The 45,430-nt window shown below is 66.4% G+C and carries 35 protein-coding genes and 3 pseudogenes (1 of these 38 only partly in view); 13 read left to right on the top strand and 25 right to left on the bottom strand.

Annotated features, from left to right (window positions below; all coding sequences use genetic code 11):
• On the top strand, positions 1–845 hold an 845-nt coding region (locus tag ACFY1H_RS42490), incomplete at its 5' end, for a hypothetical protein (RefSeq protein WP_386955849.1).
• Positions 846–2,032: 1,187 nt separating this feature from the next.
• On the opposite strand, the gene ACFY1H_RS42485 is transcribed toward ACFY1H_RS42490, so the two are convergent.
• Positions 2,033–2,419: a tyrosine-type recombinase/integrase gene (locus ACFY1H_RS42485; RefSeq protein ID WP_386955861.1), complete on the bottom strand. Its 387-nt coding sequence runs from the start codon at positions 2,417–2,419 to the stop codon at positions 2,033–2,035.
• A gap of 139 nt (positions 2,420–2,558) precedes the next feature.
• On the opposite strand from ACFY1H_RS42485, the gene ACFY1H_RS42480 reads away from it, so the two are divergent.
• A complete protein-coding gene (locus ACFY1H_RS42480) occupies positions 2,559–2,852 on the top strand; it encodes a hypothetical protein (RefSeq protein WP_386955862.1) in 294 nt (97 codons plus the stop codon).
• Here ACFY1H_RS42480 and ACFY1H_RS42475 read toward each other — a convergent pair.
• The gene (locus ACFY1H_RS42475; RefSeq protein WP_386955848.1) at positions 2,839–4,179 is read right to left on the bottom strand and encodes a recombinase family protein; all 1,341 of its coding nucleotides are present in this window, start codon (positions 4,177–4,179) and stop codon (positions 2,839–2,841) included. The two genes, ACFY1H_RS42480 and ACFY1H_RS42475, sit on opposite strands and share 14 nt — an antisense overlap.
• 776 nt (positions 4,180–4,955) lie before the next feature.
• Here ACFY1H_RS42475 and ACFY1H_RS42470 point away from each other — a divergent pair.
• The 3 genes from ACFY1H_RS42470 (at position 4,956) to ACFY1H_RS42460 (ending at position 16,811) form a co-directional block, all read left to right on the top strand.
• Positions 4,956–9,167, top strand: coding sequence for a LamG-like jellyroll fold domain-containing protein (locus ACFY1H_RS42470; protein WP_386955847.1), 4,212 nt, complete (start codon positions 4,956–4,958; stop codon positions 9,165–9,167).
• A gap of 60 nt (positions 9,168–9,227) precedes the next feature.
• Complete coding sequence (locus ACFY1H_RS42465; RefSeq protein ID WP_386955846.1) at positions 9,228–16,127, top strand: RHS repeat-associated core domain-containing protein; 6,900 nt, start codon at positions 9,228–9,230, stop codon at positions 16,125–16,127.
• Between the two features lie 264 nt (positions 16,128–16,391).
• Positions 16,392–16,811 (top strand): DUF4259 domain-containing protein, encoded by a 420-nt coding sequence (locus ACFY1H_RS42460; protein ID WP_386955845.1) that lies wholly within the window; start codon positions 16,392–16,394, stop codon positions 16,809–16,811.
• 123 nt (positions 16,812–16,934) lie between these two features.
• Here ACFY1H_RS42460 and ACFY1H_RS42455 read toward each other — a convergent pair whose 3' ends face one another.
• Positions 16,935–17,174 (bottom strand): hypothetical protein, encoded by a 240-nt coding sequence (locus ACFY1H_RS42455; protein WP_386955844.1) that lies wholly within the window; start codon positions 17,172–17,174, stop codon positions 16,935–16,937.
• A 569-nt stretch (positions 17,175–17,743) separates the two neighbouring features.
• On the opposite strand from ACFY1H_RS42455, the pseudogene ACFY1H_RS42450 reads away from it, so the two are divergent.
• Positions 17,744–18,524 (top strand): annotated as a pseudogene (locus ACFY1H_RS42450) (transposase family protein).
• Between the two features lie 107 nt (positions 18,525–18,631).
• On the opposite strand, the gene ACFY1H_RS42445 reads toward ACFY1H_RS42450, so the two are convergent.
• The 8 genes from ACFY1H_RS42445 to ACFY1H_RS42410 form a co-directional block, all read right to left on the bottom strand.
• Positions 18,632–19,449 (bottom strand): IS5 family transposase gene (locus tag ACFY1H_RS42445; protein WP_386955843.1). Its coding sequence is split into 2 segments (ribosomal slippage): positions 18,632–19,107 and positions 19,107–19,449, totalling 819 coding nucleotides; the frame shifts between segments, so codons are not numbered across the junction.
• Between the two features lie 50 nt (positions 19,450–19,499).
• Entirely contained in the window at positions 19,500–20,054 is a 555-nt protein-coding gene (locus ACFY1H_RS42440; protein WP_386955842.1) for a YceI family protein, read from the bottom strand.
• 359 nt (positions 20,055–20,413) lie between these two features.
• Entirely contained in the window at positions 20,414–21,709 is a 1,296-nt protein-coding gene (locus ACFY1H_RS42435) for a recombinase family protein (protein WP_386955841.1), read from the bottom strand.
• Positions 21,710–22,018: 309 nt separating this feature from the next.
• Positions 22,019–23,224, bottom strand: coding sequence for a DUF2399 domain-containing protein (locus ACFY1H_RS42430; protein WP_386955840.1), 1,206 nt, complete (start codon positions 23,222–23,224; stop codon positions 22,019–22,021).
• A 37-nt stretch (positions 23,225–23,261) separates the two neighbouring features.
• On the bottom strand, positions 23,262–26,339 hold the full coding sequence (locus tag ACFY1H_RS42425) for a hypothetical protein (RefSeq protein WP_386955839.1): 3,078 nt from the start codon (positions 26,337–26,339) through the stop codon (positions 23,262–23,264).
• Positions 26,336–26,965, bottom strand: a complete 630-nt coding sequence (locus ACFY1H_RS42420) for a hypothetical protein (protein WP_386955838.1) — start codon at positions 26,963–26,965, stop codon at positions 26,336–26,338. Before ACFY1H_RS42420 ends, ACFY1H_RS42425 begins: the two co-directional genes overlap by 4 nt.
• On the bottom strand, positions 26,962–27,516 hold the full coding sequence (locus ACFY1H_RS42415) for a hypothetical protein (protein WP_386955837.1): 555 nt from the start codon (positions 27,514–27,516) through the stop codon (positions 26,962–26,964). Before ACFY1H_RS42415 ends, ACFY1H_RS42420 begins: the two co-directional genes overlap by 4 nt.
• Positions 27,509–28,723, bottom strand: coding sequence for a hypothetical protein (locus ACFY1H_RS42410; RefSeq protein ID WP_386955836.1), 1,215 nt, complete (start codon positions 28,721–28,723; stop codon positions 27,509–27,511). Before ACFY1H_RS42410 ends, ACFY1H_RS42415 begins: the two co-directional genes overlap by 8 nt.
• A 167-nt stretch (positions 28,724–28,890) precedes the next feature.
• Between ACFY1H_RS42410 and ACFY1H_RS42405 the strand changes: the two genes are divergently transcribed.
• Positions 28,891–30,405: a hypothetical protein gene (locus tag ACFY1H_RS42405; protein WP_386955835.1), complete on the top strand. Its 1,515-nt coding sequence runs from the start codon at positions 28,891–28,893 to the stop codon at positions 30,403–30,405.
• A gap of 208 nt (positions 30,406–30,613) precedes the next feature.
• On the opposite strand, the gene ACFY1H_RS42400 is transcribed toward ACFY1H_RS42405, so the two are convergent.
• The 8 genes and pseudogenes from ACFY1H_RS42400 to ACFY1H_RS42365 all read right to left on the bottom strand — a co-directional run bounded on the left by ACFY1H_RS42400 (position 30,614) and on the right by ACFY1H_RS42365 (position 37,563).
• Positions 30,614–31,336, bottom strand: coding sequence for a hypothetical protein (locus ACFY1H_RS42400; RefSeq protein WP_386955834.1), 723 nt, complete (start codon positions 31,334–31,336; stop codon positions 30,614–30,616).
• A gap of 15 nt (positions 31,337–31,351) precedes the next feature.
• A complete protein-coding gene (locus ACFY1H_RS42395) occupies positions 31,352–31,513 on the bottom strand; it encodes a hypothetical protein (RefSeq protein ID WP_386955833.1) in 162 nt (53 codons plus the stop codon).
• Positions 31,514–31,869: 356 nt separating this feature from the next.
• The gene (locus ACFY1H_RS42390) at positions 31,870–32,832 is read right to left on the bottom strand and encodes a terpene synthase family protein (protein WP_386955832.1); all 963 of its coding nucleotides are present in this window, start codon (positions 32,830–32,832) and stop codon (positions 31,870–31,872) included.
• Between the two features lie 27 nt (positions 32,833–32,859).
• Positions 32,860–34,194 carry a cytochrome P450 gene (locus tag ACFY1H_RS42385; protein WP_386955831.1) on the bottom strand — a complete coding sequence of 445 codons (1,335 nt, stop codon included), beginning with the start codon at positions 34,192–34,194 and terminating at the stop codon, positions 32,860–32,862.
• A gap of 981 nt (positions 34,195–35,175) precedes the next feature.
• A pseudogene (locus tag ACFY1H_RS42380) lies at positions 35,176–35,457 on the bottom strand (transposase); the annotation flags it as partial.
• Positions 35,458–35,635: 178 nt separating this feature from the next.
• A complete protein-coding gene (locus ACFY1H_RS42375) occupies positions 35,636–35,974 on the bottom strand; it encodes a hypothetical protein (RefSeq protein WP_386955830.1) in 339 nt (112 codons plus the stop codon).
• A gap of 26 nt (positions 35,975–36,000) precedes the next feature.
• Positions 36,001–36,228, bottom strand: a complete 228-nt coding sequence (locus tag ACFY1H_RS42370) for a hypothetical protein (protein WP_386955829.1) — start codon at positions 36,226–36,228, stop codon at positions 36,001–36,003.
• 405 nt (positions 36,229–36,633) lie between these two features.
• Positions 36,634–37,563, bottom strand: a complete 930-nt coding sequence (locus tag ACFY1H_RS42365; RefSeq protein ID WP_386955827.1) for an NADP-dependent oxidoreductase — start codon at positions 37,561–37,563, stop codon at positions 36,634–36,636.
• A gap of 83 nt (positions 37,564–37,646) precedes the next feature.
• Here ACFY1H_RS42365 and ACFY1H_RS42360 point away from each other — a divergent pair, with 83 nt between their 5' ends.
• Positions 37,647–38,216: a helix-turn-helix domain-containing protein gene (locus tag ACFY1H_RS42360; RefSeq protein WP_386955825.1), complete on the top strand. Its 570-nt coding sequence runs from the start codon at positions 37,647–37,649 to the stop codon at positions 38,214–38,216.
• A gap of 28 nt (positions 38,217–38,244) precedes the next feature.
• Here the strand turns inward: ACFY1H_RS42360 and ACFY1H_RS42355 are convergent, their stop codons facing one another.
• The 5 genes from ACFY1H_RS42355 to ACFY1H_RS42335 all read right to left on the bottom strand — a co-directional run bounded on the left by ACFY1H_RS42355 (position 38,245) and on the right by ACFY1H_RS42335 (position 40,625).
• Positions 38,245–38,529 carry a hypothetical protein gene (locus ACFY1H_RS42355; RefSeq protein WP_386955824.1) on the bottom strand — a complete coding sequence of 95 codons (285 nt, stop codon included), beginning with the start codon at positions 38,527–38,529 and terminating at the stop codon, positions 38,245–38,247.
• Positions 38,495–38,605 carry a hypothetical protein gene (locus ACFY1H_RS42350; protein WP_386955860.1) on the bottom strand — a complete coding sequence of 37 codons (111 nt, stop codon included), beginning with the start codon at positions 38,603–38,605 and terminating at the stop codon, positions 38,495–38,497. Before ACFY1H_RS42350 ends, ACFY1H_RS42355 begins: the two co-directional genes overlap by 35 nt.
• 292 nt (positions 38,606–38,897) lie before the next feature.
• Positions 38,898–39,152: a hypothetical protein gene (locus ACFY1H_RS42345; protein ID WP_386955823.1), complete on the bottom strand. Its 255-nt coding sequence runs from the start codon at positions 39,150–39,152 to the stop codon at positions 38,898–38,900.
• Positions 39,153–39,155: 3 nt separating this feature from the next.
• The gene (locus ACFY1H_RS42340) at positions 39,156–40,082 is read right to left on the bottom strand and encodes an ABC transporter substrate-binding protein (RefSeq protein ID WP_386955859.1); all 927 of its coding nucleotides are present in this window, start codon (positions 40,080–40,082) and stop codon (positions 39,156–39,158) included.
• Between the two features lie 186 nt (positions 40,083–40,268).
• Complete coding sequence (locus ACFY1H_RS42335; RefSeq protein ID WP_386955822.1) at positions 40,269–40,625, bottom strand: hypothetical protein; 357 nt, start codon at positions 40,623–40,625, stop codon at positions 40,269–40,271.
• A gap of 476 nt (positions 40,626–41,101) precedes the next feature.
• Between ACFY1H_RS42335 and ACFY1H_RS42330 the strand changes: the two genes are divergently transcribed.
• From ACFY1H_RS42330 to ACFY1H_RS42315, 4 genes and pseudogenes are all read left to right on the top strand, one after another.
• Entirely contained in the window at positions 41,102–41,473 is a 372-nt protein-coding gene (locus ACFY1H_RS42330; protein WP_386955821.1) for a hypothetical protein, read from the top strand.
• 139 nt (positions 41,474–41,612) lie between these two features.
• Positions 41,613–41,852: a hypothetical protein gene (locus ACFY1H_RS42325; RefSeq protein WP_386955820.1), complete on the top strand. Its 240-nt coding sequence runs from the start codon at positions 41,613–41,615 to the stop codon at positions 41,850–41,852.
• Positions 41,849–42,013, top strand: a complete 165-nt coding sequence (locus tag ACFY1H_RS42320) for a hypothetical protein (RefSeq protein ID WP_386955819.1) — start codon at positions 41,849–41,851, stop codon at positions 42,011–42,013. Before ACFY1H_RS42325 ends, ACFY1H_RS42320 begins: the two co-directional genes overlap by 4 nt.
• Positions 42,014–42,489: 476 nt before the next feature.
• A pseudogene (locus tag ACFY1H_RS42315) lies at positions 42,490–43,648 on the top strand (IS3 family transposase).
• Positions 43,649–43,780: 132 nt separating this feature from the next.
• Here the strand turns inward: ACFY1H_RS42315 and ACFY1H_RS42310 are convergent.
• Positions 43,781–45,184: a recombinase family protein gene (locus ACFY1H_RS42310; RefSeq protein ID WP_386955858.1), complete on the bottom strand. Its 1,404-nt coding sequence runs from the start codon at positions 45,182–45,184 to the stop codon at positions 43,781–43,783.
• Between the two features lie 100 nt (positions 45,185–45,284).
• Here ACFY1H_RS42310 and ACFY1H_RS42305 point away from each other — a divergent pair, with 100 nt between their 5' ends.
• On the top strand, positions 45,285–45,430 hold the 5' portion of the coding sequence (locus ACFY1H_RS42305; protein ID WP_386955818.1) for a hypothetical protein. The gene runs 112 nt beyond the window's last position; the window shows 146 of its 258 coding nt (coding positions 1–146); it begins with the start codon at positions 45,285–45,287; its stop codon lies beyond the right edge, outside the window.

Here is a 45,430-nt window from a genome sequence, read left to right as displayed (position 1 = left end):
AGCCGGCCACCAAGCGTCACGCTACGATCAACCCTTCGAGCCTACCCGGGCTCGGTGACAGACAACGAGAGCTGCACCAGACCCGGGGCGCATCAGTGCTCCTCGCGGCCACGATCACTGACATCCCAGACAAACAGGAGCGCATGGCCGCGACTTTCCGCGCCAACCTGGGCTCCCTGTGGGAATTCCGCATACGCTCGCTCGGCGTGATCGCGGACGTCGAGATCGCCACCGCGACCTTCAAAGACCTTGACCTGACCGGTGTGAACATTGGTAAGGCCGCGTTCGTAGACTGCGATTTCGGGGGCTTGCGGTTGCCGTCGTTAGGTCAGGGCGAGCTGAGATTTTCTGACTGCACGATCGAGACCTTGTGGGTAAACAGCGAGGATTCCCCTCTGCGGGGTGTCTCCGTGCTCGAACAGACGACAGTGTCGCAGCTGGTGCGCCCGAGTTCCTACTTGGAGAAGCCGCACGAGGTGCAGCAGGCACTGTACGAACTTGGCGCCCCCGTGCCGGGCGTTGAGACGCCGGACACCGGGAGCGTGTTCGAGGAGGCTGTCGAGTACTTCCTTGACAACATCGCCTGCCGGGTCGATTCCGTCGTGGTCTACGAGCAGAATTTGACACCCGCCGAGGACAAGCCGAGATGGCAGCACATGTACGGACCCGCCGCGTGGATTGACTTCATTCGCATTCTGAGGGAGACAGGGTGCGCTAAGCTCGTGCCGTTCTCAGCGGGCGGCAGGGCTGTCCTGCGGGTGCGAATCCACGGATTGGACAAGCTGCGCAAGCGTGTCATTGCAGACGAGGCGGTCGCCAACTTCTGGAGCCGTGTCAGGAACTAGGGCCTGGACACCGGAGCCTTCGTGAACACCCTAGCGGTGACGGGGCGGTTTGCAATCTGACCGATGGCAGTGGACAGCCCTGGAGCCGTTGCGGCCCGCGCCGTCGCGGCCGGGGTCGGCCGTCGTCGTGAAGCAAAGCGGCAGCTGATCGAAGGGATCCGATGGCGGATGCGCGCCGGTGCTTCCTGTAACGTAAGCCCTCGGCGGGCGAGGTGGCTGGTCGGGTTGGAGTGGTACCCGTCGGTCACCTGCTTCTTGCTCGGGCAGTGGGTGGGAAGGTTGCGGTATTTGATTGTCGGCCTGGCTCGCGTCCGGGGTGCCGCTGGTACAGCCTTATCGAGGGATCTGGTGGTGTGGAGTTCATCATGGCGTGGGTCGGGCAGACGAGCCAAAGTTCGTGCCGGGTCCGGTACCGCCGTGCGGGCGTGCCGATTGGTTCGGTGCCGGGGTTCGAGTCGCGCGAGTGCGGAGGCGTACGCCGGTGAAATGAAGACAGATCCACGTCGCCGGGGGTGGATCGACCCGGCGGGTCTCCGGCTCGTGTTGTGGTCGTGGGAATGTTTCGAATGGTTGGCTTCGAAAACACACGAATGCTGGGAGTACTGATCAATACGAGCGTATGAGTATCCTGGACCCTGCGAACTTTCCGCGAACTGCCGACGGCGATGACGGGTGTGCACATTTCGGGAACGAGAAAACCGCATTTAAATGGGCTAAGGTGTCGGTTGATGCTCACGGAACTGGCTTCAGGGTCGAGACTGGCGAGCACATGGAGTACGTGATTCATGCAGAGATATTTGATGAGTTCAACGAGTTCACTAGATCTCCCTGGAGCGGCCCGTGATGGAACCTTCTGATCGACTGGAGAGGTGGCAGCTCGTTCTCGCCATTGTCGTAGCCAAGGTGCCGTATGGGCTCAGGGCAAGGGCTCCATCAGGGGAGATTGGTGTTGTGGATCGCGTGTTGGTCCATGACCTCCCCTTGAAGGAAGCCGAGTGGCCCAGTGTGGGTGCTGAGATCCTGGTGGTAAGTGGCGGACATACCAGCGGTGGACAACTTCGTCTGAGTGCTCGCGAGTCGGATATCGACATCGCGAAGACAAAGGTGAAGCGTTCCCAGGCGAAGCAGGACTGAGTATCGCAGTTGCTCTCTGCCACTGGACCTGCCGGCATTGCGTCAGGCGGGGCTCAGTGGCTGTGGCGGCAGTAGTTGATGGCAACGCCAGCGGATTGGCGCTGCACGGAGCTGCCGGTCGTCGCCGTCGTCCGGCTCGGAGGCGGCTTAGGGGTTGCGCAGCGGGTGACCGAGGAGATCGATGGCGTCACACTGGAGCAGGAGTCGGACGTGGGCATACTCCGTCGGCGGTGACGCGATGTGGGCGTGACCCCAAGATCCTTGATGACGACGAGTTCGAAGCCGTGTTCCAGGAGGAGTGTCGCGGTCGGGTGTCTCAGATCGTGGAATCGGATCGTCCGTAGACGGGAGCGGCAGAGCAGCGCGTTAAAGTGCCGGGTGAGGGTGACGGGTTGGATGGGGCGGCCGTCTGAGCTGGTGAAGACTGGGCCTTTATCCACCCACGCCGCGTCGGTCTGCTGCTTCTCGCGGGGCCGCCAGTCACGGCGCGGCCTGGAGGGCGAGACGGTGTCCGAGCTGATCGTCTTGGGGGGTGGGGTGGTGTAGCAGTGGGTGCGCGTGTGTTGGAGAGTGCGGCAGATGCTGGCAGTGCCGGCGCTGACGTCGATCGGCGTGGCCAATGAGGACGGCGAGAAGCCTGAGGAGCTGGCGGGGTGGGGTAGGTCCCTTGGCTTCGCCAGCTACGCCGAACTGGTGCCGCGGCCGTTTGTCTGGGCGGACGTGCATGTGCACAAGGAGACCTGGTCTCGCCCGATCAGCCTAAGGAAAGCGTTGTGGTTAGCGAGCAAGATCGTCTCGGACACAGTATTACCCCACGGATCGCGAAACGCGATCTTGGGGTTTCTGTCTGGTGCGGGGCTCAGGTCGAGTTGATCGTTTCGAGTCGCCATCCGGTGCTGTCTAAGATGATCAGCCTTCCTGAGTCCCGTAGCTCTGCTGCGACGCGACTGCTCCGTGTTCGGTCAGGCTCGGGCGTGGTTTGACTTTCGGTGCTTCGGTGACCGACGCGGATGTTGATCTGTTCGATGAGATGGTCTTCGCGAACGTACAAGGTCTTCGGCCGGGGTTGGGTTGCGCCTTGAGCGCTAGTGTGGCCATGACGGCAACGGTAGGTCGGGCGCCCATGGTTCCAGTGAGAGTCCAGACGTCGGTGGCAAACGCCGCAGTGGATCATGCCGGCGAGTGCGAACTGGCGAGGCCGGTTGTCTCTGGTCGGTCGTGGTGCCCGGATCTGCTGCGCGGCGACGAAATCCTGCTCTGTGACGAGCGCCGGGTGCGCAGCCGCGGTCGACAGCGCCGGCGTTGATCTCGGATTGCCTGTTCCATTGGCGCGGCGGTTCCAGGTTTGGCGTCCGGTGTAGCGAGGGTTGGCGAGGATGACGGCGACGGTGCGTAGTGTCCAGGCGCTGCGGGTTCGGTGGCGGTTGCGTTCGGGGTCGGCGCTGGATGGGCAGGGGATCCCGCGTTCATTGAGATGCCGGGCGATGCTGGCGACACTGTGCCCGGCGAGGCGCTGCCGGAACATCCAGCTCACGTGTGGTGCTGTTCGAGGATCGGGTGCGAGGCGTTGGAGGCGCCGGCCCCAGCGTGCGTCGGCGGGGTTGGGGTGCGGTCCGGCGTCGACGAGTTGGTAGCCGTAGGGGGGTCGTCCGCCGAGGTAGCGGCCTTGTTGGGTGGCTTGGTTGTGCATGGCTGCCAGTACGCGGTGGCGGGCGCGGAGGACTTCGCGTTGTGATTGGGTGGCTAGCAGCGCCATGAGCGCGCGGTGGTCACGGTTGCCGAGGTCGACTGGTCCGTCTGTTTCGGGTAGCCAGAGCTGGATGCCGTGCCGGGTGCACCAGGCGTAGATCGTGGCGAACTGGCCTTCGGTGAAGGCGCGTTCATACTCGCCAACCACGATCGCGTCGATCGCCGGCTCGGTGCTGGCGATCGTGGTCATGAGCTGGGCGGCTTGGGGTCGTTGTGGCCAGGGGGTGCGGCGTGAGGTGCCGGCGTCGAAGTAGTCCGCGATGATTCGGCCGTGGCCGGTGATGAGGTGGTCGGCCATGTCGTGTTGCCAGCCGTGGGAGGACACGCGGTCTTGATGGCGCAGGGTTGAGGTGCGGCCGTAGAAGGCGAATCGCAACCCGCTGTTGGGGTGGGGTGGGGGAGAGGGCTGGGTGGGTCTGCCGGTGGTCATCCATTGCGCGAGCACGTCCACCGTCGCTGCTGAGGATGGCGCTGACCCGGGCAGTGGTCGAGGAGGGGGCACGATGAACCGATGCACCAGTTCCGGGGCCATGACGGTGAGCCTGGCTACGTTCGCCCGAACAGCGCAGCCGAGGCATTGGCGGGTTGGGTGTATGAGGGTCTGCCCAGACGTCGTAGTTATGGCCGTGTGTGGCTCTTTGAACTCGACGCCTTGCGCCTCGTCTGGTCGCAGGGATTCGACCGGGCTTGTGACCAGGGACGGCAGCGCGTTGCTGGTCACCGGTGCAGGCGGTGGCGTCGGCTCGACGTTGGCGCGGTCCGGCGTCGTTGGTCGATTGCCGCCGTTCCGGGGCTGGCCGGGGGTGGTGATCGCTCGGAAGCCTGGCTTTGGGCTTGCAGGTGCCGGGGCCGGTTGCCCCGATCGGCCGGACAGTTCCGGTGAGCGGAGGGGCCATCGCCGCTGCGTCACTTGGCATGCGTGGAGCTGTCGCCCTGTCGCAGCGGAGTGCGGCCGGCGGTGGCTCTGGTCCCAACCAGATTGAATTTTGGCGTCCTTTGTCTTATTTGCTCTTTTATTGCTTTCGGTGTGTGTTGTGGTGCACAGCCAAGATCCGTTGAATACGCCGCTTGGTCTATTTCCGTAAGTAATGCTGTTTGGCAGAGTGATCTTGGGTTCGTCGGGGGCCCAGCAGGTTGGCTGGTGCTCTTGGCGAGGGGAATGTTGTGCGTTCTGTTGGTGTGCGCTGGCGCGCTGTTGTCGTGACGGCTGCGGTGGTGTTGAGCTCTGTGGCTGTGGTGCAGCCGGTTCTGGCCGCGACGGCTGCGAATGTGCCGGATTCGGCGCCGGATGAGGCCACCGCGACGGCGTATGCCCGGGCGGGCGACAAGCAGGTTGAGGTCTCCTCCGAGACCACGGAGACGTCGAAGACGGTTGCGAACCCTGATGGCTCGTGGACGTTGACCGAGTACACGAACCCCGTGCGGGTCAAGCAGGGCGCAAGCTGGACCCCGATCGATACGACGCTCGAGCGAAGACCCGACGGTTCGATCGGTCCGAAGGCCGTCGCGGTGGACGTCAGCCTCAACCCGGGCGGCGCTGGTTCCGCGGCGAAGCCCATTGTCCAGGCGGGAGAAGACGGCACTGAGGTCGGTCTGAAGTGGACCAGCGACCTGCCGGCGCCCACCCTCGCCGGGGACACCGCTACATACTCGGAGGTTCTTCCGGGCGTCGACCTGACGGTCAAGGCGGCGATCGAGGGCTACACCGAGAATCTCGTCATCAAGACCCCCGAAGCGGCGCAGAACCCCCAGCTGCGGGACGTGCCGTTCGGGCTGTACACCCAGAACGCGACCGTGTCGGTGGCCGAAGGCGATGGGCGCGGTACGCCGGCCCAGACCGCGCCCACGGACGGTCTGGAAGTCAAGAACTCCAGCGGCGACGTCATCTTCGCCGGTGACGCATCGAGGATGTGGGACTCCTCCGGTGAGGGTTCGACCGCCGAGCAGCAGCTGGGCGAAGGCGGCGGCCGGCGCGAGGCGGTGATGGACTTCGCGCTAACTCCGGACAAGGTGACGATCAGCCCGGACGAAGCGTTCCTCGCCGACCCGAACACGAAGTACCCAGTGTCCCTTGACCCGGACAACTGGTGCACGTCCTGCGGCATCCAATCGCACGTCGTGGTGCAGTCCGGGTTCCCGAACGCGCACAACTGGAACGCGTCGACGGGTGATCTTTCGAACCTGAAGGCCGGGTACGAGGATTACGACAGCGCGGGGACGTCGCGGTCTTACATCCAGATGAACACCTCGCGCCTGGGTGGCACGGTGATCAAGTCCGCGACGTTGAACACGACGATCCAGCACAGCTACAGCTGCACCCCTGCGCCGACTGGCCTGTGGATCTCGAACCCGGGCAACAGCAACACGACGTGGAACCAGCAGCCGAGCTGGCCGTACTGGGTGTCGGACATGAACGTCGCGAACTGCCACGACGCACCGAACGTCGCCGGGCAGTTCGACGCGCTGAAGGCTGCGCAGGACGCGGCGGCGAACCACTGGCAGAGCGCCTGGTTCGTCCTCGCGGCCCGCGACGAGGGCACCACCGACGCGTGGCGCCGGTTCGATCTGAACCCGTATTTCCAGGTGGACTACGACTCCTACCCGAACACGCCGGCGAACCTGTCGATGCAGAACGGCACGGGGAAGTGCGTCCAGGGCGCGAATCGGCCGTGGGTGGCCACGAAGACGCCCCAGCTGGCCGGGTCGGTGTCCGATCCGGACGGCGGCACGCTGCAGGCCGGGTTCAAGGTGGGCGCCGGTACCGCGGGCAGCAGCACCAACGTCCACGACAACAGCGGCACTCCCGTGACCGTCGGTACACCGGGCCCGAACCAGGCGGCGACCGCGCAGCTCGCGGCTGTCCCCAGCGGGTGGATCGCGGGCGATGGCATCTACAACTGGTCAATGGAAGTCAGCGACGGCCAGCTGTCGTCCCCGTGGGTGGGCAACTGCGAGTTCACCGTCGACTCGGCGGTGCCGCTGGCGCCGTCGGTGAGCATGACCGGCACGGCGCCGGAGCATCAGAACGACAGCGTGCATTTCAGCGTTTCGGCGAGCATGGCCACTGCTGGGTTCTACGATATCGCCCGGTTCATCTACACCACTGATGGTTCGGAGCCGCAGCCGCAGGGTTCGCCCAGCGTCACTGCGACCCAGGGTACGGATGCGAACGGCAATCTGGTCGCCACGGCTGACCTGTCCGCGTTGGCGATCAACGGCAACCAGAACTTCATCAAGGTCAAGGCGGTGAACAAGGCCGGCACCCCGGGCCCTGACGCGACCTGCGTGACCAGCGGCAACCTCGACGCGGCGACCTGTTCCTTCCACGTGCAGCCCTACACCCCGTCCGTGGGCCTGGTGGGGGCGTGGCCGTTGGATGAGATGGGTGGCCGGATCCTGGCCGACACCGCGAATACCACGCCCAACAACGACGGCCTGGCCGTGCACACCGCGAGCCTGATCGCCGGTGGTGACTGGGTCGCCGGTTACGACCACGGCAACGCCTGGACCCACCCTGACACCGCCGGCTACAGCGAAGGCACCAAGGGCGCGTTGACCCTGGACGGCTCCAGCGGCTATGTCACCACCAGCGGTCCGGTGCTGGACACGACGACGTCGTTCAGCGTGGGCGCGTGGGTGAAGCTGGCCAACACCAACGGGTTCCAGACCGTGATCTCGCAGGACGGCAACCAGGGCAGCGGGTTTTATCTGCAGTACTCCAAGGACGACAACGCGTGGGCGTTCAGCATGTTGTCTGCCGACCAGGCCAACGCCGGTGTGGTGCGGGCGAAGTCGACGAAGCCCCCGGTGCTCGGGGTCTGGACCCATGTGGCAGGCACGTACGACGCGTCGACGGGGACGATGACTCTGTACGTCGATGGCGCCAAGCAGTCCACCAATGTCATCACGAGTTGGGGCGCAGCCGGGAACCTGGTGATCGGGGCGGGCAAGTACAACGGGGCCCGGGCTGACTTCCTGGCCGGTCAGGTGGACGACGTGCAGGTGTGGCAGCGGGTGCTGTCCGCGCAGGACGCGCACGATCTTGCCAACGCCGCGGTACCGCTGGCGAAGTACGGCCTGGCGGAAGGCTGCACCGACGTCCTCAACACGACAATCCCGTCGCTGCAAGGCAACTGGGCCTTCGACGACGGCACGGGCAGCACCGCCAATGACACGAGCGCGTTCGGCAACATCATGACTCTCAACGGCGGTTACGACTGGACGACCGGTAACAACGCGGGCGCCGTCCACTTCGACGGTTCCACCGGCTACGCCACCGCCGCTGCGGCGGTGGACACGACGCAGTCCTTCACCGTGTCCGCGTGGGCCAAACTGGACGACGCGAACGGCTACTACACACTGTTCACCCAGGGCGGACAGCACACAGCGGCGTTCCAGCTGCGCTATTCGCCCGATGTCAACCGGTGGGTGTTCGGGATGACCACGGCTGACGACGACACCGTGGACAACTACCACTGGGCGTTGGGGACCGAGCCACCGCAGGTCGGGGCCTGGACCATGCTGACCGGGGTGTTCGACCAGTCGTCGATGCGGGTCCGGTTGTACGTCAACGGGAAGCTCGAAGGCCAGAACACCGTGCCTACCGTGTGGAGCGCCGAGGGCGCGTTCACGGTTGGATCGAACATCGGTGTCGGGAACTTCTTCAAGGGTTCGGTCGATCAGGTTCAGGCGTGGGGCCAGGTGCTGACCGATGATCAGGTCGCGGGCCTGTATGGCGACCGCTTTTTCGACACGGTCAGCACAACGACCGGGGCGGGTTCCGGCGGTGTCAGTCTTTCCTCGGACGACAACGCGTGTGCCGCGCGGTTTGACGGGTCCGGGACTGGGCAGATCGATGCGGGCCGGCCGGCGAACTTGCGCACGGAAAAGTCCTACACCGTCGAAGCGTGGGTGTATCACTCCTGGACTGCCGATGACGTGGCCGCGCACGGCGCGATCGACCCGAACGGGCGAGCGGTAGTGGGGATGGATGATCCGCAGTTCTCCGCCGAGTTGCTCGGGTATCACCCTTTACCTGATGCGAATGGTGTCGCGCATCCGAAGTGGACGATGCTCATCAGCTCGTCGCCTACCGACCCTGGAGCGTGGTGGGCGGTCAGTGACGCCGATGCTGTCGACAACACGTGGGTTCATCTGTCGGCCACCTACGACGCGTCCACCGGCACGATGGCGTTCTACGTCAACGGTAAAAAGCAGAATTCTTACCTGGGGACGGCCAGTGGCCAGGGCGTCACCAGCCGGGCCAGTACCGGTGACCTGTTCATCGGACGTGGTGTGTGGAACGGCCAACGTTCCGACCAGTGGTATGGCGGTGTTGCTGGCGTGCGCGTGTATCAGGGTCTTCGCACAGCCAAGGATCTGAGCGTTGACGCCCAAACGGACGATCCTGGCGTGACGTTCGGTCGCCGGAACATCTAGTCGATCAGTGGCCTTCTTCCTCTTTGTGTTCCACCTGTGCAGACAAGGGTGATGACCATCATGACCGTCTCGAGACGGGGTTTTCGGATCAAGCGGTGGGTGCGCACGACGGCTGTCGCGGTCGCCGCGATCATGCTGGCGTCGAGCCAGGACGCGGTCGCGGCGCCGACCGGTTGGCACGGGTTGGGATGGGATTTGCCCGCGCTGCAAGCCGAGCGCTCGGTGGCGGGCAAGGATGTGAAGGCGTTGTCCGGCACTGCGCCGGTGGCTCCCGCGTCGGCGCCTGTTCCGGCGGTGCATTGGCCCGCCGCGGGCAAGGCCCAGGTGGATCTGCCGGCCACCGCGCAGGGTGGCGCGTCGCCGAAGAGGGTGGCGGCCGGGAAGCAGGTGTCGGTGACCCGCGGGCACGGTCGCGACAGCCGGACCGGCGCCTACAGTGCGACGGCGGCTGAAGCGCCGCAGAAGCACGAAGCGGCCAAGGTCGAGGTCACCACGGTGGATCACGCGGTGGCCGACAAGGCCGGTATCCGGGGCACTTTGGTGCAGGTCGCCCCGGTGTCGGGCGATACGTCCGGGCCGGTCGAGGTCATCGTGGACTACCGGTCGTTCGCCGGCGCCTATGGTGCCGACTTCGGTAGCCGGCTGCGGTTCGAACAGTATCCGGCCTGTGTGGTGAGCACGCCCGAGAAGCCGGAGTGCCGCACGGGAACACCCGTCGACTCGGCCAACGACGCCAAGACCGGACAGCTTGCCGGTGAAGTCACCCTCGCGCCGATGTCGTCCCGTACGGCGACGGTGCTCGCGGCCACGCCGGACACCTCCAGCGGCGGCGGCGACTTCAAGGCGACGAAGCTGTCGCCGGCCGGGTCGTGGACCGCCGGTGGTTCCTCGGGTGAATTTGACTACTCGTACCCGCTGTCGGCTCCGGCGGGGCTGGGTGGGCCGGCGCCGTCGGTGACGCTGCAGTATTCCTCCGGCGCCGTCGACGGGCTGACGTCGGCGACGAACAACCAGGCTTCGGAAATCGGTGACGGCTGGTCCCTCGGCGGCGGCGGGTACATCGAGCGGTCGTACAAGTCGTGCGGCGACGATCTGGGTGGCAACAACGGCCAGACGAAAACCGGTGACCTGTGCTGGGCGACCGACAACGCGACGCTGTCGCTGGCGGGCCGGACCAGTGAACTGGTGAAGGACACCGCCACCGGCACCTGGCACCTGCGGGCCGACGACGGTTCCCGCGTGGAGAAGGTGACCGGGGCGAGCAACGGTGCCCAGGGCGGCGAGCACTGGAAGCTGACCACTGTGGACGGCACGCAGTACTTCTTCGGGCTCAACCACCTGCCGGGCTGGCAGGCCGGCAACCCCGAAACCCAGTCCACGTGGACGGAGCCGGTCTTCGGCAACAATGCCGGTGAACCGTGCAACGCGGCCACGTTCGCCGCGTCGTGGTGTCAGCAGGCGTGGCGCTGGAACCTCGACTACGTGGTCGACCCGCACGGCAACGCCACGACGTTCTACTACCAGCCTGAGACCAACTACTACGGGCTGAACCTGAACACCACCAGCGCCGGCACGTCGTACATGCGCGGCGGTTACCTGCTGCGCATCGAGTACGGCTTCAACACGCGGGTCGCGAGCGTGTACACGCACGCACCCGACCAGATCGTGTTCGACACGGCCGAACGGTGCGTGCCCAGCGGCGCCATCACCTGTGACCCGGCCCAGCTCACCACCGCCAACGCGGCGTCCTGGCCGGACGTTCCCGCCGACCAGCTGTGCACGCAAGGCGCGGCGTGTCCCAACGTGTCGCCGGCGTTCTTCTCCCGCCGCCGGGTCACCGGGGTCAGCACGCAGGTCACCGACGGTGGCACCGGTTGGAAGACCGTGAGCCAGTGGGCGCTGGCCCAATCGTTCCCCGCCAGTGGCGACGGGTCCAGCCCCTCGATGTGGCTGGACTCGATCACCCAGACCGGTAAGGCCGGCGGCTCGATCAGCCTGCCGCCGGTGACCTTCCACCCGAAGGCCCTGGCGAACCGCGTCAACCCGAGCACCGACTACACCGCGCTGACCCGCAACCGGATCGACTCCGTCACCAACGAGGAGGGCGGCGTCACCACGGTCAAGTACGCCGACCCGCAGTGCACCCCCGGCATGACCATGCCGGCCCCGCAAGCGAACACGCTGGCCTGTTACCCGGTCTACTGGACACCGGGCGGTGCGACCGACCCGGTGCTGGACTGGTTCAACAAGTACCTGGTCACCGACATCACCGAAGACGGCCGCATCGCCGGCAGCAGCGGCGCCGGGTCGGCGCTGTCACAACAAACCGTGACGCACTACGACTACCTCGGCGGCGGTGCCTGGCACTACGACGAGAACTACCTGTCCGACCCGAAGAACCGCACCTGGTCGATGTGGCGTGGCTACGGCACGGTCAAGACCACCGTCGGCCAGGCCACCAGCGACCCGTCCGGACCGCCGACGGTCACCCAGACGCTGTACCTGCGCGGCATGGACGGGGACACCCTGCCCGGCGGCGGCAAGCGAAGCGCGTCGGTCACCGACAGCATCGGCGAAACCATCCCCGACAGCACGGCGTTGCCCAGCTTCACGCGGGAATCCCTGACCTACCTCGACGGCAAGGTCATCACCGACACGATCAACGACCCGTGGATCTCCGCGGCGAACGCGACCAACACCAACGGCACACAGGCCTTCTACACCGGCACCGGGACCACCCGGACCCGCACGTGGATCGCCGCCACCAACAGCTGGCGCACCACCCGCACCATAAACACCTTCGGTAACTACGGGCTCGTCACCCAGGTCGAAGACGACGGCGACATCGCCGATCCGAACCAGGCCACCTGCGCCCGCACCACCTACAACCCGAACACCACGGCGTACCTGATCAACTACGTCAGCCAGGTCCAGACGACGTCCGGCACCTGCGCCACGCCCGCGAGCAGCGCCACCATCGTCTCCGACACCCGGTCCTACTTCGACCACCAGCCCTTCGGCGCCGCGCCCACGGTCGGCGACGTCACCCAGACCGACACGATCGACTCCTGGCCCGCCGGCGGCGCGGAGCACTTCCTGTCCCCATCCACCCTCACCACCTTCGACAACTACGGCCGCGCGGTGTCGGCGACCGATGCGCTGGGCCTGACCACCACCACCGCGTTCACCCCGGCCACCGGTGGCCCCCTCACTCAGGTCGCGACCACCACACCCCAGGTCAGCGGCACCGACACCACCACGTTCACCTCGACCCGATTCCTCGACCCGATCACCGGCGCCACCACCGGCGAGGTCGACAACAGCGGGCTGCGCACCGACGCGACCTACGACGCCCTGGGCCGGCTGACCGCCGTATGGCCACCGGGACACAGCAAGAGCACCAACGCCCCGGCCAAAACCACCTACACCTACACGGTCAGCAACACCCAGCCCAGCGTCGTCGCCACGAACACGCTGCTGTCCAGCAGTAAGTACGCCACCAGCTACGCATTGGTCGACGGGCTCGGCCGTACAGTGCAAACACAGGCCCCGACCTCGTATGCGCAAGGGGGCCGTGTCGTCACGGACTCGTTCTACGACTCGCAGGGCCGGGCGTGGAAAACCCACGACGCCTACTGGAACGGCGACTCCGGGCCGTCGACGACGTTGTTGGCGGTCGCGGACAACACGGTTCCGAGCACGACGGTGTCCACCTTCGACAGCGCCGGGCGCGCAACGGCGTCGGCCTATCAGCTGTATGGCGTGGAACAGTGGCGCAGCACCACCGTCTACGACGGTGACCGCACCACCACGATCCCGCCCCAGGGCGGGACCGCCAGCAGTGTCGTCACCAATGGTTTGGGACAGAAAGTCCAGCTGGCGCAGTACAAAGACCCGGCCCACACCAACCCCGGCGACCCTGCCGAGGTCACCAGCTACACCTACACCCACGACGGTCAGCTCGCCTCGACCACCGACGCCACCGGCCACAACACCTGGACCACCGGCTACGACCTGCTCGGCCGGAAAGCCTCGGCCACGGACCCCGACACCGGTGCCAGCTCTTTCACCTATGACAACGACGGGCGAATGCTGTCCAGCACCGACGCCAGCGGCCGCACCCTCGCCTACACCTACGACAACCTCGGCCGCATAACCGCCGAATACCAAGATTCCACCAGCGGAACCAAGCTGGCGTCGTGGACCTACGACACGGTGCTGAAGGACAAGCCCACCAGCTCCAGCCGCTTCGCCGGCGGTAAGACCTACACCAACACCGTCGTCAGCTATGACACCGCGGGCCGGCTCACCAACTCCCGGTACACCATTCCGATCACCGAAACCGGGTTCGGCGGCAACTACTCCTTCTCGTGGCGCTACGACCCGCTCAGCGACGCTTTGCTCTCCTTCGGCAGCCCCGCCGCGGGCGGTGTGCCTGACGAGAGCATGCTCACCGGCTACGACTCCCTGGACAGCCCGATTACTTACCAGGACGCGTCGAGCATCGGCACTCTCTTGGTCTCCGAGACCGATTACAACCCCTACGGGCAGGTTCTGCGCACCAACTACCAGGATCCGACCCTGCCCAACCAGATCTCGGTCACCCACACCTACGCCGATGGCACCAACCGCCTGGCCACGACTCTGGCCGAGCGGGCCACTACGTCGAACTTCATGATCGCCAACCGCTTCTACAACTACGACGCGGCCGGCAACACCACCTCCATCGCCGACACCCCTCAGGGCGCCGCGTCCGATACCCAATGTTTCAGTTACGACTACCTCCAGCGCGTGACCCAGGCCTTCACCCCGGCCTCGGGTGACTGCGCCAGCACCCCGAGCGTCACGGGCTTGGGCGGTGCCGCACCGTACTGGACGTCGTGGACCTACGACTCGACCGGTAACCGCCTCACCCAAACCCAGCACGGCGCGACCGGCGACACCACCGCGACGTCGACCTACCCGGCCGCCGGGCAGCCCCAACCGCACGCCATCCAGGCCCTGGACACCACCGGCCCGAACGGCAGCACCCACTCCGACTACACCTACGACCCGGCCGGCCGCACCCTCACCCAGGGAACCGGCGACACGCGGCAGACCTTCACCTACGACGGTGAAGGCCACATCGCCACCGCCACCGATTCCAGCGGCAAGGTCTCCAGCTACACCTACGACGCCGACGGCAACCTCCTGCTGACCAAGGACCCGACCGGCACCACGCTGACCCTCAACGATCTGGAGCTGTTCCGCGCGACCGGGACCTCGAGCACGGTCGGGACCCGGTTCTACACGTTCAACGGCGCACCCGTCGCCGAGCGCAACGCCAAGACCGGGCTGTCGTGGTCGATGACCGACACCCAGAACACCACCTACGCCACCGTCAACGCTGACACCCTTGCCGTCACCCAACGCCGGCAGGACCCCTACGGCGTGGCCCGCGGCCCGGCCCCGTCCACCTGGCCGGACAAGCACGGCTACCTGGGCGGATACCAGGCCACGACCGGCCTGACCCATCTCGGCGCGCGTGAGTACGACCCCCTGACCGGGCGCTTCACCACCGTCGACCCGGTGCTGAACACCGATAGCCCGCAGCAGATGAACGGCTATTCCTACGCCAGCGACGACCCGGTGGGCCAGTCCGACCCGACCGGGCTGTGCTCGGGCCCCGACGGCGCCTGCCACCTTCCCGGCGGCAAACTCGGCGGCGGCGACGCCTGCCGCAACGGCGGCTGGAGTTGCGGCGGGAAAAGTGATCTGGACTCGAACATCTGCGGCTGCAGGGCGAGTCAACAGCATCCTGCCAACAATGGAACTCCTCCCTCCGGCGGGCACCAGCAGCCAGGGCAGAAGGCTCGCGGCGCATCAGGCGGTGGGTCGCGCGGCGGGTCGGACGATGACAATGATTCAGGCTTCGGCGGCTTTTTGAGCGGTGTTGGACATTTCTTCGCCAAAGCGGGCGAGGCCCTATACGAGTACTCCGGCGCGAAGGACGTCGTAGACGGCTGCTTCCGTGACCCCGACGTCCTCGGATGCCTCAAGGGCGCTGCCGAGGTCGGGATCTTTTTCGTGCCCGGCGGTGCCGAGGCCAGGGGCGCCGAACTTGCCATCGTCGGCGGTGAACACCTCGCCGAGGCCGGGATCGAGGCCGAAGGCCGAGCCGCCGAGGAAGAGCTTGCGGAATCCTGCGAGATCCCGGCCAACAGCTTCGCCGGAGACACCCCCGTGCTCATGGCCGACGGGTCGAAGAAGCCGATCGAGGACATCAAGGTCGGCGACAAGGTCCGCAACGCCCAACCCGACAACAGCAACACCGAGATCCACACGGTCACCGCCCTGCACATCACCGACACCGACCGCGACTTCACCGACGTCACCATCACCACCCCCGCCGGCCCGAAGAAGATCACCTCCACCGCCCACCACCTGTGGTACGACGTCACCACCCACACCTGGACCGACGCCACCGACCTTAGGCCCGGCGACCTGCTCGACACGCCTGGTGACCGCCACGCGGCCATTCAAACCCTCCACCGCTACAGCAGCAGCTTCCGCACCTACAACCTCACCATCGACACCACTCACACGTACTATGTAATCGCGGGTACCACGCCGGTCCTGGTCCACAATTGCGGACCTGCTAGCACATTCAACGTTCCTGAGCAGCCGGGCGTTTACACCATTCATCTCAATGACGGCACCAAGTACGTGGGAATGTCTACGACGAACATCAACAGCCGTGTCGCAGCCTCTATGCGCGCCAAGCACGCAGTCGGATCACGTGGCTATGGCCCGGCTGATGTTGAGAACGTCACCTTCTTGACTCTATCAAATGGTGTGAAGGCGACTACGGCTCGCCGAATAGAGCAAACGGTAATGGAGGGGTTGAAGAGCAGGGGCGTCACGCTCTTGAATCGAAGAGACCCGGAGATAGATGTACCAATCGGCGGCTATCTTCCGTAATGCCGAGGCTCTGGCGGTAGATTTCTGCTGCCAGAGCCTCGATTGGAGGTTGTCCAGATCAGGTACGGTTCTCCCGTAGCGGATGCGACTTCCAATGCGTGCGGTCAGGTGATGATGCTGGGGACTCGGTCCGACACGCCGAGAACTCGAGAGGTGGCGACGTGTCCCCCTCCTCTCTGTGGAGCGCTGTCCTATGGAGATGCTTCCTCTTGGTATCCTTCCAGGTAAACGCCCGGTGAGCTGGGTTCGAGATTGGAGTGCGCAGTGGGTACCTGGGGTGTAGAACCTTTCGACAGCGACACCGCGCTCGACTTCCTGGACGGACTGGGAGCACTAACAGCCGGCGGGCGGCTGGAGCTTGTGGTGCGAACGCTGGAATCGGTCCTGGTGAATTCACGGTCAGAATCATCGGAAACGCTTCCAGAGGAAGTAATTTCCGCTGCGGCAGTGATTGCGGCAAGCCTGCCCTCCGGGGAAGAGTTCTCATGGAATGAAGAGGTCCCTGGGATCACGGAATGGCTACCGAAGCCGGTATCGCTCCAGGTGCGGACTTTGGCGATTGATGCGCTTGAAGCCGCTCTTCCAGTCGGAGGTTGGTGGTGGCGCAGCTGGGTCGACGATGCGGAGAGAGCGCAAGCGAAGGCGGCGCTTGACGAGGTCAAAAGGGCTTTGCGAGAAGGGTGATGTTTTCGCGGAGTCACTTACGTTCGTGCGTGTGTGAAGTAGCTCGCGACTTGGCTCGCTCGGAGTTCGAAATCTGCTCACCGGCGTGAACTGAAATGGCTCCTCAGTCATTTGGCGGCAACGTCAGGGGACGACGGCTGTGGTGGGTGGGCCGTCCGGGGCGTCGGTCGGCCCGAGGGCGCTGCTTGGGGTGTCGATGGCCTGGCGTTGGAGGCGGAGTCGGACGTGGGCGCAGACGCCGGCGGTGACGCCGATGTGGGCGTGGCCGAGGAGTTCGTTGATGACGACGAGATCGACGTCCGGTTCCAGGAATAAGGCGGCGGTCGAGTGCTGGAGGCCGTGGAAGCGGCGCGACTCGGGCACGTGTGATCCATCCGCGTTCCGGCCCGTACATGGTCACGTTCGAATGGTCAGTGCGTCAGCGTGCGCGAAGCGGGTGCCCCACACTCTTGGCATTGCCAGCGGGGGCGCCGGAGCCCTGCCGCTCATACCATCGCAGCCCTTCGCGTACGGCTACGACCTCGCAAGAGGATGGGCACGAAGCTAGCACGCAACGGGACACGTCATGTCGGGATCTGGCTTCGTACTCATAGAGGATCAGACCACTGGCTGTATTGGGTGGCCGAGCCCGACTCTGAAGGTAACGCAGTCGGGCCGGACTCAGCCGAGATGAGCGGCACCCCGCGACAGTGTGGGGCATCGCGGGGATAGCTCCAAAACACCTTTCAAGGTTCGCCCATCCGGGAGCCGCCGCGGCGGCGTTCACGACCCCGTTTGCGTGGTGCTGGACCGGGCTGCTCCACTTTTCGCGTCACAGTGGAAGTCAGGGCCCATGAAAACTCAAAGTTTGTACTCTCAAAAAAACCGCCCTAAGGGATGTCTCGTAACCCGGTCTCGGTCTCGCTGGGCCGGTCGGTGATCGTGTTGTCGTGGTGCAGGTGATCACAGCGTCGCGGCCGGAGTGGATTGTCCCGTTTACCGGGTTGGAGGCGGGGCAGTTCCGGAAGCTGGTGCGGTTGGTCGCGAAGCGGGGCGGGGACGAGATCGCGGACGGTAGCCCTGGCCGGCGGTGGGCATTGCCGCTGGCAGACCGGGTTCTGCTGGTCGCGACCTACTGGCGGACGAACTTGACGATGCGTCAGATCGGGCCGCTGTTCGGGGTATTGCCTTCCGCAGCGCATCGGGGGAAGCGACACGATCGGCCCGTTGCTGGCACTGGCGCCGGTCCGTAAACGCCGGATCGACGCGGTGGCGATCGTGGACGGCACCCTGGTCCCGACCCGGGATCACCGGCTGGCCACCCCGTCGAAGAACTACCGCTACTCCACGAATGTGCAGGTCGCGATCGATGCCGACACCCGGCTGGTGATCGCCACCGGCGCCCCACAGTCGGGCGGCCGCAACGACTGCACCGTCTACCGCGACTCCGGCATCGCCGAACAACTCGCCGACCGGCCGGTCATGGCTGACGGCGGTTACCAAGGCGCCCCCGACGTGGTCATGCCTTATCGCAAACCCCGTGACGGGGGCGAGTTGCCGGGCTGGAAGCAAGACCTCAACGCCACCCACCGCAAGGTCCGAGCCCGCGTCGAGCACGTTCTGTCCCGGATGAAGAACTTCAAAATCCTCCGCGACTACCGCCGCGCAGCCAGCACCCTCGCCAACACGGTCTCCGGCATCGCGCACCTGCACAACATCCTCCTCGCCGGCTGACCGCACCACCAGCCCCACCAACCACAACACCAGTTACGAGACAGCCCTTAGCTGGATCTTTGGATCCGGTGGGCGGTGTTTCGTCACTGTGGAGCTAAGAGCGTGTCTCATGTGGCTAGTATTCGGAGTTTCTTGTAGCAGGTGAGGCTGGCTCCGAGGGTGAGGAAGGCGAGGAAGTGTTCGGCTTTGCGTTCGTAGCGCAGGGTGAGGCGCCGGTATTCGGTGAGCCAGGCCATGGTTCGTTCGATCACCCAGCGGTGTTTGCCGAGCTTGTCCGTGGATTCGATGCCCTTGCGGGCGATGCGGGCCTTGATGCCGTGGTCTCGGACCCAGCGGCGGAGGTCGGGCTGGTCGTAGGCCTTGTCGGCGTGCAGCTTGGCCGGCTTGCTGCGTCGCGGACCACGGCGGGAGCGGACGGCGGGAATCGCCATCACCAGTGGCTTGAGTGCGTAGGAGTCGTTGGTGTTGGCGGCGGAGACAGCCACCGCGAGCGGCAGCCCGGCGCGGTCGGACAGGGCGTGGATCTTCGAGCCGGGTTTACCGCGGTCGACCGGGCTGGGACCGGTCATGGATCCCCCCTTTTCGCCCGCACGCAGGCACCGTCCACGATCGCGCGGCTCCAGTCGATGAGGCCCTGGCTGCCGAGTTCGTCCAGCAGCGCGTGATGCAAACGCCGCCACAGCCCAGCCTTGGTCCACTGGCCGAAACGGCGGTGCGCGGTCTGCAACGGTACCCCGAACGAGGGCGGCAGATCCCTCCAGGCACACCCGCTGGTCAGCACGTACACGATCGCCGTGAACACCGCACGAGCGTCCAACGGGGCCGTGCCACCACCCTGCGGACGCGACTCGAACGCCGGGATCAACGGCTCCACCAGCAACCACAGCTCATCCGGCACCAACCGCAACGACAACCGATCAACCACAGCCAAGATCATCGCTCACGAGCGACCCGATCACCACGTAAGACACGCTCTTAGGGCGGGGTGAGTTCCGCGTCGAATTCGATTGCGACCTCGTTTGCCAGCTTCAGCGCCCCGAAAAACGCCGAGTAGGGTTTGATGCCCCATTGTGTCTGGACTATGGTTGCGCCGCCTCGGATCCTGCGGTCGTCGCTGACCGTGGCCAGCACGGTGATCGGGTGTGACTGGTCCATGATGGTCAGATTGCCGTCGACGGTGAGTGATTCGCCATCTTGGATGACTCGCGTCGAGTGGAACGTGATTGCGTGATATCGGTCGGTGTGCAGAATCTTCGTCTGAATGTTTTTCTCGATCTCGGCGCGGTCGGAGTCGGTGAGCGGTTTGATTCCGCCGCTTCCGGACCGCACCCGCAGCGAGCCGGCGGCGACGTCGACCGAGACCGAGGACAAGGCGGGGTCCGCCGTGTTCACCGACACGGCGGCAACCCACTCTGACGCCTCGATCGTGAGATCGTGCCCGACGCGCGAGCCGAGTCCAGTGCGCCGCGTCTTCACCAATAGCTCGGCCGACTGCGGACCGGACCGGTACTGGCCGTCCCGAAACGACATAAACTCGACGTTACACCGGCACGCTCAGCCGTCCATGTCGACGTCGCCGTCCGGGTCGGGCGCGGGCGCTTCCTGGCCGGCGCTGGGTCCGCTACGTCCTCCCGGACATGGTCGAGTTCGACTGCGACAACGTCACGATCGACCGGATCGCCACCCCGCCCTGCCGGGCGAGGTGGCGACTTGTCAGCGGGCGAACTTCTCGATAGCGGCCAGCGTTGTAGTCCCCATGGGGCGTGGGGTGGCTTCGGGGTCGACAAGTGAGAACCTGCAGGTCAGCCAGGGATCCGGAGCGTTGTGGTTAACGTGCAAGATCGTCTCGGACACTCAATTACCCCATGAAGCCGCGCGTCGCGGCCAGGTCAGAGTAACAGCAGTTGCCCTCTGGTGGTCTCGTCTGCTGCGAGACCTACGCATAGGGAATTAGGGGCTTTGACTTCTCGCGTGGGGCCGCCACACATGACCGTCAGATCGTTCATTCTCAGGTAGTCCGCGGTCGCGGAGCCATCGTCATCGGATATGTCGGGGAACCGGGTCCGAAGGTCGTCGAGTAGGTGGTCTTCGCGGACGTAGACGTTCTTCGCGAGCCCTGGTGGGCGGTTGCGGGCGCTGGTGTGGCCGTGGCGACAGCGGTAGCCGGGACGGCCGTTCACCCAGTGCGAGTCCAGCCGGCGCCCGCACAGCTGACATTGCACCAGCCCCGCCAGCACGTACGTCCTTGTGTCGCCGTGCTGTGTGGGCCGGGCCGCGCGCATGCCCTGGACCTCCAGGAACGTCTTCTCGTCGATGAGAGCAGGGTGCGTCACCTTCTTCGATTCGGCCCAGCCTCGTACCGCCGACGATTGGGCTGGAGCACCGTGGCAGGCAGGACCGGCTGTTCTGGCGCCGTGACGGTTCCATACCTGCCGCCCTGTGTATCGGGGGTTCTCGAGGATGCCGACGACGGTCCGGACGATCCACTCGTGCTTCGTCCGGTGCCGGTTTCGATCTCGATCAGCGCTCGACGGGCACGGGACACTGCGGTCGTTCAGCTCCCGCGCGATCCCGGCCACGCTGCGCCCCGTGGCTCGTTGTTCGAAGATCCACCGCACCCACGGTGCGGTGACCGGATCTGGTTCCAGGCGGTGCAGGCGGCGACCCCAGCTCGCGTGGGCCCGGTTCGGGTGCGGGCCGGCATCGGCGAGACGGTAACCGTAGGGCGGCCGACCGCCGAGGAACCTGCCTTGAACCCGGGACTGAACGTGCATCGCCGCCAGCACACGGTGCCTCGCCCGTAGCACCTCGCGACGTGACTGGGACCCGAGTAGCAGCATCAACGCCTGGTGCACGGGGTCGTCGAGGTTCACGGGACCGTCTGCTTCGGGCAGCCACAGCTGGACACCTTGCACCCGCAGCGTGGTCAGCACGGCGCCAAATTGGTCTCCGTAGAACGCACGCTCGTATTCTCCGATGACGACCGCGTCGAACGGACGGTTCGGGTGCTCCGCCGCTGCCATCAGCTGTGCCGCGGCAGGCCGCGCCCGCCAGGGCAAGCGGCGGGAACATCCTTCGTCGAAGTATTCCGCCACGATCGCACCGTGCCCACGGATCGTCTCCTCGGCGACTTCGCGCTGCCACCCCAACGACGTCATCCGGTCCTGGAACTCGACTGTGGACATCCGCCCATAGAACGCGAACCTCAGCCCGTGGCTCCCGGCAGTTCCCTGACGATGTCGGGCGCCGGCCCGACGCGGGGACACCGCGAGCCTCGTGGTCGCTTTGCGGGCGGTAGCGATCATCCTGTACCTCGACGTTTGAGGCGGGTTTGGGTCGAGGGCGGAACGCACTCGCCTGGGATCGATGACGAGCTTGGGGCTGATCTGCACTCGAATGGCCGCAGTGCGGCTCGCATGGGCTCGATGCCGGCAGCACGAGTTCGAGCTGACCCGGTGCAGCTGAGACGCCCCTGCGGCGAGCTTCGATGGCAGTCAGGACCCGAGGATTGCGTTGAGCGCCGCTCGGATGGTCGCTTCCTGTTCGACCGGATAACCGCGGTCGAGGCAAGCTTTGGCGAACCGGGCGATCGGATCGGGCGCTTCGGCCAGCGCGGTGAGGCCGTCGACACTTGTTTTGCCGAATGGTGGTCGCGCAGGGTGGGCGTGAGCGCCGGCGTCGACGATCAGCACGTCCGGGTGCCCGGTCAACGCCGTGACGATCCGATTCGCGATGCGGACACCGCCGAGGTCGGCGTCGGTCGCCACGATCACGTGCTCGACGCCGGCGGCGAGCTTCGCGTTGAGGTCGACGACCACGTCAGCAGGCTGTCCGGCGCACCACGTCACCGCGACGCCAGGGAAGCGGTCGCACACCGCCTCGGCCGCTTGCAGGTTTTCGATCACGGCCATCGTCTTCGTGCCGCCGACGATCGCGGGAACGAGCAGAGGCAAGCCGGTGGCGCGGAACCGGATCGGTCCGGCCAGGCCCGCAAGGGAGAACTGTTGCCCGTTCAGATCCTGGACGGTTATCGGACCGCCGAGACCCAGGTACGGGCTCCGGAGCACGCCGAGTGCCAGCAGGGTGCTCTGCTGGACGCCGCACGCGGCCAGGATGTCCGCGGCGTCCTCGCGGTCCTTCGTGCCGTCGAAGTGGGCTTGGCTGAAAGCGCGCGGGCCGTCGTGGGTGATGCCGTCGGCGAGATCTTCCGCGGCATGTACGAGGACAGCCAACCGCGCATTCGCCGATGGATTGCTTGTCAGCGCCTGCGCCAGCTCCGGATCGATCGTCACGACGCGCTCGGCCGCGGCTTCCGCGCGAGAACGCCAGGTTTCAACGCGGTTCTGTTCGTGATCCTTGCGGGTTCGCCGGTGGGAGTCCCAGGCAGCTGTGAGATCCCAGCGTCGTACGGCGTCGATGCGGAGGTCTTCGCCGACCGAGCACAGGGCGTCGACGACTCCTGCTGCGGTCAAGTGCAGTACCACGTCCCGCGCAGCCGGACCGAAGCGCCGCTCGAGGGAACTCCAGTACCTCCGGGAGCTGTCGAGGACCCACTTCAGGTCGTTGGCCGCGATGCCGTCGATCGGCGTGCCCGGCGTGACGCCGGTACCACTGGACGTGAGCCGGACGTACGTCGTTTTCGTCCGGCCGCGCCGGTCTCGGGGAACGCTGCCGTCTTTGCGTGCGACAGCGGTGGCCACGACTCCGGCAGGCAGACCACCGATCGGGATGTGCTGGTCAGACAAGGGACCGTCCGGCGGTGAGCCAGTCGCGCACAAGCTCGACGCGTTCGCCGTTCGCGTCGTAGCCCCAGACACGGGTCGGCTGGTTGTAGGCCTCGGTGTGTGCTTGGTGGCAGAACCAGAGGATCTCCCCACACACGCCGGCGGCGTCGCCGATCACCGAGTCCTGGCACGTGCCGAGGATTGTGACCTGTTGCTGGGCGGCCACTTCGTTGAGGTCCCGCAGGACGTCTTTGCGGTTGACGTCGCCGAGGCTGTTGCCGAGTTCGTCCAGCACCAGGACTCGGCCTCGGGCACCGTCCGCGGCTAGGAGCGCGGCCAGCACGAGCTGGATGGCGAAGACCTTGACCTGCGCGCCGTTCGCGACTTCGCGGTAGGAGATCATTCCGCCGGAGGGGGACCGCCGCCACCGAGGCGAGACTTCCCAGGTCCACGGGGACGTGGCGGTCGGCGGTCGGGTCTGGGTGACACGAAGCTCGGCGCCGAACCCGCCGCGAGCCCGGGTGAGCCGGTCGAGGGCCTTGCTGATTTTGTCGAGGGAGGCTTCGAGCCGGCTGCTGATCGCGTCCTGGAGCCGTTCCATCTCCTCGTCCAGTGCCGTGGTCTCGGCGGCCATCTCCTCGATCTGGGTCGCGCGTTCACGCTGCGACCGGACGATGCGGTCTTCGAGGATGCGGTCCGAGTCCTTGCGGGAGTCGAGCAGGTCCCTCAGGGGTTGGGCGATGCTGGTGAAGTCCGAGTCACGCGCGGCGACCCCTGGCTCGCCATCGGCGAAGCGCTCACGCCGGTCTTTTGCTTCGGCCAGTTCGGCCGGCACTCGCGGCGACGCGGCGAGGTAGGCCTCCAGCGCGTCCTTGAGCTTCTCGGCTGCGCGGTGCCGCAAGGACCGTGGTCGCAATGCCCGGACTCGGTCCGGTTGCGCGTCCAGCAGTTCCGTCGCGGCCTCCGGGGTGTCAGCCCATCCCACCAGCCAGTAGGAAACATTGAGGTTGTCGCGATCGGTTCGCCGCTGCCCGAGGTTGCTCTGCACGCGTCCCAGCTGTTCGTCGAGTTGACGTACTGCCGTTGCCGCGGCATTGACCTGCAGCTGGTGGCTCTGCTCTGCAGTCGCAGCCGCAAGCCATGCCTCTTGCGCCTCCTGGACCGCCGCGTGCAGCGTCTCCAGGGTGGTGTCCAGTTCGGCGATGGCTGCTTGCAGTTCACCTTCTTCTGCGGAGAGCAAGTCCAGTTCGGCGGCGGCTTCGGCGGCGCCGAGGTCTTCCCGCGCTGCCTCGAGTGCCAGCGCCGCTGTCCTTTCGGCTATGCGGGCTTCCGCGAGCTTGTCGGTTGCGCGTCGAACGTTGCGCTCAGCCGCGGCAACCCGGGCGGCGCGTCCGGCGATCTCTTCGTCGAAGCGGCCGATGACGGCTTCGCCGAGTGCCGGGTCGACTGCGCGTTCGGGTGCGGTCGCGAAGTCGGTCCTGGCTTCGAGAGTGTTCAGGAACCGGGCCACAGGCACATCGGCGGTGACGCCCTCGGGCAGCCGCGACGGAAGTGCGGTGAGCGGCGAGTCGGCGACGACGACGCTAATTCCGGGGAAGGTCCCAATCAGCCCCAACGCTGCTGTCTCGTCATCCGGGCCGACTACCACCGCATGGCGGTGCGGCCACAGGCGCGGCTCCCATGAGGCACGTGCCTCCGAAGCCAGTGTGATCTCGTCGAGCAGCAACGCCGCCGGGATATTGCGCGAGCGCAGGCGGGCGAGCGCAGCACCGGCGGGGCCCCCATCGCCCGCCCGTGCCGCATCCAGCTCCGCTTCTGCTTCACCGACCTGTTGTTCCGCCTCTCGACGATCGACTCGAGCCTGGGCGAGCTCTTCATCGGCAGCACCGACGGCTTCCACCGCGGCGTCGACGGTGATGCCGGTCCACGCGTCTCTGCGCGGCAGGAGTTCGACCCGCCGGTCGGCCAGCGCGCGGAGCTTCAGCGCGTTTGCCCCACGCTCGTCTCGACAGACGCCGAAGCGGTCTTGCGCTTGATCGAGGGCGGATTTGGCGTCTTGCAACTGCTCCGCGAGGTTCGTCCGGTCGCGGAGGATGTCCAGGTCGTCCTGCGCGGTCTCTCGTTGTGCGGTCAGCTCGTCGACGTTCTGCTGGAGTTCTCCGATCATCTCGGCCAGTTCAGCGTCCTTCGTGCTCACCTCGAGAAAGCCGCGAGCGAAGTGCAGACGCCACATGTGCTCGCCCTCGGCCAGGTGCTGCCGCGACCGCTCCCGGTCTTGGACGGCATCGAGGTCGGCCTGTTCGTCGACACGCGCCCGGGCGTCGGCTTCCTGACGTTCCGTGAGCGAGGACTTCTGCTCGGCCAGCCGGCGACGCTGTTCGGCTTCGGTCTCCAGGAGACGTTGGCGGCCGGTGAGTTCGATGAGGGCTTCGCCGATCCTGGCCGGCGTCATCTCCGTCATCTGCTGAGACAGCAAGGAGGGAGCGGAGGGCCGCATGGGGGTGTCGAGGTAGGCCATGCAGCGCGGTGCGTCGCCATAGAGGTCGGTGGCGAACCGCTTGGGTCCCAGCTCCTGGGCTCGGGGCAGGGCCTCCCAGAGGCCGTCTGCCAGTACGTCGCGTTCCAAGTCGCTGTCCGCGATCGCGACGTGCAACCCAGGTGTCCAGCGCACCTTGAGGTACGGCGTCGTCGCGGCGATCCGGACCCAGACGGTCAGCGCGCTCCGCGCGGGATCGGCGGGGTCGGCGAAGACGCCCACGACGTAGCCGCGGTCGGCTTGGGCGTACCGATGCGTCGGATCCAGGCCCGCCGATTCGGGCTTGAAGAGCAGGTTGGTGGCGTGCTGGGATCCGTTGGCTTCCAATCGCCATTGAGCCTCGCCGAGGAGCAGGGAAACCGCGGCGAGGAAGGATGTCTTGCCCGAGCCGTTGGAGTCGCCTTTGGGGCCCTGGCCGGACACCGCGACGAACGTCCCAGGGACCAGCGGTACCGCATGCGTGGTCAGCCGGGCGATATCGAAGGTCTGCACGGCGACCAGGTGCCGGTCGCCGACGATGCCCGTTCCAGCTGTGGGGGTGTGAGCTTCGGTCATGGCTTCTCCTGCTTGGCGTGCTCGTCCCGGGCAATCCGGCGCCGTCGGATGACGTCCCCCATGACACCGTCGGGCTGGGCCAGCAAAATGAGGTTCTCCCACAGCTGTGCGGAAACCCGAGGGGTGAGCCGGGCGAGCTGCGGACCCGGGAGAATGCTCCGACGAGCGCCGTAGCGCAGGATCCCGGCGTTGCGCAGCCGCTGGACCGCGCCGCGGACCCTCGACTCGGGGACCTGGGAAAGCACGAGGTCCTGCTTCCTGACCGGCTCGGCGTCGAGCCAGGAGTCGCTTCGCAGCCGTCCGGCAGCGCGGGGAATCGCGACGCAGTGCAGCAGGACCAAGGCCAGCACCGCGCGGTCGTCCGGCGGCAGGACTCCGGCGCCTTCGGCGGCCAGCTGCCGGCCGACGTCGTCCTCGTACCCGGAAAGGAACCCGTCGCCGACCTTCAGCAGAATGCGGCCCTGGGCGCGCAGGCACCGGTCCAGAGTCGCGCGCAGCGCCGGGTCGAGCAGGCCACGGAACCCGTCGGGCGGCACCGGCTGATCGGCGGTCTCCACAGCCGCGAGCGCAGCCAGGACGTCGACCTGCCGGGCCGCCGGCAGGTCACTCAGCCCCATCCCGGTCATTCGGGCTCCGCCAACCGCGGAAGCCGGTCGTACACCGACCGCAACGCCGCGACCTGCTCCTCCGACCAGAGCGCGATCGCAGGGCCGAGACGGACTTCCGAACCGTCGATGGAGAGCAGGCGTGCATCGTCGAGTCGTCGGAGCGCGCCCTTGCTGTGGCGACGGCCGGCGGCGCCGCCCTCGATCGCGGACGCGGTGATCGGTCCGAGGGCGGCGACGGCGGCGAGTACGGCGTCCTCTTCGGCCGCGACGCCCGGGAACGGGTGTTCCGACCGGTCCGGCCAGCACGCCCCGAGCACCGCGGCGAAGGTCAGCAGGACAACCTGCGATGTCTTCGTCCGTTCGACACCGGTGTCCCCGCCCGCCACGGGTTCGACGCCGTCCCACCAGCCGAGCATGACCACCGGGAGCCGTCCGGGTACCACGGCTTCCACCAGTCGTCGTCCGGCGTCAGCGGCCTGCCGGTGCCAGTCGGCAGATATCCGGGTGGCCATCGGTACCTGCCCGATCGCCCGCATCCGGGCCAAGGTCAGCGCTCCCGGCTCAGCCACGCTCGGTCTCCTCTTCCGCGAATTCGGCGATCTGTTCCGCGAGGTCGGTGAGCCGGTAGGCGGTCACCGGCGTCAGATGCGTCACCGGACCGTCGGGTTCGACGAGGAGCTCGTCACTCATCCGCACGCGATAAGGGAGGTCCGGGTCCGCGTTGACAGCGAGCAGTTCGACCAGGATGGTGGCGAGCCCGGGCCAGCCCGCCGCCCGGAGACTGCTGGTCAAGTCGACCTCTGCACGGCCCTGGAGGTGCAGTTCGGCTGCCCGGGCTCGCCGGATCCGGGCAGCTTCCGCTCGTTCTTCGACCCGAAGCATCGGGTCCGGACCCGGCGGTGGATCGGCGGGCCGTGGCGGACGGCGACGGATCGCCGCGCGGGGCCGGAACCCGGCGATGCCTTCGGCGACCACGGCGGGATCCAGCCACGGGGCCGGCGGGTCGAACACCGTGCTCGCGAAGACCTCGGCCAGCTCGTCCGGCGACGCCGCCCGAGCGGCCTCCAAGTACTCCTCCGGATCGAGCAACGAGAAGTCGCGCGCCGCGGCACCTTCGTCGAGCAAGCGGCCCACGAACTGCTCGCGGGCGCCGACGTAGCGCTGGGTCTCCACGACGAGGCGGTAGGCCTCCGGGTCCAGGGCCGGAAACGTGTCCTTGACCTGCTCGTTCAGGGCGAAGACGTCGTCCATCAGCGCGGCGTGCCGGTGGTGCTTGCGTTCGGCGATGAGCTCGGACAGCGGGCTGGCGACGACCATTCTGAGCAGTTCGTCCGCCGAGATCGTCATCATGCGGCGCGCTTGGAGCAGTGCGGACCGGATCTCGTTGACGGTGGCACGCCCGGATGCCAACGCGGCCCGGGTCCGGTCCAGCAAAGTGACCAGTTCGTCGACCCCGCCACGTTCGCTGAGCCGCTCGAACACCAGCAGGCCCGCCGCGCTCGTCGGGTTGAACACGTATCGCTGCTGGTGCGCCTTCTCGAAATGCGGACGCAGCATCCCGAGTTTGCAGAACAGCTCGAACCGGCTCTGGAAGGCGCTTTCGGAGCAGACACCCGCACACGCGTCCGCCAGCTGGGCGCGGGTGAGCCCGCCGATGGCGTCTTGGTCGCCGAAAGCCGCGTACACCGCGCGCGCGACCTCGAGCAGCTCCGCTTCGTCGACGACCGCGCCGGCGTTCGCGACGATCGGCGCCACCAGCGCCGAAACGCGGAGCAAGAAAGCCTCTTGCTCCGCGTTGTCTTGGTGATCGAACAACGAGGCCGCCACGCCCTCCCCAGTCGGCGAGGACGGTCGGGGTGTTACGGAGCGGCACGAAAGAGTGAATCGGGATGTTCGATCGCCGAGGCCCGGATTTTGTCGGTGGTGTGCGGAATCCTGGGCTCGTGCACGAAGCTGTGTTGGGTGCTCTGGCCGGGCTGCCGTCGTTGTCCGAGCCGCAGCTGAGCGGCGTGATCACCACGCTCGGGAGCATGCGGCCGCACTTGCTGCGCCAGGTGGCACTCCGGGACGACCTCACCGACGAGAACCGTGTGCGGCTCGTCGAGGTGGCCGAGGGCTACCTGGTCGTGGGTCTGCTGGAACTGCTGCCCGCCGATCCGGAACTGCTCGACGTGGCGGCGCGGGATCACCGTGAACTGCCCGGCCTGATCGGTTTGTGCGGCAAGCGCGGCTGGGATGTAAAGGCGGTCGAGCTGGCCGGCGGTGTGGAAGCAGCGGAAGTCAGCGCGGTCGCCACCCAGTGGAACCGCATGGTCGGTACCGAGCTTCCGGAGCCGCTCGTGGTGGCCCTCGTGAACTCGGCGTTGACCGACCGTGGTGAACCGCCGGAGCTGGAGGGTCTGGACAGGTGGCAGCGCGACCGCTTGTGGGAGCGGCTCAGGGTCGAGCAAGAACAGCGCGACGGGGCAGCGTGGTCGGTGCTGGAAGACCGGCTGGTCGTGTGGCGGACACTGGCCGCAGGGCCGCACGGAGAGACGGTTCGGCGGATCGTGCTGGACCGGGCAAGCACGCTGTCCGATGAGCTGCTCATGACCTGCTTGCCGGTGATGACCCGGGATTTCGGTGCCGGTGGGAAGTACCTCCAGGGCATCCGGTTGCAGTCGGCCGCGAAGCACGTCCGTCGGTGGCCCAGGCTCAGGCAGATCGCCGCCGTGCCGCTCGCCGAACTCGTGCGGGACGTCGTCGCCAAAGGCTGGGAGCCGGGCAGCCGGCTCACCGGTGCGGACTGGGAGGACATCGCCGCGCTGGCCGAACTCACCGACGACGGCGATCTCCTCCGGTCGGTGGTCGTGTCCGTCAGGGAGAGCTGTTCGAGCGCCGACCGCGATCGAGCGCTCTCCCCGAAGGACGCCGACATACGAGCGGGCGCGATCGAGCGGTTGGTGGCGAACCCCTGGACACCGAGCGACGCACTTCTGGACCTCGTTCCCCTGCTCGACGAGCCCTCGCTCGACGCGGTCGAACGCCGTAGCGCAGGCGAGTTGAACTCGGCGAGCCGGTCTCGCCGGGAACAGCTCACCAAGCTTTCCCAGACAAAAAAGCCGTCTCTCGTCCGCGTGCCGACCGACACCGAACTGGCGAAAGAACAGGATCCGGCCGCGATTCTGGCCGGGCACCTGCGAAATCTCCACGGTCGCGCGGCGCAACGCGACCTCACCACAACAGGCCTGCTCCAGTCCCGCTACACCACCCCCGAGGTACTGCGTGCCTTGCCCGCGCGGCAGGTCCTCGACAGCCCCGGCCAGGTGAAACAAGTCGCGGAGATGATCGCCGAAGTATGCGGCGACGCCGAGAAGTGCTGGTCTTCGCTGGCCACAGTGTCCGACGAGGACGTTCCGCGCGCACTCACTTCAAGATCAGGTTGGGTGAAGACTGATGTCGAAGTTCTACTCGATTAGAACAGGGTATGGCGAGTATCAAGAGTTTTACGATCGAATGAACAAGTTTTTCGACCTAAGCGCACGGTTGCCTCATCAAGTATTTCGAGGGCCTGCCGATCGGGTGGACGAGGTGTGCCTGACGATCTCGCCCTTGCTCGCCGCGTCCGCCGGTGGGCCGCGGATCCTATCCGCCGGGCCGGCGGCGCCTTGTTCGTTGTGGCTGGCCTCAGCGGCGCCGGTGGAGGGTGCGCTTCTGTTGAGATACCACACCGAACGCGCCCGGCGCCGCATCAACGGGATCGGCTGACGGCCGGTCCTGACACCGGCGGGTGGAGACTCCATGGCGATGGATAGCCATGCCACGCAACGAATCCGCCGCGGCGGCAGTGCCGTTGCCCCAGCAACCCGCCAGGATCACGATCTCCGTGCCGTCATCGGCCAAGGGATTCGATGCCCGGACCACCACGCCGTAGTCGGCGGCAAGACTTCCATCGTCGTCATACTCCGGGTAGTACTCGTGGCCTGTCGCGCTATCCGCCACCGCCACTTCATGCGTAGTCCAACGCGGGAACCCGAACGTCAACGCCGGCCTGAGGCGCGGAATCATCTGAGCAGTCACCCTGTTGCCGTCAGGACCGCCGACCAGTACCAGATCGCGGCGCAACTCCGAACTCGGCATGTCGCCCGTCGGCCTCACCGTCGAATCGAAACCGAACGACCGCAACTGTTCCTCAACCGAGGCCATGGCCTCTGCGTCACCGAGGCCGATCAACCCGGATCGCTCCCACACGTACAGCTGGTTTCGCTCGTGCACACCGACAACGACCGTGACGCCGCGGTCGCCCATGTTCTTCCAGCAACGTCGGGCACGCCACCGTCGCGCCTGCCGCCGCGTCCGACCGGTCACCCACACGGCGATACCGCCGATGCATGCCGCGATCAAGTTCACCGCAATGTCCGGACCTCACCGGCCCAACCGGCACACGTCGACTACACCGAGCGCGGCCAGCTGCGCTCGAGCGTCGTAGCGCTGTTCGGCCGCGAGCCAGCGGTGCGCGAAGTCGACCACCGGCACCTGCAGATTGCGCGGCGGGATCTTGTCGAAATCGCGTCCGGTCAGCTGCATACCCCGTGGGCGACACGGGGGACCGACAAAAACACAAGCCCGAACGGGGTCGGCGTGCAGCGAAGAAAACCAGGCAGCCCCCAGCCCACCGCTTCCCGAGCCCAGCCGCCGGCCACCAGCGCCGACAAGAGAAAAGGACCAAGCACCATGGATCTCACCACCGCGATCACGCGGACCTTGTGCCCCATAGCCGCATCGGTAGCGAGGGGACAGCTCCCGGAGAGCGTGGTCGGTCGGCCGTGGCTCGGGCCCGGTGTGGCGGGAAAGTGTGGCGTAGATCTCTCGGGTGATGTATCGCTTGAGGCACCGAGCACGCCGACGTTCGACGCCTTCGTCGAAGGCACCGCGTAGCGACGTCAGGAACCCGACGGCCGGATGATGAGGCCCGGATCGACATCGGGAGCCGCCAGACGCGGCTCGTTCCGATACGCCCATGCCTCGTAACCGTCACTGTGATGCACGCAGTTCCGGGCCGCCGTCTGAGCAACAGCACACTCCGCATCCCCGAGTTCGAGGAGATCACATTCAAGTGCGAGTCGGTCGAAGGAGTCGTGGAGCTGTTCGCTGTACGTCAGTAGAAGATTCTGAACGTAGGCGAATGCTTCTGCGCGTGAGGCGCCGGCGTGCCTGATGTACTGAGCGACAGGATTTCGGTGGTCGCCGATACGTTCATCCCGTACGGCGGAGTGGAGATCGTTGGTGAGGATGATGCAGTACGACGCCAGGGTCCGCATTCTCACCAGAGTCCGCATCCTGTAAACAGGATCGGGAATGTAGACCGTGTTAGCGAGTTCGCCCTGCGTGATCGCGAGGGCAACACCGCCGTTGTCGATGCGGAATCCGAGGTAATCTTCAAGATTCCACGGATACTCGTCCTTCCGCATCGCATGATAGTTGCTCTGGGTCGCAAAGTAGTGACGCCAGTGCGTGGCTGTACGCGAAAGGAAAGATTGAGGGGCCGTCTTTTTGTGCTGACGCCACAGATCACGAAACATGCAGACGACCGAGGTGTCCGACCGGGGCTCTTCATCATTCAGTACGCCGATCATCTCCTCGGCGATAGAACGACTGGTCGCGATGTCATTCTGCAAGGAGTCATTGAAATCGTCGTAGAAACGGTAGAAGGCGTAAATTTTCGCGAGGATGCTCTGCTGCTGCGCGACGATGTCGGGGTGGACCCAGGCGAACAGGGTAACGTAGCGCGAAATTCGCTCGGTGTCCGCATCGAAACGGCCAGCCCACCTGCGTGTATCCCGCAACGTTTCGGGAAGGACGACGCCGGGGATGGCGGTTTCTGCGTAGGAAGTCAGCCCTTGCACAAGACTGCGCCTTTCACTGGGTGGGGATCAACGGGGCACGGCCACGCACTGGAGTTCTGGAAGTCTCGCTGTCAGGCCAAAGCGGAACCGGTCAGCCGCGACAGGACGCTGTACCAGTCGCCATCCACGGCTCACGGCGGCCAGGAAGGTGACGATCTCGATTTCCGCGAACTGAGCACCCAGGCACACATGTGGCCCCAGGCCGAACGGGATGTACGCCCCCTTCGGGATATCCTGCGTGCCGGCGTCGATCCACCGATCAGGATCGAAAACATGAGGCCGTCGAAAGACATCAGGCCGGCGGTGGAGCGCCATGGGCGAAATCAGCAGCTCACAGCCGGCGGGCACATGGATATTTCCCATCTGTACCCCTTGGGTGGTCCGGCGCGGAAGCATCCACCCGGGAGGATAGAGCCGCAAGACTTCCTTCACAAAAGCTCGCGTGTAGGGCACTTTCATCAGCGCTTCTTGTGTGACCTTTTCAGCACCCAAAGCTTCAAGGTCACGATACACCCGTTCCCGTATCTCTGGATGCTGATCCAGCATCCAGAAAACGCTGGTCAGCGCCGACGAAGTCGTCTCGTGCCCGGCAATGAGAAAATTCATCACCTGGTCCCGCATCAGCTTGTGTGGAACTTCCTCGCCGGTCTGCGGAACCCGGTAATCCAGCATGTAACTAAGGAGATCGAATTGCTCCGACACGATCGGGCTCGCACGGTAGGACGAGATCAGTTCGTCAATCGTCTTCGCCAGCTCCCCACTGGCGGAATGGATCTCTTTGTTTACACGGAGTGGCAGACGGAAAAGCGCCTCGGGCAGCACCATGAACCGGATGGCATCACGCAGCATCTTTGGAACCGTCTCAATCACATGGCGAGCCACATGCGGATGCAACTGCGCGGGAAGCAGTGTGGCCACAATAACACGAACCGTGTAGTCGAGCGTTACGCGGTCCACCCGGACCTGCTGTCCAGGCTTCCATCCCGCGATACCGCGTTGAGCGTGCTCGTACATGATCTCCGCATAATGCTCAAGCCGGTCGGGATGCAAGGCTGGACGTACCATACGACGCTGCATACGGTGCTGCTCGCCGGCAACCGTTCCCACTCCCTCGCCGGCGAAAGTCTTCATTTTCTCGAATAGACGGCCTTTCTCGAATGCCTCGTTCTGCGCCAGCAGCACCTCATGCACCAGCAACGGGTCACTCACGTAGTAGAAAGACCGCGAACCGAAATACACGCGCACCAGGGGGCCCAATGGTTGCAGTAACTCCATGAAGCCGATCGGATCCCGCAGAAAACGAACGGTATGACCGACCGCCGGCAACCGGTACGGCGCGGTAGGAATCTGCGTCGCGCTCACCGGACGTGACCTGAATCACGCGATGCCCCAGATTGTCGGCTCCCAGTCATAACATCCTTCCTCAACTCGCTGGGTGCGAGTGCTCAACGACTCTCACGACTCGTATCAAGTACGACAACGACAGGAGCTAATGTCAAGACTTGTGAATCAAGATTTTTAATCTGCTGTGGGCAAGCGATCTTCGCGATCCCCTTGGGGAAACTTGGCCCTTGCAAGCTTCGAACCTGCGGCCGATGGCGAGGTCGAGGTGCCAGAGGCGCGCAGGCAGCGACCCATAAGGGTCGACAACCGACAATGTCGACCAAGATCGAATTAGATTCTCTGGTCGCAGGCCTTCGCGGGCCACTCTCCACCGCGACCGCGTCGCGGGCCCGTGCCACGTGCATGTCACACGGCTCCACCCAAGGCCTTCCGGCAACGACCAGCGATGACCGAGACTCCGCAGGTCCGCCACCACCATGGTCGTATCGCAGGTGGTCCTGGTGGCGCCAATCAAGGTCAAGGTGCAACACCGCGATGATCAGCCGGCTGCGAGCGTGGCAACCGTCGCTGAGCGCTGTGAAGGTGGCGCTGCCGGCCGCTGTTTGACCGGCAGCGCCCTCGCGCGCCGCCCGTGCGACGCACGGTCCTCGGGCCGCCGCCCATGGCTAGGTCCGGTTTCAGCCGGCTACTTCCCAAGTTCGGTTGCCTTGCGGTGTGCCGCCGCGGCGGAGGCAGCTGCCAGCGTGCTGCCTTCGGCGGCCAGGGCGTCCAGCACGAGCGCGCGGCGCTCGTGCCAGGCGGCCCAGGTGTCCGGCCCGGCGGCGGTACCTGGGCGGGTTAGGTGCAGCGCGCCGAGCTCACTCAAGGTGTTCGTCGCTTTTCCTTCCTCGTGCGCGGGTGTTTCGTACCCATTCAGAGTGGCTGGCGGCTTCGGGGTTCGCTTCGGAAGAACTACGGAAGAACTACGTACGCAGCGTCAGAGGGGTATAAGAGCTTGTCTCATTTGGTGAGTTTCTTGTAGCAGGTGATGCTGGCGGCGAGGGTGAGGAAGGCGAGGTAGTGGCCGGCTTTGCGTTCGTAGCGGCTGGTGAGTCGGCGGTAGCCGAACAGCCAGGCGATGGCCCGTTCGATGACCCACCGGTGTTTGCCGAGTGTGTCGCGGGATTCGATGCCTTTGCGGGCGATGCGCGGGATGATTCGGCGCTGGTGGAGCCAGTCGCGCAGGGCGGGGATGTCGTAGGCCTTGTCGGCGTGGAGCTTGGCCGGTTTCCGGCGCCGGGGTGATCACCGAAGCGATTCTGCACCCACTCCGGCCCGGCGGAGTGGACGTGAGCAGGTGAACCACTGCCGCCGCCGGTGGTGCGGAAGGATCACCGTGCCCGGAAAAGTCCCGGGCGGGTGGGTGTTCTCGTCGCGGGCGTGCGTGTCCGCGACGAGAACCGACCCCCAGGGAGGGTGATCACCACTCGCGCCAGCGCTGCCCGGTTTCCGGGTCCGCAGCCCGAGGGGTCAGCGCCTGCACCAGACAGCTGGAGCAGGAAACGCCGAAGTCGCCGGCGACCAGCTCGATGCCGTCGTGCGGCAGCGCGGCGCCGCAGCGCGCGGTCATGGTGCCGGCCTGCTCGGCGAGCGCGGGGGAGGGCAGGACGTCGTCGCCGAGCTGCAGGACGTCGAACACGAAGTAGGCGACCGCGCGGCTGCTGGTGTCGTGGTTCTGCAGCAGCCTGAAGTTCGGCCGCCCGTCGTCGTCGAGGGCCACGATCTCGCCGTCGAGGGCCACGATCTCGCCGTCGAGCACCGCGCGCCGGCCGCCGAGTGCCTCGGTCAGGGGCCGGCGAGCTCGGGGAAGCGGCCGGTGAAGTCGTTGTTGTTGCGGCTGGTCAGCACCGTCGTGCCATCCGCGGAAACGCGCATGATCGCCCGGTAGCCGTCCCATTTGAACTCGTACGCGAACTGCGGGCCGTCTCGGAGCGTGCTGCCGTCGGGGGTCGCGAGCATCGGCTCGATCGCGGCCGGTACCCGAGACCGCCCGCCTGGCGCGTCGCCTGCCATCGGGGCCTCCCGTGCTCCTCCGGGGGACCGTGCGCGCCCGGTGGCGCTGAAGGCGAGCGTAACCCGTGTGGCGCAACGGCGCCGGGAACAGCGCAGGCCACCGCCTCGACGATCTCGCCGTTCGCGGCGTTAGAACCGGCGGGTTGGTGGCCCGGCGCGAGTGGATGCCGCGGCCGGGCCACCGCCGTGCACAGGTCTACGGGGCGGCGGTGCCGGCGCCGCCGACGATGTGGATCGGGCCGATGTCGATCTGGGAGACGTCCATCGTGTGCAGACCGCGATGATCAGCCCAGCTGCAACCGCAGAGAGCGCGTGACATATCGATCTTGGCTTACCGACGGTTTCGTCGGTTGTCTCACCGGATGTCACGCGGATTGGTCTCAGTTTCGTGGCATTCCTTCGGGTTCACAGCGTGATCACGAGTTTGCCGTGGACATGGCGTCCGGCTTGCTCTGTCACCGCGTCGCGGATCTTCTCGATCGGGAAGGTAGCGGCGATCGGCACGGTGATCTCGCCGGCGAGGATCGCGTCGGTGATCCGCTGAGCGGCGCCAGGAACCGCGTCGAAGCCGCCGGTCGCGCGCACGCCGCCTGGCGGGTTGGGCCCCGCGGCAATGGTGGAGATCCGCTCGGGCGGCACACCGAGTGCAAGCGCGGTCTCGGCCGTCTCGGTGCCGAACAGGTCGGTTGCCGCGGTCACGCCCTCGGGGGCGAGTGTCCGTACGCGGTCGGCCAGTCCGGGGCCGTATGTCACGAGCTCGGTGCCGAGCTGGCGCAGGAAGTCAAACGTGCTCTCCGAGGCGGTCCCGATCACCCGGGCGCCGGCGAGCTTCGCGAGTTGTACGGCGAACACGCCCACGCCGCCCGCGGCGCCGCCGACCAGGACGGTGTCGCCCGCCCGCAGATCAATGGCCGCCAACGCGGCGGCGGCGGTCATGCCGGCCACCGGAAGCGTGGCCGCCACCTCGTCGCTGATGCCCTCCGGCGTAGGCCAAAGCGCCTCGGACGCCCCCGTAGGTGTCTTGACCACCACGAAATCGGCAACCGCCCTGCCCAGCGCGCCGCCGTAGACACGCTCGCGCACCGCGAAATCCGTGACGCCGTCGCCGATCTCGTCCACAACGCCGGCGAAGTCGTATCCGAAGCCGGAGGGCACGGTGATGCCGAACTGGGCCGCCGCTTCGGGCCGTGAGGCAATACCCCAGTCCATGGGATTCAGCCCGGCGGCCGTGACGCGGACGCGGACCTCGCCAGGCCCGGCGTGCGGTTCTGGAACCTCCCGCAACTCCAGCACTTCGGGACCACCGAACGTTTCGTAGATGACAGCTCGGCTCATGGGAACCTCCAACAGACACGGTGATGAGACTTGGTCCCATCACCGTACACGAGTGACGGGACCAAGTGCCGTAAGCTGTTTCCATGGCCCGCTGGCAGCCCAACGCATCACAGCGACTCGTCGCCGCTGCCCTGGAACTGTTCGAGGAGCGGGGCTACGAGAACACGACGGTGATCGAGATCGCCGAACGCGCCGGGCTCACCAAGAGCACCTTCTTCCGTCATTTCCCGGACAAGCGGGAGGTGCTCTTCGGCGGGGGCACGATGACCGGACTGGTCGTCCAGGGGATCGCCGCGGCGCCGGCCGGGGCCGGTCCGCTCGAAGCGGTGGCTCATGCTCTGGACGTGATCGGGAAAGAAGCCTTCGTGCCCGATCGTCGTGAATTCGGCGCCCGGCGGCAGGCAGTGATCACCGCCAACCCCGAACTGCGAGAACGCGAAGCGCTGAAGGGACTTGGCCTCACCGCATCGATGGTCGACGCGCTCAAGCGCCGCGGCGTTCCCGCCCTGACCGCACACGTAGCCGCCGAACTGGGCGCGCTCGCCTGGAAGATCGCCTACGAGCGCTGGAGTGACACGACAAACGACGAGGAGTTCGGCGAACTCGCACGGCAAACACTCGCCGAAGTGCAAGCAGCCAGCGCCTTGTGCTGACGGCAGACTCTCGGCAACACACCCAGTCTCAACCACGCTTCGCAAATGAAGCAGAGAGGAAAACGCCGCGCAGGTCCTCGGCGCGGCCGGCGAGCGCGACGCGGCGCCCGGCGGCGAGCAGGGTGAGGATCTCGGCGATCGCGCCGCCGTTGGTGCGGCACAGGATCGCGTCCGGGTCCTCGACGGTGTCCAGCGAGCTGCGCACGGCGGGGGAGCCGGTGAGGCGGATCGGGGCGCGTGCAATCGCGAGCCACCGGTTGGCTTCCCCGGCGACCGCGTCACCGAAGCGGAACGAGTGCGACAGGGCGAGCATGGCGGCCGTGAAAGCCGGTCATCACGTCGCGGGCGCCCCGCCAGCCGTAGATCGCCTGCGCGGAGTCGCCGACCATGACCAGCTGGGCGTGCTCGCCCTGGGCCAGGAACACCTGCTCGACGCAGGGGTTGGGGGTCCCCGCAGTATCTGGGAAAGATCGGGCGGATATTCGGAGTTCCGGGCAACCAACTTCGCGGTGCTGGCTTGCCTTCGTAGCGTCGTGCCCAGGCAGGGAGGCCGGCACCGCCGTGTTCATGCCCGGCGACCGGTACCACGGCGGTCTGCGTCCGCAGCGCCTGCCGGACGTCGAGTTCGTGGGACGCGAGGGGTGCTGCGTCGCGCTGAGTTTGGGCGGGTCGGCGTTTTGGTCAGAATGTGCGGTTGTCGAGTTGGGAAGGGAGGGCTTCCAGTTCGGCCCGTGTCGGAGCGGTCAGGCAAGGGGGCAGCGCTCGGATGGCGTCGTGAGTGTGTTCGGAGGCGCGCCGGGTGGCCCAGTCCCGGGCGCCGGCCTGTTCGAGCAGCGTTGCCAGTTCGCTGGGGTCTTCGCCGTCCTCGGGTGGTGTCCGGTAGCGGCGGGTGAACGCCTCAGCGGCCGGGTGTCCGCTGTCGAAGGCCCACGTCACCGCTCAGGACGCCGGGTTGATCTCCGACGTGGTGACCGCGCCCGCACCGGACAGGCCCCACTTGTCGAGGATCTTCTTGTACGTGCCGTCGTCGATCAGCGCCTGCACGGCCTGCTGAACGGCCTTCGTGTAGTCGCCGCTGTCCTTCTTCAGGACGATGCCGTAGGGAGCCGTGTCGTAGGGCGCGCCGAGGACGTCGAGCCGCCCGCCGGTCTGCTTCACGGCGTAGTCGATCACTGGGGAGTCGGCGAGCTCGCCCTGCACGCGCTTGGCGGTCAGCGCCAGGTTCACGTCGGTCTGGGCCTGCAGCTGGGTGACGTCGATGGCGGGCTTGCCGGCCTTGGTGCAGGCGTCGGAGCGCGTCTGCAGATCGTCGACCTGCGTGGTGCCCTTCTGCACGCCCATCTTCTTGCCGCACAGGTCGTCGAGGTTCAGCCCGTCCGGGTTGCCCTTCAGGACGGCAAGCGACGTGCCGGCCTTGTAGTAGCTCACCATGTCGACGGTCTGCAGCCGCTCGGGGTTGATGCTGAACGACGACATCGCGAGCTCGTATTTGCCGGCCTGGATGCCGGGGATGATGCCGTCGAACGCGGAGTTTTGGAACTCGATCTTCAGGCCGAGCTTCTGCCCGATGGCGGTGCCGAGGTCGACGTCGAAACCGGTGACCTTGCCGCTCTCGTCCTGGAACTCGTTCGGCGGATAGCTCTGGTCCTGACCGACCAGGATCTTGCCGTCCGCCGTGATCGACGCCGGCACCATCGCCGCGAGCTTGTCGTCCTTGGCGACCGCCGGGATGTCCGACGAGCCTCCGGCTGCCGCCGAGGAAGGGCTGTTGCCGCTCCCCGCGTCGCCCGCGCCACTTCCGCCCGCGCCGCAGGCCACAGTCAGGCCGACCAGCGCAAAAGCCGAGAGAAGGGCGAGCGCCTTCATCTGGTGTCCTCGGGCCACTTCGACACTCCTCGTTCTCGACGGGAAAACCTCTCTGTTGCCGCCCCGCGGACGGAGCCCGGTGTGACCCGGTCCGGGGTGGGATGCTGTTCGACCGAACGTCCGCCGACGAGCCAGCGCGGCAGCGCCCGTAGGCGATTGATGACTTTCATTGGCCACAGCCCATGACTACCGGCTGTTCGAGACAGCCCTGTCAGTCAGATTCCGCAGCGCCTCGACGGCGGCGGAGAGGTCCGATGGCCACCGCGCGACGATGGCCTCCCAGGCCGTGCGCAGTGACACGTTCTCGGCGAGCACGAGGTAGGGCGGGTCGCCCCAGCGGGTCGCGACGACCGTGCCGACCCGGTCCGCCTCGCCCGGTCCGGGGGCACCGCCGGGCAGGAAGTCCAGCGTGTGGATCTTCTCGCTGGCGGTCAGGTCGTCCGTCAACCCGGCCCCGGCGCAGGTGAAGCTCCGCAACATGTTGCGGGCATCAGGGCTGACCGGCATCGGCGCGTCCGGATGCGATGCGTTGTAGGTCTGCACCGTCGCATGGGGGCTGCACCGGGGAATACGCCGGGCTCCGGACGTCGCTGACATGCGCCACATCGTAAAAGATAAATTTCCGAATGGCGCTGATCAGTTCACCGCCCACTGGGCGAGGTACCGCCTCACCACGGATGAGCAGCCAGTTCTGTCGCTGTGGCCTGGTTAACGTCACCCGTTCGTGTCGTGAGGCAAGGCCGACGATGGCGGCGGCGACCTCGTCCGCACCTGAGCTGGGCTGCCCCCGCATGTCGCGCAAGAGCCGCGCTGCTACGCAGCGGCGTCGGTCCAGCGCGTTGTCGTTCGGTTCCGGGTTGGTGGGCCGCCTGCTTAACTGGTCGACTCTCTCGTGCCCGTGGTGAATGTGTCTCCCCCCGGGTGGGGGATGTGGCTCTTGGCGACGTCATGTGGGTGTCGGCTCCGCGTTTCTTCGCCGCGGCACCAGCGTTTCCTGACGTTTTGGAGAGGGGACCTACGTGAGCACGAGCCCACGCACGCCACCGCAGGCCGCCGCCGAGCCGGACGGCGGGTGGCTGGGTGTTCTGGCAGCCCAGATCAAGATGCTCACCGCGGTGCTGGCCGTGGCGCCTGGCACCGCCGAGATTCCCGTCATGATGACCGTCCTCGCCGACACCACCGCCCGTGCCCACCTGCTGCTGCGCACCCACGCACCGCAGGTTCCGGCTCTGCTCGCCCAGGCCCAGCAGCATGCCCTCGGCATGCGCGACGACCCGGCCCGCTCCGATCTCATCGCCGCCCACGGGTATCTGCTCGCCCTCCTGCGCCGCACCGACGACAACGACAGCACCACCAACCAGGCCTTGGTGCCGCCAGTCCCGCCGACGTGACCTGGTCAACGCCACCCTTTTGTGTGATAGGGCGATGACAGCACGAGTGCCTCGCCACGACTTATCGTGAAGCGACGGGGATCCAGGTCTGCCGCCGACGGCGGCCACGGGGATGGGGGGCGGCGTGATGAGCGATGCGATGAATGACCCCCGCCAGGCCGAGCCGCCGGCGGTCGGTCATCGAGTGACCTACCTGCTGGGGGAACGCGCCTGGGGGGCGCGGCAGCTGTGCCGGCAGGGCGTGGTGGCCGGCTCACCGGTCCTCGACCCTTCCACCAGCTGCACGTGGGTGCCGGTACAGGCCGACGGACGGGCAGGCGACGCCGAGCCGGAGTGGGTGCGGTCCGAAATGATCATCGACGTGGTGCGGGCGCCATGACCACACACCCACCTGCCCGTGACGTGACGACCCCGATCTTCGACACCGTGGTCGCCGACATCGGCCTCATCTGGTGGCCGCCCGCCGACACCCACGAACCGGACGCCGCAACGCACACCACCGCTCAGGCGGATAGGAGTGACCAGGCAACGCCTGCCTGAGGTATCTTCGACGTATTCGCGTCCCGCCCTCCCCGACCAGCATGGACTCAGGGCCTGCCCGTCGACTAGTCGTCACCCTGGAGGGTCTATTGGGCGACCCAGTGCTTGGCGGTTATGCTGAAGATGCCCTTGGTGACGTCAGGCATTTTGCTAAGATTATCTGAGTTCGATGCATCAGGCGGTGGGTCGCGCGGCGGATCCGACGATGACCATCAATCAGGCTGGGCCAGCTTTTGGAGCGGCGTTGGCCATGGCCTCGCGAAGGTCGGCGAGGCCGTCTACGAGTACTCCGGGGCGAAGGACGTCGTGGACGGCAGCTTCCGCGATCCCGACGTCTTAGTACTGCAACGACACTTCGTGATGGCCGCGTCGTCGGTAGTGGCTGGTACGTGCTCGGGCTTGGCTGGTGGGGTTTGCCCAGGGTTTGGTTGACACCTGATGTGTGAGGCTTCGGTCTCGCTTGGAAGGATGTCGTCGTGCCCAAGCCCTACCCCCGTCAGTTTCGTGAGGATGTCGTCGCCGTGGCCCGTCGGGGCGAGGCCCCGTTGAAGCAGGTCGCGAAGGATTTCGGGATCTCCGAGTCGTGTCTGGCCAACTGGCTGCGGGCCGCTGACGTGGAGGACGGCAACCGGCCCGGGGCGACCCGGGATGAGTCCGCTGAGCTGCGGGAACTGCGTAAGCGTAACCGGTTGCTGGAGCAGGAGAACGAGGTGCTGCGCAAGGCGGCCGCCTATCTGGCGCAGGGCAATCTGCCGGGAAAATAGCCTTCCCGCTCGTCCGTGACCTGGCCGCGGCCGGCGCCCCCATGCGGGTGTCGGTCGCGGTGACGTGCAGGGTGCTGGGGATCTCCCGGCAAGCCTTCTACCAATGGCGATCTGATCCGGTGTCGCAGCGGGACTGGGACGACGCGCATCTGATCGACGCCGCACTCGACATCCACGCCGGCGACCCCGCCGACGGGTACCGGTTCATCGCCGACGAACTCGCCCAGCGCGGCTTCACCGCCTCGGAGAACCGGGTGTGGCGGATCTGTTCACTCCAACGGATTTTTTCTTCGCACGCGAGGAAAAGGCCCTGTCCCGCAGGGCGGGTCCGCCAGTGCACGACAACCTCGTGCGCCGGGACTTCACGGCCGGCGCGCCGAACACCAAGTGGCTGACCGACATCACCGAGCACCCCACCGGCGAGGGCAAGCTGTATCTGTGTGCGGTCAAGGACTGCTACTCCAACAAGATAGTGGGGTACTCGATCGGCTCCCACATGAGATCGTCACTCGCGGTGGCCGCGCTGCGTAACGCGATCGCACTCCGTAACCCGCGCGGCGTCATCGTGCACTCCGACCGGGGCGCCCAGTTCCGATCCACAAGCTACCGGCGCCTGCTGCGCGCCCACGGGCTGGCCGGATCGATGGGCCGGGTCGGCGCCTGCGGCGACAACGCCGCCATGGAATCGTTCTTTTCCCTGCTGCAAAAGAACGTTCTCGACACCCGACGGTGGCCGACCCGCGACGAACTCCGCCTGGCCATCGTCACCTGGATCGAGACGAAATACCACCGCAAACGCCGTCAACGAGGCCTGGGCAAGCTCACCCCCATTGAGTTTGAGACCATCTACACCGCCGCAGCAGCGGCCTGAAATCACCAACCCCGCGTGTCAACTGAAGCCTGGGCAGACCCGCCAGCCGGACGTCGGTCTGGTAATCGCGGAGCTCTACTCAGCCAGGTAGTTGCAGGCGTGTGGTTAGCGTGCAAGATCTCGGACACTCAATTACCCCATAGATCTGCGCGTCGAAGCCAGGTCAGAGTAACGGCAGCTCCCTCCGGCGGTCTCGGCTATCGTGGCAAGCCCGCATTGTGGGCTGCATGCCTTGACTTCTCGTGTCGGGCCGCCATATATGATCGTTAGGTCGTTCGATCTCAGGTAGTCGGCGATCGCGGCCGCATCGTCACCTGCAGTCTCGGCGAATCGCGCGCTAAGGTCGTTGAGTAGGTGGTCTTCGCGGACGTAGACGTTTTTGGCGAGTTCTGGTGGGCGGTTGCGGGCGCTGGTGTGACCGTGCCGGCAGCGGTAGCCGGGTCGGCCGTTGACCCAGTGCGAGTCCAGCCGGCGCCCGCACAGCTGGCATTGCACGAGTCCTGCCAGCACGTACGTCCTGGTGCCGCCGTACTTGGTGGGTCGGGTTGCGCGCATGCCCTGAATCGCCAGGAAGGTCGCTTCGTCCACGAGCGCTGGGTGTGTCAGCTTTTCCGACTCGGCCCGACCTCGTGCCGCCGGTCGGACTGGCGCACGCTGGTGGGTAGGAGCGACCGTTCTGGCGCCGTGCCGGTTCCACACCTGGCGCCCTGTGTATCGAGGGTTCTCGAGGATCCCGACCACCGTCCGGACGATCCACTCATGCCTCGTTCGGTGGCGGTTCCGGTCCTGGTCGGCGCTCGAGGGGCATGGGATGCCGCGTTCGTTCAGCTCCCGGGCGATGCCGGCCACGCTACGTCCGGTAGCTCGTTCTTCGAAGATCCACCGCACCCACGGTGCGGTGGCCGGATCGGGTTCCAGGCGGTGCATGCGGCGGCCCCAGTTTGCGTGGGCGCGGTTCGGGTGTGGGCCGGCGTCGGCGAGGCGGTAGCCGTAGGGTGGTCGGCCGCCGAGGAACCTGCCTTGAACACGGGTCTGGATGTGCATCGCAGCCAGCACTCGGTGCCGGGTCCGTAGCACCTCGCGACGTGACTGGGACCCGAGCAGAAGCATCAACGCTTGGTGCACGGGGTCGTCGAGGTTCACCGGACAGCCCGCCTCGGGGAGCCACAGCTGGATACCTTGCGCCCGGAGCGCGGTCAGCACGGCGTCGAACTGGTCTCCGTAGAACGCTCGCTCGTACTCTCCGATCACGACGGCGTCGAAAGAACAGTTCGGTTGCTCCGCGGCTGCCATCAACTGTGCCGCGGCCGGCCGTTCGCGCCAGGGCAGCCGACGTGAGTATCCTTCGTCGAAGTACTCCGCGACGATCACGCCGTGCCCTCGGATCGTCTCCTCGGCGGCCTCTCGCTGCCACCCCAGCGACGTTTCCCGTTCCTGGAACTCGACCGTGGACATCCGCCCGTAGAACGCGAACCTCAGCCCGCGGCCTCCGACGGATTGAAGGCGACGCCGGGCGCCGGCCCGACGCGGAGACACCGCGCCTGCCGGAGTAGCTGGTCGAGCAGGACGGGACATCGTGCACCTCGATGCTTGAGACGGATCCGGGTCGAGGGCGGAACGCGGCTACCCAGCACCGATGACGAACCGAGCGCTGGTCTGCACCCGAATGGCCGCATTGTCACTCGCCTCCAAACGCTGTGGGCAGCACTCGTCACCAGGCGAGGAGCAGGTCTTTACGGCTCGCGATGATGAACTGATCGCCGTAGAACGCTCGCTCGTACT

It is taken from the genome of Amycolatopsis sp. NPDC001319, from assembly GCF_042896185.1.
GTDB lineage: Bacteria > Actinomycetota > Actinomycetes > Mycobacteriales > Pseudonocardiaceae > Amycolatopsis.
The sequence above is the reverse complement of the archived record's forward strand: the minus strand, read 5'-3'. Positions and strand labels throughout refer to the sequence as shown.

Coding starts and splice junctions, on each gene's coding strand:
- ACFY1H_RS42395 (WP_386955833.1), bottom strand. CDS start 31,513: ATGCAGCTGACCGGACGCGATTTCGACAAGATCCCGCCGCGCAATCTG.
- ACFY1H_RS42425 (WP_386955839.1), bottom strand. CDS start 26,339: ATGACCGAAGCTCACACCCCCACAGCTGGAACGGGCATCGTCGGCGAC.
- ACFY1H_RS42370 (WP_386955829.1), bottom strand. CDS start 36,228: ATGGCAGGCGACGCGCCAGGCGGGCGGTCTCGGGTACCGGCCGCGATC.
- ACFY1H_RS42360 (WP_386955825.1), top strand. CDS start 37,647: ATGGCCCGCTGGCAGCCCAACGCATCACAGCGACTCGTCGCCGCTGCC.
- ACFY1H_RS42365 (WP_386955827.1), bottom strand. CDS start 37,563: ATGAGCCGAGCTGTCATCTACGAAACGTTCGGTGGTCCCGAAGTGCTG.
- ACFY1H_RS42420 (WP_386955838.1), bottom strand. CDS start 26,965: ATGACCGGGATGGGGCTGAGTGACCTGCCGGCGGCCCGGCAGGTCGAC.
- ACFY1H_RS42320 (WP_386955819.1), top strand. CDS start 41,849: ATGACCACACACCCACCTGCCCGTGACGTGACGACCCCGATCTTCGAC.
- ACFY1H_RS42325 (WP_386955820.1), top strand. CDS start 41,613: ATGAATGACCCCCGCCAGGCCGAGCCGCCGGCGGTCGGTCATCGAGTG.
- ACFY1H_RS42435 (WP_386955841.1), bottom strand. CDS start 21,709: ATGTCCACAGTCGAGTTCCAGGACCGGATGACGTCGTTGGGGTGGCAG.
- ACFY1H_RS42465 (WP_386955846.1), top strand. CDS start 9,228: ATGACCGTCTCGAGACGGGGTTTTCGGATCAAGCGGTGGGTGCGCACG.
- ACFY1H_RS42340 (WP_386955859.1), bottom strand. CDS start 40,082: ATGAAGGCGCTCGCCCTTCTCTCGGCTTTTGCGCTGGTCGGCCTGACT.
- ACFY1H_RS42355 (WP_386955824.1), bottom strand. CDS start 38,529: ATGCTCGCCCTGTCGCACTCGTTCCGCTTCGGTGACGCGGTCGCCGGG.
- ACFY1H_RS42440 (WP_386955842.1), bottom strand. CDS start 20,054: ATGTCGTTTCGGGACGGCCAGTACCGGTCCGGTCCGCAGTCGGCCGAG.
- ACFY1H_RS42480 (WP_386955862.1), top strand. CDS start 2,559: ATGCTGGCAGTGCCGGCGCTGACGTCGATCGGCGTGGCCAATGAGGAC.
- ACFY1H_RS42350 (WP_386955860.1), bottom strand. CDS start 38,605: ATGGTCGGCGACTCCGCGCAGGCGATCTACGGCTGGCGGGGCGCCCGC.